This window comes from Rathayibacter sp. PhB186 (assembly GCF_003751825.1).
In the GTDB taxonomy this organism is placed as follows: Bacteria; Actinomycetota; Actinomycetes; order Actinomycetales; family Microbacteriaceae; genus Rathayibacter; species Rathayibacter festucae.
In genome coordinates, this window is the sequence record NZ_RJKO01000003.1 from 166580 (window position 1) to 223504 (window position 56925).

Here is a 56925-nt window from a genome sequence, read left to right on the forward strand (position 1 = left end):
CGTCCTCGCCGATCTCGGCCTCGCGCTGGACGCCACCGGCCGCACCAGTGGCGTGGCCGCCGACTCCCTGATGACCTCGCTCTCCGGTGGCCAGGCGGCCCGCGTCGGCCTCGCCGCTCTCCTGCTCTCCCGCTTCGACGTCGTGCTTCTCGACGAGCCCACCAACGACCTCGACCTCGACGGCCTCGAGCGGCTCGAGGCCTTCGTCCGCGGCCTGCGCGGCGGAGTGGTGCTCGTCAGCCACGACCGGGAGTTCCTCGCCCGCAGCGTCACCCGCGTGCTCGAGCTCGACCTCGCGCAGAGCACCACCACCGTCTACGGCGGCGGCTACGACGCGTACCTCGAGGAGCGCGAGACCGCCCGCCGCCAGCGCCGCGAGAAGTACGAGGACTTCGCGGAGAAGAAGGAGGACCTCGTGTCGCGCGCCCGCACCCAGCGCGAGTGGTCGAGCCAGGGCGTCCGCAACGCCATGAAGAAGGCGCCCGACAACGACAAGATCCGCCGCAAGGCCTCGGCCGAGTCGAGCGAGAAGCAGGCCCAGAAGGTCCGCCAGATGGAGAGCCGCATCGCCCGGCTCGAGGAGGTGGAGGAGCCGCGCAAGGAGTGGCAGCTCGCCTTCACGATCGGCAGCGCCCCGCGCTCGAGCTCGGTCGTCTCGACGCTGAACGCAGCGGTGGCCCGCCGCGGCACCTTCACCCTCGGCCCGGTCTCGCTGCAGGTCGACGCGGGCGACCGGATCGGCATCACCGGGCCCAACGGCGCCGGGAAGTCGACGCTCCTGTCACTGCTGCTGGGCCGCTCCGCTCCGGAGGAGGGCGGCGCCTCGCTGGGCGCGAGCGTCGCCATCGGCGAGATCGACCAGGCGCGTGCGATGCTCGCCTCCGACGTCCCGCTCGCCGACGCCTTCGAGGCGCTGGTGCCGGAGTGGCCGACCGCCGAGGTGCGCACCCTGCTGGCCAAGTTCGGCCTCAAGGCCGACCACGTCTCGCGCCCCGTCGGCGAGCTCTCGCCCGGCGAGCGCACCCGCGCCGCCCTGGCGCTGCTGCAGGCGCGCGGCACGAACCTCCTCGTGCTGGACGAGCCGACCAACCACCTCGACCTCGCCGCGATCGAGCAGCTGGAGCAGGCGCTCGAGGCCTACGAGGGCACGCTGCTGCTGGTCACCCACGACCGCCGCATGCTCGAGACCGTGCAGCTGACCCGCCACTGGCACGTCGAGGCGGGCGTCGTCACCGAGCGCTGACCCGCGCGCCGCGGGACGCCCCCCGCTCCCTCACTCCCTGCACTCTCCAAAAGTTGTCGTACTCGACCACCCACTACGACAACTTCTGGACCGCGGGTGCACCTCTCACTCCCGGCACTGCTTCCGCTCTCCAGAAGTCGTCGTACTCGACCCTCCGCTACGACAACTCTTGAGGAGTCGGGGCGCCGGAGTCAGAGCGACGCGGCGCGCGCCAGCAGCAGGGCGCGGGTGCGCTCGTTGCCGGCCAGCGCGGCGGCGGTCGCGAGCTCGGCGCGCGCCTCCTCCCGCCGGCCGAGGCGCGCGAGCAGCTCGCCCCGCACGCTCGGCAGCAGGTGCGAGCCGCGGAGGACCCCGTCGGACGCCAGCCGGTCGACGATCAGCAGCGCGGAGGCCGGACCGGTCGCCATCGACACCGCGACGGCGCGGTTCAGCTCGACGACCGGGCTCGGCGACACCCGCCCGAGGATCTCGTACAGCAGCACGATGCGCTCCCAGTCGGTCGAGGCGACGCTCGGCGCGATCGCGTGGCACTCGGCGATCGCCGCCTGCAGCCCGTAGGACCCGCGGCCCTTGCCCACGCGGTCGGCGCGGCGCAGCGCCTCCCGGCCGCGCTCGATCTGCCCGCGGTCCCAGCGGGTGCGGTCCTGGTCCTCGAGCAGCACCGGCGAGCCGTCGGGCGCCGTCCGCGCCGCGAACCGCGAGGCCTGCAGCTCCATCAGGGCGAGCAGCCCCTGCACCTCGGGCTCGCGCGGGAGCAGCGCGGCGAGCACCCGCCCGAGCCGCAGCGCCTCCCCCGCCACCTCCGTGCGCAGCCAGCGATCGCCCGAGGTCGCGGCGTAGCCCTCCGTGAAGATCAGGTAGACGACCCCGAGCACCGCGTCGAGCCGTGCCCGCCACTCCGCCGGGTCCGGCACCTCGAACGGCACGCCCGACGCCGCGAGCGACTTCTTCGCCCGCACGATGCGCTGCTGGACGGTCGCGACCGGCACCAGGAACAGCCGCGCGATCGCCTCCGTGCCGAGCCCGCCGACGAGCCGCAGCGTGAGCGCGATGCTCGCCTCCCGCGAGAGGACGGGGTGGCAGGCGGTGAAGACCAGCCGGAGCACGTCGTCCTCGATCGGCCGCCACTCGTCGTCGACGCTCTCCTCGAGGGTGCGGGCGAGGAGGCGGTAGCGGTCATCGAGCGCCGTCCGCCGCCTCCAGCCGTCGATCGCCCGCCGCTTCGCCACGGCCGTCAGCCAGGCCCCGGCGTTGCGCGGGGCGCCGGTCGTGGGCCACTGCTCGAGCGCCTCGACCAGGGCCTCCTGCGCCAGATGCTCGGCCAGGCCGACGTCGCCCGTCACCCGCGCGAGCGTCCCGACGATGCGCGCGCTCTCGATGCGCCAGACGGCGTCCACCCGCGCCCGGATCTCCTCCCCGGGAGGTGCCGGCGTCATGTCAGCCGTTCTCGGCGCGGGCCTTCTCGTCCTCGCGCCAGCCGGCCTCCTTCTGGAGGTACTCGTTGTCGGCGAAGTCCGCGAAGTCGCTCTCGTCGGTGACGCGGCGAACCTCCAGCTTGTTGCCGGGGACGAGCGGGCAGCGCAGCGCCCACTCCTTCGCCTCCTCCTTCGAGGAGACCTGGATGATCCAGAAGCCGTTGAACAGCTCGTGCGTCTCGCCGTAGGGGCCGTCGGTGATCGCGGCGGGCTCGGAGGCGAAGTCGACGACGAATCCCGAGGTCGCGACGTCGTCGGCGAGCCCCTCGCCCGCGAGCAGGACGCCGGCGGTGATCATCGCCTCGTTGTACTGCCCCATCCGGGTGATGATCTCGTCGAACGGGATCGCCTCGTAGGCGGCCTTGGCGGCATCGGTCGCGCGCATGATCAGCATGTACTTCACGGTGGTCTCCTCGGGATTCGCGGGCGCCCTCTGCGCCCTCCTACTATCCCGTCGAACGGCGCCCGCCGATATCGACACCTCCACCGAAAAGAATCGGAATCCTGCCGGTCGGCGTCTCGGTGGTGAGGGAAAGGACGCGCAGCGTCCTGTTCATGCTGGTCGAGTAGCCCCGGAGGGGCGTATCGAGACCCGCCGTCACCAGCGGGGCGGGCCTGCAGACCCGCCTTCTGACGCAGGTGGATCTCGATACGCCCGTTACGCGGGCTACTCGATCAGCATGAACCGCCGGCGACCACGCCGGTCGAGCAGCCCGACGGACCGGAATCATGCCGGTCGAGCAGTCCAACGGATCGAAGACATGCTGGTCGAGTAGCCCCGAAGGGGCGTATCGAGACCCACCACCCTCGGCACCCGGCTCCGCAGACCACCCCGCGCCACGGATCACCCCACCGTGTCCAGCAGCGCCCGCACCACGGCCGCCGAGCGGTCCGCCGCGTCGTCCACGTGCGCCTCGAACGATCCGGGCTCGCAGAGGTCCGAGATGCCGCGCACCGACACGAACGGCAGCCCGTGCACGTACGCGGTCTGCGCGAGCGAGACCGACTCCATGTCCGTCGCCAGCGCCCCGTCGTACAGTCCGCGCACCCGCGCGACGTGATCGCCCGAGACGAAGACGTCGCCCGAGACGATCAGCCCGCGCCGCACCGTGATCGCTGCACCGTCCGGCATCGCCGCGTCGAGGTCCGCGGCGAGCGCCGCCGCGTGCCCGGAGTAGCGCGCCGGCATCCCCGGCACCTGCCCCATCGCGTAGCCGAACGCCTGCGCGTCCGCATCGGTCTGCACGTACTCGTCGCCGACGACCACGTCGCCGACGCGCACCTCGGCACCGAGCCCGCCCGCCGATCCGGCGCTGATCACCAGCGGCGTGCCCCCCACCCGGAGGACCGCAGCCGTCAGCCCGCCGGCCGCGTTCACGAGCCCCACGCCGGTGCGCACGAGCAGCACCGGGTGGCCGCCGACCTCGAGCGACCACTGCAGCGCGTTGCCCACCGCGACCGGCTCCGGGGCGCCGCCCGCCGCCGCTAGGAACGGCTCGGCCTCCTCGTCCATCGCGACGAGGACGATCGCCTCGACCGCGCTCACGCGGTGACCTGCTCCCACTGGTCGCGCTCCGCGAGGAACGTGCGCGCCGCGTCCTGGGCGCCCTCGAGCGAGTGGTTCGCGCCCCAGCCGCACTGCGTCTCGTTGGCGGCGGGGACCTCGGTGGCCTCGGTGATGTCGCGGAGGGTCGACTCGACCAGGTCCAGCACCTCGGCGAGCTCGGGCTCGCCCTGCAGGATCAGGTAGAAGCCGGTCTGGCAGCCCATCGGCGAGAAGTCGACGACGCGGTCGGAGTGGTTGCGCGACTTCTCCGCGAACAGGTGCTCGAGCGAGTGCACGGTCGGCATCTCGAGGTGGCCGTGGTTGGGCTGGGTGAAGCGCACGTCGTACTTGACGAGGTGGTCCCCGGCCGGAAGCGTCTTCGCGTCGGCCAGGCGCACGTAGGGCGCGGCGACGGTGCGGTGATCGAGGTTGAACGACTCGACGTTCATGCGCGGCTGATCCACGGTGGTCTCCTTCTCCTGGGGTCCCTCCATTGTCCCCCGCGCCTCCGACAGCGGCCCGAGCGCCCTGCACGCTGATCGAGCAGCCCGCCCAGCGGGCGTCCCGTGATCCACCGTCACGCCTACCGACGGTGGACGGGTCTCGATGCGCCCCCGCGATCCATGCTGATCGAGTAGCCCGCGCAGCGGGCGTATCGAGATCCGCCGTCACCGAGAGCTCGTTCCGCAGCCCCGGCCGGGCCGACGGCGCCGGGCTGTGCATCGCTGCCGACCGGTGTCCGTCTGCGCGCCTACCGCGCCGCCGCGTCCTCGCCCGGCACGAAGCGGTAGCCCATCCCCGCCTCCGTCAGCAGGAACCGCGGGTGCGCGGGATCGGGCTCGAGCTTCTTGCGGAGCTGCGCGAGGTAGAGCCGGAGGTAGCCGGTGTCGGTCACGTGGGTCGGCCCCCAGATCTCGTCGAGCAGTGAGCGCCGGGTGACCAGCTTGCCCGCGTTCCGCACGAGGATCTCCAGCACCTGCCACTCCGTCGGCGTGAGCCGCACCGCGGCGCCGCCGCACATCGCGCTCTTCGCCGCGAGGTCGACGGTCACGTCGCCGATCCTGACCGTCGGCTCGCCCTCGGCCGGCTGCACGCGCCGCGACAGGGCCCGGATGCGCGCGAGCACCTCGTCCATCGAGAACGGCTTGGTCACGTAGTCGTCGGCTCCCGCGTCGAGGGCACCGACCTTGTCGGCCGACCCGGTGCGCCCCGAGACGACCAGCACCGGCGCGCTCGTCCAGCCGCGCAGCGCCTGGATCACCTCGACCCCGTCGAGCCGCGGCATGCCGAGGTCGATCATGTAGAGGTCCGGCCGCTCGTCGATGGCGCGGTTGATCGCCTCGGTCCCGTCGCCCGCGGTGACCACGTCGTAGCCGCGGGCGGTCAGGGTGATCCGCAGCGCGCGCAGGATCTGCGGGTCGTCGTCGGCGATCAGGATCTTCATGCGGCTCCTCCCGAAGCATCGGTGCCCGGGGCCCGCAGCTCGGCGGCATCGGTTTCGGCGACATCGGTCTGGGCGGCATCGGTCCGGGCGGCCGCGTCGTCCGCCACCACCGGCAGCGTCACCACCATCGTCAGCCCGCCGCCCGGGGTGTCCTCGGCCTCGAGCGTCCCGCCCATCCCCTCGGTGAACCCCTTCGACAGCGCGAGCCCCAGCCCCAGCCCGGTCGTGTTGTCGTCGTCACCCAGGCGCTGGAACGGCACGAAGACCTCCTCCCGGCGCTCGGGCGCGATCCCGGGGCCGTGGTCGACGATCCGGAGCTGCGCCGTGCCGCCGAAGACGCTGGTCGACACCCGCACCCGGGTCCCCTCCGGCGCGTAGCGCACCGCGTTCGCCAGGAGGTTCACCACCACCCGCTGCAGCAGCACGCCGTCGGCGAGCAGCTCCGGCCCGTCCGGATCCAGGTCGAGGTCGACCTCCCCCGGACCGAGCCCCAGCTCGTCGAGCGCGGGCAGCACGACATCGGCCGCGTCCAGAGGCGCGAGCGACACGGCGAGCACTCCCGCCTCGAGCCGGGTCACGTCGAGCAGGTCGGTGACCAGCGCGCCCAGGGTGGTGAGGCTCTCGTCCGCGGTCGCGAGCAGCTCCGCCCGGTCGCCCTCGCTCCACTCCACGTCGCGCGAGCGCAGCCCCGAGACGGCGGCGGTGGCGGCCGCCAGCGGCCGGCGCAGGTCGTGGCTGACCGCCGAGAGCAGGGCGCTGCGCATCCGATCGGTCTCGGCCAGCGGAGCCAGCGAGCTCGCCGTCGCGCTCAGCGCCTCCCGCTCGAGCGCGGAGTCGAGCTGCGCGGCGACCACCTGCAGCAGCCGCCGCTCGCTGCCCTCCAGCTCGCGGCCGTGCAGCTCGAGCTCCGCCTGCGCGCCCACCGGGATCCGCACGGGCTCACTCGCGGCCGTCGGCTCGCCGTCCGCGGCGACCACCGTGCCGTCCCGCACCAGCCGGACGCCGGTGAGGCCGAACGCCTCGCGCGCGCGCTCGAGGATCGCCTGCAGCGCACCCTGGCCGCGGATCACCCCGCCCGCGATCGTCGCGAGCAGCTCCGCCTCGGCTCCGGACCGCTTCGCCGCGCGGGAGCGCCGGGCCGCCCGGTCCACCACGGCGCTGACCAGCACCGCGTTCAGGACGTAGAGCGCGAGCGCGAGCTCGTGCAGCGGCTCGTCGACGGAGACCGTGTAGAGCGGATCGACGAAGAAGTAGTCGAGGGTCAGCCCCGAGAGGACGGCCGCGAACAGCGCGGGCCAGAGCCCGCCGACCAGCGCGACGAGCACGACGAGCAGCTGGTACGAGAGCACGTCGCTGGTGATCGACTCGTCGCTCCGCAGGCTCGCCATTAGCCAGGTGACCAGCGGCCCGCCGACCAGCGCGAGGGCCGTGCCGAAGAGCCGGCGCCGCAGCGTCAGCGCTCCGCCGAGGCGCGGCAGCACCGCCGCGCGACCGGCGGCCGAATGGCTGACGATGTGGACGTCGATGTCGCCCGACTCGCGGATCACGGTCGCGCCGATCCCCGGAGTGAGCGCCGCGGCGAGGCGGCTGCGCCGGCTCACGCCGAGCACCAGCTGCGTGGCGTCCACCGAGCGGGCGAACGCGACGAGGGTGCGCGGCACGTCCTCGCCGACCACCTGGTGGTAGCTGCCGCCGAGCGACTCGACGAGCGCGCGCTGCGTCGCGAGCACCTCGGGGCGCGGCGTCCGCAGTCCGTCCGGCGTCAGCACGTGCACGGCGAGAAGGTCGCCGCCGGAGGCCCGCGCGGCGATCCGCGCACCGCGGCGCAGCAGAGTCTCGCCCTCCGAGCCGCCGGTCAGCGTCACGACCACGCGCTCGCGGGCGGCCCAGGTGCTGTCGATGCCGTGCTCGCCGCGGTAGTCGCGGAGCGCACTGTCGACCTCGTCCGCGAGCCAGAGCAGTGCCAGCTCGCGCAGCGCGGTAAGCGTGCCGAGGCGGAAGCGGTGCGAGAGCTCGGCGTCGATCCGCTCGGGCGGGAAGACGCGGCCCGCGGCGAGCCGGTCGCGCAGCGCCTGCGGAGCGAGGTCGACGAGCTCGATCCGGTCGGCGGCGCGGAGCACGGCGTCGGGGATCGTCTCGTGCGGCCGCGCCCCGGTGATCGCCTCGACGACGTCGTTCAGCGAGGCGATGTGCTGGATGTCGACGGTCGTGAGCACGGTGATGCCGGCGTCGAGGAGCTCCGCCACGTCCTCCCAGCGCTTCCGGTGCGACGAGCCGGAAGCGTTGGTGTGCGCGAGCTCGTCGACCAGCGCGATGTCCGGTCGGCGGGCGAGCACCGCCACCGGGTCCATCTCCTCGAGTCGCGCACCGCGGTGCAGGACCGCGCGCCGCGGGACGACCTCGAGGCCCGCGATCCTCGCGGCGGTCTCGGCGCGGCCGTGCGTCTCGACGACCGCGATCACGACGTCGCGGCCCTCGGCGGCGAGCCGGCCGCCCTCCTCGAGCATCGTGGACGTCGTGCCGACGCCGGGCGCCGCTCCCAGCAGCACGCGCAGGCGGCCCTTCGTCATGCTCCGGCCCCCACCCTCGGCTCGCGAGATCGGCTCCGGCACGCACGATCGCGGCGTTCCGGCGAGCCGAAGGTGATTCTACGAGCCCGAGGTGCGCCGCGAGCCTCAGCGCAGGCGGTACGCCTTCCAGAACTGGCGCATGGTCAGGCCGTACTCCTTGCGGAACAGCCGGGCGGCGGTCACGTACTCGTGCAGTCCGCACCGGGCGGCGAGCACCTCGAAGCCGTCCGGGTTGTCGGCCGCGCTGATCTCCGCGGCGAGCGCCGTCAGGCGACTGGTCCGGATGTACTCGGAGAGGGTCGGTCCGTCGCTCGCGAAGAGCCGGTGGATCGTGCGGGGACTGGTGTGGAAGACCTCGGCCAGGGTGCCGACGGTGAGATCGCGCTGGGCGAGGTGATCGCGCACGTAGCCCTCGACGTGCTCCCGGGAGAGCTTGATCCGATCGAGGTCGCCGACGGCGAGGTGCGACCGGTTCGCGAGCGATGCCTCGATCAACCCGGTCAGCTGCGCGAGCTGCGCGCGGAACGCGTCCGGCGAGATCGAGTCCTGCGAGGCGAGCTCGTGCGAGAGGGTCTGGAACAGGCGCATCAGTCGCGGCGGCGAGATCACCTCCACTCCGTAGAGCGGGACCGAGGCCCGGAAGCGCTCGCTCAGCTGATCGACCGGAATGCTGATGAAGACGCACTCGGTCACGTCGTAGGTCTCCGAGGACACCGGCTCGCCGCCGCCCGCGATGGCGATGGAGCCCCGCGTGAGGCGATAGCGCTGAGTGCCGACGGAGATGAAGCACTCACCCTCGATCAGCGCCACGATCTCGATGCGATTGCTTCTCGGGAATCCGAGGGAACTCGAATCCGGAGAGGTGAAGTAATTGGCGCGGGCAGTCAGCCGCTGAGCACTCACCTGATCGATGACTACCCGCTCCGACTCCGCCTCGAACGCCTCTCGACTCCGCGGATGGAATTCACCGACTCCCATCCACTCGCTGATCGCCTTCTCAGCGCCCGGGCCGCTGAAGCGCTGCCGATCGATGCGGCAGGGCGAGCTCGGCCTGAGGGGGGAGTCCGTGGACGGGTGGGTCTCTTTCATCACTGCAGTTCCATCTCGAGGATCGGCTACGAGCGCCCGGAACGGGATCCACTCGCCACACGTCCGCGACGGCAGGACATGTGAATTCTCAAAGCCACCACCTGCTCATCCGCACGCTGAACGGGGACTGCTGCGGGGTGACCGAGCGGTGAGTGTAACAGGAGAGAGGGCGCCGAATTCAAGTCCGGCGCCAATTGAGTGATTCCCCGCCGAATCAGCTGATCTCCGCCATCTTCGATTCCCCGTCTTTCCGCGGATGGATGTCTTTCTATACGCAAGCATCGACCTTTATATACGTCCTCATGAACGAAGAGCACTTTCAGGTTCCGGACATGGATCACCGAGCCTCATCAGCCGTTCCCGCCATCTCCGATGATCCGTGCCAGAGATTTCGGGACGCCGCGCGGTCGGCTCACCATCGATGTCGACCCCGCGAAAACCGCTCTGCCGCCCACGAGGCCGGTTCAGATCGTCGTCCGCCGCGACCGTCACTCGCCCTCCCCACCCACGAAAGGGACACCCGAGAATGAGACCACGACTCCGCCGCCGCCTCCTGGCCGCCGCCGCCCTCGCCGCCGCTGTCGCCGTTCCGAGCGCCGTCGCCGTGGGCGGTGCCGCACCGGCCGCCGTCGCCGACACCGCGACCGCCGTCCCTGACCTCCGCGTCTCCTACCTCCAGCTCGGAGCCACCGGCTCGCTGGCGCAGATCGATCCGGCCGGCATCGCCGCCTCGAACGTGATCGTGTTCGCCTTCGCCGACCCGGCGAGCAGCACGGCCGATCCCGCGACCCTCGCGGCGATGCAGAAGGTCATCGACCAGGAGGCGAGGGGCACGGTGAACCTGCTCAGCCTCGGCGGGCAGACCGTCACCCGGGACACCGTGAACGCCGGCACGGCGAGCGCCGTCGGCTCCCGGCTGCTCGCGCAGATCGAGGACTACAACGCGAAGCTCAGCGGCGGGAGCATCACGGGCGTCGACCTCGACCTCGAGAACGGCATCGACGCCCCGACGATCAGCGCCCTCTGCGCGACCGTGAAGGGCGCGGGCCTCTCCCTCGCCGTCGCGCCGCAGGTCTACCTGAGCAGCGGGACCGAGGTGGACCCGGCCGCGCCGACGAACCTGACCCTCACCTCCGGTGTCCACGACGGCGCGAACGACCAGTTCGGTCCGCTCCTGAAGAGCGGCACGGTCGACTACCTGCTCGCCCAGACCTACAACACCGGCGGCTGGACGGTCGGCGGCGCCGCCGAGAAGGACCCCGGCTTCTTCAGCACGATCGCCCATGCGCTGAACAGCGCGGTGCGGTCCGACTGCTCCGCCGCCACCTCGCTGTGCATCGGCGAGGGCACGAGGATCGTGATCGGCCAGGTCAGCAACGCCGGCGCCAGCGGCACCGCGAACAACGTCTTCGGCGGCTCCGGCGCCGCCGCCTACGACCAGGCCGCGGTGCTCGCCGACCTCGCTGGGCAGTGGAAGGCGATGAAGGCGAAGCCCGAGCTCTACGGTCACGTGACCGGCGTCATGCAGTGGTCGCTCAACAACGACTACGCGCCCGCGGCCTGGGGAGACGCCTCGGCCGTTCCCGGCGCCTTCAGCGTCGCGCTCTTCGGGGCGGCCGCGCCGGCACCGGCCCCGTACTTCCTCCTCCAGGTGAGCAACACCGGCCCGGACAGCCCCGACTCGGGCGCCTACGCCTCGGCCACGCTCGTGGTCGACGGTCAGTACTGGATCTTCGGCAACAAGTGGGGCTCGGCACTGAGCCCGGGCGCCAACGAGTCGTTCGGCACCTCGGCGTCCGCCAAGAACCCCGCGACCCCGTACGTGATCAACAGCAGCAGCCTCGACTCGATCTTCAGCGGCGGGAAGAAGTCCTTCACCACCTCGCAGGTGCTGATCAACGGCTACTCCGCGCAGAGCGACGTCGCCTCACCGGGTGAGCAGTACGCCTGCCCGGTCGGATCGGGCTACACGTTCGAGGCCGGGCACTCCTACAACGTGCAGGTCAACGCGAACTCGGGCTTCAAGTCCTGCGCCATCTCGAAGGTCAACTGACCCTTCCCGCACTCCTCGGGCGGGCCGCGCCGTTCCCACACTCCGCTACGGCCCGCCCGAGGTCGCGACCGGCTCCCCTCCGGTCGCCCTTCCGCTCTCCCGGTCACCCCGACCCGGAGAGCCAGAACGAGAGGAACACCCCATGTCCCGTCACCTGCTCCCCAAGGCGATCGCCGGAGTCGTCCTCGTGGCCGGCGTCCTGACCGGCTGCGCGCCGGCCACCGGAACCGCCTCGCAGTCGTCCACGAGCTCCAGCTCCGCCGCCGCGAAGACCACGGCGCCGTCGACGGTCGCGCCGGCCGGCGAGAGCCGCGAAGGCGCGTTCGAGGGCCTCAACGGCAAGAAGGTCACCGGCACCGCGACCGTGTCGGGAAAGACGGTCGACCTCAGCGGCTTCTCCTCCGACGAGGGCCCGGACCTGCACCTCTACCTGACGAACGGGACCGACGAGAAGGCCGTGAGCGCCGGAGTCGAGCTGGGCCCGGTCTCCTACGACACGAAGACCCAGTCCTTCGACGTGGGCGACGCCGCCGACTACACCTACGTCGTCGTGCACTGCGACAAGGCGAAGGCCGTCTTCGGCGCGGCGAAGCTCTCGTGACGCGGCCCGGGTGGCGCTGGGCGGCCGCGGCCCTGGGCACCGCCGTCCGCGTCGCCCTGGGCCTGCTCTGTATCAACGAGGGTGCGATCAAGCTGCGATCCGGATTCGGAGCCTCCGACATCCTCCTCGTCGCCGACGGCGCCGCGGAGAACGGGCGGGTGCCCGACTACTTCCAGCTCTTCGCGTCGACGATCCTGCACGATCAGGCCGGTCTCTTCGGCTTCGTCACGCCGCTCGTCGAGATCGGGCTGGGCGTCGCGCTGATCGCGGGGATCCTCACCGCGCCGGCCGCGCTCGCCTCGCTCGCGACGCTGCTGATGTACTGGTCGGCCGATCAGCTCATCGACGAGTACCCGGTGATGGCGCTGCTCTCGGGCCTCGTCCTCGCCTTCGCGGCGACCTGCTCGCGGATCTCCGCGGCCGGTCTCCTCGTCCGCATGCTGCGGACCCGGAACCGCACCCTGGCCGGCGTCCTGGAGCGGCCGGGCCTGCGCCGCTGGCTCTGACAACGGCGCTGCAGAACACGGGGACCCCGGAACGAGCTCGGCTCGTGCCCGGGGTCCCCTCTTTCGTGCCTCCTCCTGAGAGCGGTCTCACCCAGCGCTGGCGCGGAGACACCGGCGGAAGGTCACGGTTCGGCAACGCCGCGGATCGATCTCCCGCCGCGCTTTACAGACCGGTGCACGCGCAATATGTTGTCTCCGTGGACAAAGCCCCTCGGGGCTCCCCGCCCCTCCCGGGCGACGACACGACGACGTGCTCCCACCTGCACGCTCTCGCGCCGTCCTCATCCTCGGACACTGCTTTCAGAGAGGAATGCACTCCATGAAGTTCTCCCGCAGCATCACCACGCTGGCCGCCGCCGGCATCATCTCCCTCGGCCTCGCGGCCTGTTCCGCCAGCCCCGCCAACTCGGGCGGCGCCGCTGCCGGCGCGGGCGCCGAAGGCGACTGCACCGTCGGCATCTCGATGCCCACCCGCAGCCTCGAGCGCTGGATCAACGACGGCGAGGGCCTCCAGTCCCAGCTCGAGGGCGACGGCTGCACCGTCGACCTGCAGTACGCCGACAACAAGACCGACCAGCAGATCTCGCAGATCCAGAACCAGATCGCCGGCGGCTCGAAGATCCTGGTCGTCGCGGCCATCGACGGCGAGGCGCTCGCCCCCGTCCTCGCCGAGGCGAAGAAGCAGAACGCGACCGTCATCGCCTACGACCGACTGATCAACGGCACCGCCGACGTCGACTACTACGCGACGTTCGACAACTACAAGGTCGGCCAGCTCCAGGGCCAGTACATCGAGTCGACCCTCGACCTCGCCAACGCCGCGGGTCCCTTCACCCTCGAGCCCTTCGCCGGCAGCCCCGACGACAACAACGCCAAGTTCTTCTTCTCCGGCGCGTGGGACGTCCTGCAGCCCTACATCGAGAGCGGCAAGCTCGTCGTGCCGTCCGGCAAGTCGCCCGCCTCGGACGACGACTGGGCCTCCATCGGCATCCAGGGCTGGGCCTCGGACAAGGCGCAGTCCGAGATGGACAACCGCCTCTCCTCCTTCTACACCGGTGACCAGAAGGTCGACGTGGTGCTCTCCCCCAACGACAGCCTGGCGATCGGCATCGAGGCCTCGCTGAAGTCCGCCGGCTACGCGCCCGGCGCCGACTACCCGATCATCACCGGGCAGGACGCCGACAAGGCCAACGTCAAGGCGATCCTCGCCGACGAGCAGTCGATGACGGTCTGGAAGGACACCCGCACCCTCGGCGACCGCGTCTTCCAGATGGTGCAGTCGATCGTCGCGGGCGACGAGCCCGAGGTGAACGACACGAAGACCTACGACAACGGCGAGAAGGTCGTCCCGTCCTTCCTCCTCGAGCCCGAGGTCGTCACGAAGGACGACGTGCAGTCGGTCCTCGTCGACTCCGGCTTCCTCAAGGCCGGCGACGTCGGACTCTGATCGGTCGGGCGGGGCAGGGGAGGAGTGATCCTCCCCCACCCCGCCCTTCTCCCCCTTCTTCTCCGCGTCCCACCCATCCTCTGCACAACGAAGTGAGGCCCTGTTGGCCAGTCCCATCCTCATCATGCGCGACATCGTCAAGGAGTTCGGCGGCGGCGTCCGCGCCCTCGACGGCGTCTCGCTCTCGGTCCAGCCGGGCGAGGTCCACGCCATCTGCGGCGAGAACGGCGCCGGCAAGTCGACGCTCATGAAGGTCCTCTCGGGCGTCTACCCCGTCGGCAGCTTCGAGGGCTCGATCGAGTTCGAGGGCCGCCAGGCGCAGTACCGCTCGATCAACGACAGCGAGGCCGACGGCGTCGTCATCATCCACCAGGAGCTCGCTCTGAGCCCCTACCTCTCGATCGCCGAGAACATCTTCCTCGGCAACGAGAAGTCCACCCGCGGCGTCATCAACTGGAACGCCACCAACGCGGAGGCGGCCAAGCTGCTCGCCCGCGTGGGCCTCGCCGAGAGCCCGGCGACGAAGATCCTCGAGCTGGGCGTCGGCAAGCAGCAGCTCGTCGAGATCGCCAAGGCGCTCGCGAAGGAGGTGAAGCTCCTCATCCTCGACGAGCCCACCGCCGCGCTCAACGACGAGGACAGCGACCACCTGCTCGGCCTGATCGACCAGCTGCGCCGCCAGGGCATCACCTGCATCATCATCAGCCACAAGCTGAAGGAGATCCGCGCCATCGCGGACACGGTGACGATCATCCGCGACGGCCGCACCATCGAGAGCTTCGCGATGGCCGGCGAGGACGCCTCCGAGAGCCGGATCATCCGCGCGATGGTCGGCCGCGACCTCAACAGCATGTTCCCGCCGCGCGATCCGCAGATCGGCGAGGAGAAGCTCCGCGTCGAGAACTGGACGGTCCACCACCCGGTCGACATCAACCGGGTCGTCGTCGAGGACGCCTCCTTCACCGTTCGCGCCGGCGAGATCGTCGGCTTCGCGGGGCTGATGGGCGCCGGGCGCACCGAGCTCGCGATGAGCATCTTCGGTCGCAGCTACGGCACCGGCATCTCGGGCCGCGTCTTCAAGGACGGCAAGGAGATCCAGACGCGCACCGTCGAGGAGGCGATCCGCAACGGCCTCGCCTACGCGACCGAGGACCGCAAGCGCTACGGCCTCAACCTCATCGGCGACATCACCGTCAACGTGTCGGCCGCGGCGCTCTCGCGGCTCGCCCGCCTCGGCGTGATCGACAAGCACCGCGAGTACAAGGTCGCCGACTCGTACCGCTCGAAGATGAACATCAAGGCCCCGAGCGTCTCCGCCGTCACCGGCAAGCTCTCGGGCGGCAACCAGCAGAAGGTCGTCCTCTCGAAGTGGATCTTCTCGGGCCCGGACGTGCTGATCCTCGACGAGCCCACCCGCGGCATCGACGTGGGAGCCAAGTACGAGATCTACGGCATCATCAACGAGCTCGCGGCCCAGGGCAAGGCGGTCGTCGTCATCTCGTCCGAGCTGCCCGAGCTGATCGGGCTGGCCGACCGGATCTACACCATCTCCGAGGGGCGCATCACGGGCGAGATCGACCGTGCCGACGCCACCCAGGAGCACCTCATGCACTACATGACCGCCGGAAAGGAACAGGCCCGATGAGCGCCACGACCACGACAGCCCCGAGCGGAACGCCGGCGAGCACGCCGTCGACGCCGCCCAAGCGGGCACGCCGACTGAACATCAACCTCCGCCAGTACGGCATCCTCGCCGCGCTCGCGATCATCATCCTGCTCTTCCAGGTCCTGACGAACGGCCGGCTGCTGCTGCCGGGCAACGTCAACAACCTGATCCAGCAGAACGCCTACGTGCTGATCCTCGCGATCGGCATGGTGATGGTGATCATCGCCGGCCACATCGACCTCTCGGTCGGCTCGGTCGTCGCGATGGTCGGCGCCATCTCCGCGATCGCGATGAACAACTGGGGCCTGCCCTGGTGGGCCGCCGTGATCGTCGCCCTGGTCACCGGCGCCGCCGTCGGCGCCTGGCAGGGCTTCTGGGTCGCCTTCGTCGGGATACCGGCGTTCATCGTGACCCTCGCGGGCATGCTGATCTTCCGCGGCTTCACCCTGGTCCTGCTCACCGGCGGCACGATCAACGGCCTGCCGACCGAGTTCACCGCGATCGGCGCGGGCTGGCTGCCGGGCGTGCTCGGCGGCATCGCCGGCCGGGATGCGCTCACCCTGCTGCTCGGGCTCCTCGTCTGCGTCGCCCTCGTCGTGCAGCAGGTGCGCACCCGCGCCACGCTGCGCCGTCTCGAGCTCCCGCGCGAGCCGATCGCCTCCTTCTACGTGAAGGCCGTCGTCGCGGTCGTCGCGATCATGGCCCTCGCCTGGCTGCTCGCGGGCTACAGCGGCACGCCGATCATCCTGATCGTGCTCGCCGTGCTGATCCTCGCCTACAGCTTCGTGCTCGGGCGGACGGTCTTCGGCCGCCACATCTACGCGATGGGCGGCAACCTGTTCGCCGCGATGATGTCGGGCGTGAAGACGAAGTGGGTCAACTTCTTCATCTTCGTCAACATGGGAGCGCTGGCCGGCGTCGCGGGCATCGTGAGCACGGCCCGCGCGGGCGGCGCCGTCGCCTCCGCCGGTCAGAACTACGAGCTCGACGCGATCGCCGCGGTCTTCATCGGCGGCGCGGCCGTCCAGGGCGGCGTCGGCACGGTGGTCGGCGCGGTCATCGGCGGTCTCGTGATGGGCGTGCTCAACATGGGCCTGTCGATCCTCTCCGTCGACGCCGCGTGGCAGATGGCGATCAAGGGCTTCGTGCTCCTGCTGGCCGTCGCGTTCGACATCTTCAACAAGAGGAGGGCGGGCGGGCGCTAGCCTTCTCTCCTCCCTGCACCGTGCTCGGGCGCGTGCTCTCTCCACGGAGGGCCCGCGCCCGAGCGCATCCCCGGACCGGTGCCCCATCGCGCCGACGAGAGGCTGAGCAGCATGGCAGGAGCAGTCGGAGCATCGAGCAACGCTCTGCTCCGTCGGCACAACCTCGCCGCCATCGCGACCCTGGTGCACCGCTCCGGACCGATCAGCCGCGCCGAGCTGGGCCGCCTGACCGGCCTGAACCGCTCGGCGGTCGCCAACCTCGTCGGCGAGCTGAGCGAGCTCGGCTGGGTGGAGGAGGAGACCACCGCCTCCGACGGCCGCATCGGCCGCCCGAGCGCGACGGTCGTCCCCGGCCGCACCTTCGCGATGGTCGGCGTCCACCTCGACACCGACGCGATCATCGTCGGCCTGGTCGGCCTGCACGGCGACCTCCTCCGCCGCGTCCGCTTCGACACCCCGAAGCCGGCGAGCCCGGCGACCGTCGTCCGCGTGGTCAGCGGCATCGTGGCCGGCTTCCGCGCCGAGCGGGAGACCCATCGCGTCCTCCTCGGCGCCGGCGTCGCCGTGCCGGGCCTCGTGCAGGCCGACTCGGGCTTCGTGCACCGCGCGCCGCACCTCGGCTGGCGCGACGTCGACCTCGCGTCGCAGCTCAGCCGCGCGCTCGACCTCCCCGTCTCGGTCGGCAACGACGCCACGCTCGGCGCGATCGGCGAGTCGCTGTTCGGAGCCGCACGGGGCGTCGCCGACGTCGTCTACGTGACCGGCGGCGCCAGCGGCATCGGCGGCGGCGTGATCATCGGCGGCGTTCCCCTGCAGGGCTCCTCCGGGTTCGCGGCGGAGCTCGGCCACACCCTCGTCGCCGTGAACGGCCGCCTCTGCGGCTGCGGGCGGCACGGCTGCCTCGAGGCGGAGGTCCGGATGCGCTCCCTCCTCGACGTGCTCGGCGCCCGCGTCCTCGATCAGGACGAGCTCGACATCGCGCTCGGCACCTCCCGCGACCCCGCCGTCCTCGGGGAGGTGGCCCGCCAGGTCGACCTGCTCGCCGAGGGCCTCTCGACCTACATCAACCTCTTCAACCCGACCGCTGTCGTCCTCGGCGGCTTCCTCGGCTCGCTGCTCACCGTCGACCGCGAGCGCCTCGCCGCCCGCGTCTCGGCGCGCGCCCTCAGCGACCTCGCCCGCGGTGTCCGGATCGAGCGCGCGGCGCTGCGATCGAGGCTGGAGCTGGTGGGGGCCGCGGAGCTACCCTGGCGTCGCGCGCTCGCGGATCCCGCGGCGGCGGTCGGCGGCTCGGAGCCGCCTCCCGCGTCCGGCCCCGGCTCGCGGACGGACGCCCTCGGCGCCCGCGCCTGACACCGACGTCGAGGAGCACGAGCATGGCCGACTTCAACGAGCAGATCATCGCGGAGTTCCGCGCGAACGGCGGCACGGTGACGACCGCGGGCTTCGGCCGCAGCCTCGTCCTCGTGCACCACACCGGCGCGCGATCCGGCGAGGAGCGCATCGCCCCGCTGATGGGCCTGCACCCCTCCGACGACGTCTGGCTGATCGCCGCCTCCGCCGCCGGCGCCCCGAAGCACCCCGCCTGGTTCCACAACCTCGAGGCGAACCCCGACACCGTGATCGAGACCCCCGACGACGGCACCGTCCCCGTCCGCGCCCGTGTCCTCGAGGGCGCCGAGCGCGACGCCGGCTGGAAGCGCTTCACCGACGCCTCCGACGGCTTCAAGGGCTACGAGGCCAAGACCACCCGCACCATCCCGGTCGTGGAACTCACCCGCCGCTGACCCCCGCCCCCCTCTCCCCCTCCGCGAGATGCCACTTGTGCACGCGACACGCCGTGAAAGGCGTGCACAAGTGGCATCTCGCGGGGGGCGCCGGGCGTCAGCGGAAGGGGACGGGGACCGCGTCGGGGGTCGACCAGCGGAGGGCGAGCCGCTCGCGGAAGCCGTCGCGCCGCAGCTCCGCCTCGAGGGCGTCGATGACGATCGGCAGCAGCGCGCGCCGCTCCACCAGCACGTCGAGCACGAGCTCGGCGCCGTCCGTGAGGAGCACCGAGCCGACCTCGGGCAGCACCGCGATCCACTGACGCCCGCCCACCTGCACGTGCCGGTGCCGGCGGAGTCGGCGGAGCAGCTCGGGCAGCGCCCGCGAGTCGAGGCCGCCGACGTCGGCGCGGAGAGCGATCATGTCGCCGACAGTGCCCACCCGCGGCATCCGCCCGGTGAACACGAGCCCCACCCCCGGTGTCCACTCTGCCCGTCATGACGAGGGCGTTGCGTGCATCCGGGTCGCTCCGACTCCGATCGAGTGCCCTCTCCGGGGTGTCACTCGGACCCTGCTCGCCACCGCGATCACGGCTCTCGCGCCCACAGCTCGTCTCGACCGGCTTTCGCAGTAGTTTTATCAAGCCCTACACAGTCAGGATCGGTGAAAACTTGCGAGAAACTTCGATCGTGGTCTTCGAGGAGGCGATGCGGCGACTGAACGCGGGGTCGACCGCGCACTCACTCGAGAACCAGAACCTCGATTTCAAGGCCGACGGCCGATCCGCCGACGACGACGTCCTCAACATCGCTGAGGCAGCGGCGTGTTTCGCGAACGCGTCGGGGGGCCTGGTCATCGTCGGCGTGCAGGACCGCGTCGCAGGACCGGACGCCGTCGTGGGGTCTCGCCTCGATCCCGAGCGGACTCGATCCCGCATCTTCGAACTGACGGAGCCGAGCCTGCTCGTCGACGTGTCGACTCGGATGTTCGACGGTGCTCCGGTCGTCGTGGTCGACGTGCCGGCGAGCGTCACAGTGCACAGCGTGAAGAGCCGCATCCCCACCGAGCGCATCGGAGATGCGTGCACTCCGATGTCCACGGATCGCATCGCTTCCGTCATCGCCGAGCGACGCGGTCAGGACTGGTCGGCGGACGCGTCCGGAACGATGGCGTCCGCCTCTGATCCGCTCGCAATGGCGGCTGTGCGACGGCTGCTGGAGCGGGCGGCGTCACCGACGAGCCGGAGGCTGGCACAGCAGGCGCACGAGATCGACGTCCTCCGCGGCCTCGGCGTGGTGACCGATGACGGTCGGCTCACCAACGCCGGCGCGCTGCTCGTCACGGACGAGTACGCCCTGGCGGCGACCTTCTCCTATGTCCACCGAAGGACTCCCGCCGGAACCCTGACGGCTAACGAGCAGCTCTCCGGCCCTCTCGTGCTCCTGCTCGAGCAGCTCTTCCAGCTGATCAGTGCACGGATCGACACGACGCCTCTCTCGATCGGGAAGGGCCAGCAGCTTCACATCGCCGACCTGCCCGAAGCCGCCATTCGTGAAGTGGTGGTCAACGCCGCGATGCACCGGGACTACCGAGGTCGTGGCCGGGTCACCATCGAGCACACGCAGACCCAGCTCGTCGTCACCTCTCCAGGCGGCTTCGTCAGCGGAGTACGTGCGGACAACGTCCTGACGACGTCATCGCGTCCGAGGAACGGCCAGCTCGCCGGCGCGCTCCGGACACTCGGCTACGCCGAGACGGCTGGATCGGGTGTCGACAAGATGTACGCCGAGATGGCACGACTAGGGCACCAGCCGCCGTCGTTCCTCTCCGAAGGCGATCACGTGCGCGTGACTCTGATCGGAGGTGCCCCGAACTCCGCTCTCACTCGTTTCGTGGCGACACTTCCGCCGGAGGAGACCGAGGACGCTGACACCATGACGATCCTGCTCACGCTCCTCACTCAGCGCACGGTCACCGCTGAGCAGCTCGTGCCCGTACTGCAGAAGTCAGGGGTCTCGGAAGCGCAGTCGGTCCTGGAGCGACTGGACTCGGAGCGCGTGCCGCTGCTCGAACCGACCCGGGAGACCTCGAGGAGGACTCTGCCGCGGTATCGCCTTCGGGAGGGCCCCCTCGCGGCCCTGGGAGCCGCCGTCACCTACCGTCGGCGAACGACCGATCAGCTGGACCGCAAGATCATCGATCTGCTCCGAGAGACCGGGGTCGTCAACGCACGGATGGTGCGCGTTCTCCTCGACCTCGACTCCCAGTCGACATCGCGCCTCATCGCAGACCTCATCAAGCGCGATCTGCTCGCGAAATCTCCAGGACCCGAACGCGGACCGGCGGTGTCCTACGGGCCGGGACCGGCATTCCCTGCCAAGACACGCCACCACCGAGCGCCGCAGGATCCGGGCCCCGGCGAACAGCTGCAGTTCCCGATCGAGTGAGCTTCAGGAGGCCTGAGTGAACCGTGCTTCGGAGCGACACAGCCCGCGGGAACGACGCAGCCCACGGAAACAGCACAGCCCACGGAAACAGCACAGCCCACGGAAACAGCACAGCCCCCGGAAACAGCACAGCCCCCGACCGGATTCCGATCGGGGGCTGTGTCTCTGGTGCGCGAGGGGGGAGTTGAACCCCCACGCCCTTTCGGGCACACGGACCTGAACCGTGCGCGTCTGCCTATTCCGCCACTCGCGCTCACCAACGGCACCGAAGCACCGACGAGAAAGACTAGCACTCCCGCGGCCGAGAGCGGAAACCGGGCCCCGCGACCACGGGATTCGCGTGCCACCTCGGGCTCGCAGAACGGTCCTCGGCTCGCGAGATCGGCGCATTCGAGCGTGCCGGACGACGTTCCGCGAGCCGGAGCCCACCCGTCCGGACGGGCGCGGTCCGCAGCCCGAATCCCGCTCGGGGAGGCCGTATCCAGAGCATCCCAGTAACATGCCCGTAGCCGTGCGCGGCGCAGACACGAGATCGGAAGCGGACCGGGCGCGCAGACACCTCGATCCCAACGCGACCGCCGAGAGGCGAAGAAACGGAAGATCGGAAGACTGTGGGCATTCTGGACAACTTCGAGAAGGGACTCGAGCGCGTCGTCAACGGCGCTTTCGCTCGGACCTTCAAGTCGGGTCTGCAGCCGGTCGAGCTCGCCTCCGCTCTCCGCCGCGAGCTCGACACCACGGCGGCCGTGGTCACCCGCGACCGCATCCTCGTGCCCAACCAGCTGACCCTGCGCATGTCCGCCGCCGACCTCGACCGGATGGAGCGGATGGGCCCGACGCTCATCGACGAGCTCACCACGGTCGCCACCGAGCACGCCAAGAAGCAGGGCTTCCGCTTCTCCGGCCCGATCGACATCTCGCTCGCCGCCGACGAGTCGCTCAGCGCCGGGATGGTCGAGGTCGACTCCCGCAGCGTCAAGGGCGTCGTCGCCTCCACGCCCGCGCTCGAGATCGACGGCAAGCGCTACCCGATCACGAAGTCCAGGACGGTCATCGGCCGCGGCAGCGACGCCGACATCACGGTCGACGACTCCGGCACCTCCCGCAAGCACGTCGAGATCCTCTGGGACGGCGTCCGCGCCCAGGTCCACGACCTCGGCTCCACCAACGGATCCAAGCTCGACGGCAAGCCCGTCACCCAGGCGCCGCTCTCGCCCGGGCAGACCATCTCGATCGGACGCACGCGGATCGTCTTCCGCGTCGTCCAGGGCGCCGCACCCGCGCGCGCCGACCGCTCGCCGTCCGGTCCGTCCGGGCGCTCCTCCGAGGGATTCTGGGACGACCGGCTATGAGCGAGCTCACTCTCTTCCTCCTGCGCATCGCGTTCCTCGCGCTGCTGTGGTTCTTCGTGTTCGGCATCGTCTACGCGCTGCGCTCCGACCTGTTCGGCCAGCGGGTGCGCAAGCTGCCCGCCGGCCAGCAGCCGGCCGCCGGCCAGGACGCCGCTCCGTTCGTCACGGCCGCGCAGCCCGTCGTGGCCGCTGCGGCCGCCGCCCCCGCACCCCAGCCGTCGGCCCCCTCCGCGCGGCGCCCCCGCGAGGAGCGCACCGACTCCGGCGGCGTCGCCACCGTGCACACCGCGCAGCGCCTCGTCATCACCTCGGGCCCCAAGCGCGGCACCGAGCTCGAGCTCAACGGCGAGCCGCTCACGATCGGCCGCTCCTCGGAGTCGGCGCTGGTGATCCGCGACGACTACACCTCGACGCACCACGCTCGCCTGCTGATCTGGAACGACGAGTGGATGATCCAGGACCTCGATTCCACCAACGGCACGTTCCTCGACGGCCGTCGCGTCGGCGCCCCCACCAAGGTGCCGCTGAACACCCCGGTCAAGGTCGGCACGACGACCTTCGAGCTGCGGCGGTCGTAGCACGTGGCAGCCACACCCGACAGCGCCGCGGAGACGGGCGTCACGCGCGAGAGCGCCGCCGTCTCGCACGTCGGCCGCATCCGCTCCAACAACCAGGACTCCGGCTACGCGGGCCGGCAGCTCTTCGTCGTCGCCGACGGGATGGGCGGGCACGCGGGCGGCGACGTCGCCTCCTCCATCGCTATCAAGCGCATCGCCCAGGCCGACCGCACCTACGCCTCCACCTACGAGGCGGAGGACGAGCTGAAGCGCACCCTCCTCGCCGCGAACACGATGCTGGCCGACGCCGTCGTCGACCACCCCGAGCTCACCGGCATGGGCACCACCGTCAGCGCGATCGTCCGCGTGGGCGAGTCGGTCGCCATCGCGCACATCGGCGACTCCCGGATCTACGTGCTGCGCGACGGCAAGCTCGAGCAGGTCACCACCGACCACACCTTCGTCCAGCGACTCGTCGACTCCGGCCGCATCACCGAGGAGGAGGCGATGACGCACCCGCGCCGCTCCGTCCTCATGCGGGTCCTCGGCGACGTGCACACGAATCCCGAGATCGACACCCTCACCCTCGAGACCGAGCCGAACGACCGCTGGCTGATCTGCTCCGACGGCCTCTCCGGCGTCGTCCCGCACGACGAGATCCAGAAGGAGCTCTCGCGCGACGAGACGGCGCAGCAGGTCGCCGACCGCCTGATCCGCGACAGCCTCTCGCACGGCGCACCGGACAACGTGACCGTCGTCATCCTCGACGTCCCGGGCGCCGGCGACACCGCGCAGATCCTCGCGCCGACGGCCGAGCCCGTGATCGTCGGCTCCGCCGCAGCGCCCACGCCGCTCAGCACCGACGACTCGCAGAACCGGATCCGCATCCCCGGCCTCCGCCTGCACACCCGCGCCCCGGCCGCCCAGGGCCCGACCCACTTCGAGCCCGCGTCCGAGGACTACCTCGACGAGCTGATCGAGGAGGACCGCCGCCGGCACCTGCGCCGCCGGATCACCTGGCTCGTCGGCCTCTCGCTCGTGCTGATCGCCGGTTTCCTCGGCGTCCTGCTCGCCTACGACTGGACGCAGTCGCGCTTCTACGTCGGCACCGACGGCCAGAACGTGATCATCTACCAGGGCATCCAGCAGTCGGTCGGCCCGCTCTCGCTCTCCGGAGTGAAGGAGGACACGGGGATCCCCCTCGACTCCCTCCGCGACTACGACGTCGAGCAGCTCGAGCAGACGATCAGCGCCGACTCCTACGCCGGCGCGGTCGACATCGTCGAGCGCCTGACGGACGCGAACGGAGCACCGTGACCGCCACCGCCACTCCCCCCGTGACCCGCGAGCGCCCGCGCTTCCTCCGCCAGCGCCTGCGCAACCTCGAGCTCCTGCTGCTGATAGGCGCCTGCCTGATCGACGCCTCGGCGATCGTCCTGGTCCAGCTCGGCGCCCTCGGCGCGGTCGACACCACCCTCGTCTCGCTCGGCGCCGGCCTCTCCGGCCTCGTGCTGGTCGTCCACGTCGTGCTGCGCTTCGCGGCGCCCGAGGCCGATCCCTTCCTCCTGCCGATCGCCACCGTCCTCAACGGGCTCGGCGTCGCCGAGATCTACCGGATCGACATCGCCGACGGCGCGACCGGCTGGGAGTCGGTCGCCGTCCGGCAGATCATCTGGAGCGGCCTCGCGATCGTCGCCGCGATCGTCGTCCTGCTGGTGATCCGCAACCACCGCGTCCTCTTCCGTTACACCTACGTGGCCGGATTCGCGGCGATCGTGCTGCTCCTGCTCCCCCTGCTGCCTTTCATCGGCAAGGAGGTCAGCGGCGCGCGCGTCTGGATCGGCATCGGCGACTTCTTCAGCTTCCAGCCCGGCGAGATCGCCAAGATCGCGCTCGCGGTCTTCTTCGCCGGCTACCTCGTCCGCAACCGCGACTCGCTCTCGATGGTCGGCAAGACCTTCCTGAAGATGCGCTTCCCGCGGCTGCGCGACCTCGGTCCGATCCTCGTGGTCTGGGCGGTGACGATGGGCGTCATCGTCTTCCAGCGCGACCTCGGCACCGCGCTGCTCTACTTCGGCCTGTTCCTTGTGATGCTCTACGTGGCGACCGGCCGCACCAGCTGGGTGCTCATCGGCGTCGGGCTCTTCCTCGGCGGCGCGATCCTCGCCAGCCAGACCCTCGGCTACGTCGGCAACCGCTTCGCGAACTGGCTCGACGCCTTCAGCTCCGAGCGCTACGGCGCCGACCCCGGCGGCAGCTACCAGCTCGTGCAGGGCCTGTTCGGCCTCGCGCACGGCGGCCTGCTCGGCACCGGCCTCGGCCAGGGCATGCCCGACATCACCCCGGTCCCGCAGTCGGACTACATCATCGCGAGCCTGGGCGAGGAGCTCGGCCTCGCCGGCCTCTTCGCGATCTTCGGCCTCTACCTCCTGCTGGTCTCGCGCGGCTTCCGGATCGGCTTCGCCGGCCAGGACGACTTCGGCCGGCTCCTCGGCGTCGGGCTCTCGTTCGTGATCGCCCTGCAGTGCTTCATCGTCATCGGCGGCGTCACCCGCGTCATCCCGCTCACCGGCCTCACGACGCCGTTCCTCGCGGCCGGCGGCTCGTCGCTGGTCGCGAACTGGATGATCGTCGCCGTCCTGCTCCGCCTGTCCGACACAGTGCGCAATCAGCCGCGTCTGGTGGTGTGACTCCCCGATGAACCGAGAACTCAAGCGCGTGAGCTTCGTCGTCCTGGCGATGTTCGTGGCCCTCTTCGTGTCCACCTCCACCATCCAGGTCCTCCAGGCCGACACCCTCTCCGAGGACTCCCGGAACACCCGGACGCTGTACGAGAGCTTCTCGACGGAGCGCGGCGTCATCCTCGCCGGCGGGGAGCCCATCGCCTCCTCGACGCCGTCCGACGACATCTACAAGTTCCAGCGCCAGTACGCGAACGGACCGCTCTACTCGGCGGTGACCGGCTACTTCACCCTGAACCAGGGCACGACGGGCATCGAGCGCTCGCTGAACGACTACCTCTCCGGCACCTCGAACTCGCAGTTCTTCGACGAGATCAACAACCTCGTCACCGGCCAGGACCCCAAGGGCGCCTCGGTCGAGCTCTCGATCGACCCGGTCGCGCAGCAGGCGGCGTTCGACGCCCTCGGCGACTACACCGGAGCGGTCGTCGTCACCGAGCCGGCCACCGGCCGCATCCTCGCGATGGTCTCCAAGCCGACCTTCGATCCGACCGCCCTGGCGTCGCACGACACCGACGACGTCCTCGCGGCGTACCGCGCACTGAACGACGACCCGACCGATCCGCTCATCAACCGCGCCATCGGCGGCTCGCTCAACCCGCCCGGCTCGGTCTTCAAGCTCGTCGTCGCCTCGGCCGCCCTCGAGTCCGGCCGCTTCACGCCGGATTCCAGCTTCCCGAACGTCCAGGCGTACACACTGCCGGGCTCGAGCTCGCAGGTGACCAACTCCGGCGGCGGCCTCTGCGGCTCCGGAGACACGGTGACCCTCGCCACGGCGGTCTCGCTCTCCTGCAACGTGCCGATGGCCGAGATGGGCGTGCAGCTCGGCGCCGCCGCGATCCGCGCCCAGGCGGAGAAGTTCGGCTTCGACACCGAGCTCGAGATCCCGATGTCGGTCGAGGCGAGCACCTACCCGCAGACCACGGACGACGCGCAGACGGCGCTGACCGCCTTCGGCCAGTACGAGGTGCGAGCGACCCCGCTGCAGATCGCGATGGTCTCCGCGGCGATCGCGAACGGCGGCGAGGTGATGCAGCCGAACCTCGTCGACGTCATCCGCTCGCAGGACCTCAGCGTGCTGCAGCGCTTCGAGGAGAAGTCGCTCGGGCGGGCCGTGAGCACCGAGACGGCGGACGCCGTGAAGGCCATGATGGTCGCCAGCGTCCAGGGCGGCGCGGCGACGAATGCAACAATAGGTGGCGTCACGGTGGCCGGTAAGACCGGCACCGCTGAGAACGGCGGGGACGACCCGTACACCCTCTGGTTCACCGGATTCGCTCCTGCGGACGATCCGCAGTACGCCATCACCGTCCTCGTGGAGGACGGCGGGGGGCTCGGCCAGACCGGGTACGGCAACCTGATCGCCGCACCCATCGCACAACAGGTACTAGAGGCGGTGCTGAACAAATGAGACCCACATCAGGCCTCACCTTCGGGGGACGCTACGAACTGCAGTCCCGGATCGCCATCGGCGGCATGGGAGAGGTGTGGCAGGCGACGGATCTCGTCATCGGCCGCACGATCGCGATCAAGATCCTCAAGGACGAGTACCTCGGCGACCCCGGGTTCCTCGAGCGCTTCCGCGCCGAGGCCCGGCACGCCGCGCTCGTCAACCACGAGGGCATCGCCAACGTCTACGACTACGGCGAGGAGGACGGCTCGGCCTACCTCGTGATGGAGCTGGTGCCCGGCGAGGCGCTCTCCACGGTCCTCGAGCGCGAGCGTGTGCTGTCGACCGACAAGGTCCTCGACATCGTGGCGCAGACCGCGCTGGCCCTGCACGCAGCGCACGCCGCGGGACTGGTGCACCGCGACGTGAAGCCCGGCAATCTCCTGATCACGCCCGATGGCCGCGTGAAGATCACCGACTTCGGCATCGCCCGCATCGCCGACCAGGTCCCGCTCACCGCGACCGGCCAGGTCATGGGCACCGTTCAGTACCTCTCCCCCGAGCAGGCGAGCGGCCAGCCCGCCTCCCCCGCGACGGACATCTACTCGCTGGGCATCGTCGCGTACGAGTGCCTCGCGGGCCGCCGGCCGTTCACCGGGGAGTCGCAGGTCGCCATCGCGATGGCCCAGATCAACGACACCCCGCCGGAGCTGCCGGTCACGGTCGCCGAGCCCGTGCGCAACCTGGTCTACTCCTGCATCGCGAAGAAGCCGGTCGACCGGCCGGCGACCGCCGCGCACCTCGCCCGCGCCGCGCAGGCCCTGCGCTCGGGCGACGTCCGCGGTGCCGCCCTCGCGGTGCCGGCCGTCGCCGCCGACCTGCCCAACACGCAGGCCACGACCGTCCTGCCCTCCGCGGCGGGCAACGCGACCCAGGCGACGACGATTCTCGGCGCCGGAGCGACGACCGCCTTCGCGGCGAACCCGCCGACGGGCGCCCTGGACGAGCCGATCGAGGCCGAGGAGCCGCGCAAGCGCAGCCCCTGGACCTGGCCGCTCGTCGCCCTGATCGTGATCCTCGCCGTCGTGATCGGCGGCACGATCTTCGCGCTGACCAGCAACGGCAGCACTGAGGCCGAGCCGACGCCGAGCCAGACGGTCAGCCAGACCCCGTCGCAGGCGCCGTCCCCCTCGCAGACCCCGTCGGCGACGCCGAGCTCGAACATCGTGGTCATCAACTCCTCCGACTACGTCGGCCGTCCCTTCGACGAGGTCGAGGCCGAGCTCACCGAGCTCGGGATGGGCGTCCAGCGCGAGGAGGGCTCCAGCGCCCCCAGCTCGGACCAGGTCGGCGCGGTCGAGGAGGTCAACCCGACCGCGAACGTGATCAAGGGCACCACGATCGTCGTCACGACCTACACCGAGGTCGCCGTCCCCGGTGCCCCGACCGCCGTCCCGACCGTCACCCCCGCCGCGTCGAGCGTCGAGCCCGGCGACACGTTCAACGTCACCTGGAGCAACTACAACCAGTGCCCGAGCGGAACCTCCGTGACCGGTTACCGCGTGACCGTGGCCGGCGAAGGCGCGACCGTGACGAGCACCAACCCGTCGACGTCGACCACCGCGACGATCCAGGCCGGCGAGTCCGCGGGCACGATCGACATCACCTACACGGTGCTCTGCGGCGAGCCCGAGTCCCCCGCCTCGCCGACCCTCTCGGTCCCCGTCGTGGCCCCGACCCCGACGCAGACCCCGACGTCGACGGCCACCCCGACCTCGTCGGCGCCGGCCTCGAACGCCCCCGACGAGCGCTGACCCTCCCCGCTCGAACGAGCCCGCCCTCCGACCGCGACCGCGGAACCGGAGGGCGGGCTCCTCGCTTTCAGCGGCCGCGACTGTCCTGACGGCGAACCAGGGCACGTGTGACCACGGCAGCGACCACCCCCGAGACGGCAGCGATGCTGATCCGCGCCGGAGCGGGCAGCTCCGTTCCTACGGCGAGCACCACTGCGATGGTGAGGACCACGAGCAGTAGCGCGACGACCGCGAGGCGATCCGCGGAGAAACGAGAGGACGAGGACATGGGACTCCTTCGATCGATGTCGGTCTGACGAACGACGAGCCGCACGATGAGCCCGTCGCATAATGAGGCGATCTCACCATCTGATATCCGAGGCTCCTCGTCAATGGAATAGCGAATGTGGCGCGAGGCGCTGTCGCACGACGTCGGTCTCGGAAGGGTCCGCGCGGGCCTCACACGGCGGCGCGATGAGTGCCCGGCGTCGCGCGCCGGGCTGCCAGGAGGCGCCCGGGTACACTTGCCGTGGCTCCCCGGGGGCCGTGCCACACGGAAGTACAGGGCGGGAGCGTGCGCGTGACGGATGAGGGACGCCTGATCGCAGGACGGTACCAGGTCGGGCCCCGGCTCGGTCGCGGTGGGATGTCCGAGGTCTACCTCGGCACCGACACCCGCCTGGGGCGCACGGTCGCGATCAAGGAGCTCAAGCTCTCGCTGTCCTCCGACTCCGCCTTCCGCCTGCGCTTCCGGCAGGAGGCGCAGTCCGCGTCCCGCATGTCGCACCCGACCATCGTCCGCGTGTTCGACGCCGGCGAGGAGGTCTCGCTCGACGACACCGGTGCGGAGTCGCGCCGTCCGTTCATCGTGATGGAGCACATCGAGGGGCGCCTGCTGAAGGACGTCATCGCGGAGGGACCGGTCGAGGTCGACGAGGCCGTCCGCATCACCGAGGGCATCCTCACCGCGCTCGAGTACTCGCACCGCGCGGGGGTCGTCCACCGCGACATCAAGCCCGGCAACATCATGCTGACCCCCTCGGGCCAGGTGAAGGTGATGGACTTCGGGATCGCCCGCGCCGTCTCCGACTCCGCCGCGACCGTGGCGCAGACCACCGCCATCCTCGGCACCGCCGCCTACTTCTCGCCGGAGCAGGCGAAGGGCGAGCAGGTCGATGCACGCAGCGACCTCTACTCCGCCGGCATCGTCCTCTTCGAGCTGCTCACCGGCCGCGCTCCCTTCCGCGGGGACACCCCGGTGGCCGTCGCGTACCAGCACGTCAGCGAGACGCCCCCCGCGCCCAGCTCGATCAACCCCGCCGTCTCGCCCGCCCTCGACGGCGTCGTCGCCCGAGCGCTGTCGAAGGACCGCTACGAGCGCTTCCAGGGAGCCGCCGAGTTCCGCGACGACCTGCGCGACGCCGCGGCCGGCCGCCTCCCCGACCACCGCCCGATCGACGAGCTGACCACGTCTCTCTTCGCCGCGCGCAGCGGCGGCGGCATGAACGACTCCGAGCTCGCACTGCGCCAGCTCGCGGAGGACAACTCGATCGTCCGCACCCAGCGCCGCCCGCCGGTGCTCTGGATCTGGTCGTCGATCGTCGTGCTGGCTGTCATCGTGGCGGCGCTGGTGATCTGGGTGCTCACGCTCCAGCCGACGACCACGCTGCCCTCGCAGTCGCGCGAGGTCCCCGTGCTGACGGGCACCAGCTACGACAGCGCGCAGTCGACCCTCACCGAACTCGACCTGGTGGCGAGTCAGCTCGCCGAGTTCAGCGACACGGTCCCGGCCGGCGAGGTGATCCGCACCGATCCCGGCTCCGGCACCATCGTCGCGCCCGAGACGGTCATCCGTGTCTACGTCTCTCAGGGCGCCCAGCCGGTGGCCGTTCCCGAGACGGCGGGGTCGACCCTCGAGGAGGCGATCGCCGCCCTCACCGGGGCCGGCTTCTCGGAGGGATCGCAGACCCGCCAGAACTCGCCCACCGTGCCGGGCGACGTGGTGCTCTCCAGCACTCCTGCCGGCGGCCAGCAGCTCGCCCCGGGAACGCCGGTCGACCTCGTCGTCTCCTCGGGCCAGGTGACCCTGCCCGACCTCGTCGGCCAGACGCTGAGCACCGCCCTCGCCACCCTGGCGTCCGAGCAGCTCCAGCTGATCGGCGAGGAGGCTCCCGACGAGACCTGCGACTCCGTCCGGGCCAACCCCCCGATCACCACCCAGTCGATCGCCCCGGGCGACGTCCCCCAGGGCTCGACCGTCGAGCTCGGCTTCTGCGCCGGTTGACCCTCGCGCCCTGAGGGGCGTATCGAGACCCACCGTCGCCAGCAGAAATGGTCTGCCGACTCGTCCTCCCGGCGCTGGTGGATCTCGAGACGCCCGCGGCGCGGGCTCCTCGATCAGCATGAGGATCCCCACGCCGACAAGGTGATCTCTCGCGGGAGACCCGCCGTGGAAGAGACGCCTGCAGAACATGCTGGTCGAGTAGTCCCGGAGGGGCGTATCGAGACCCGCCCACCCCGAGGACGTCGGTCTCCTCCCCGCCCTGCGCTGGCGCCGAAGGCGCCCTCTCCGCTCGATACGCCCGCTGCGCGGGCTACTCGATCAGCATGGACGACACCCGCTGCTCTACGCGCGCCGGGCAGCGTCCGCGAGCGGCGGCGCGAGCCGCAGCACCCCGTCGTCCGGCGAGCCGGCCTCCATCGACGTCCCCACCCTTCCGCGGATGTCGCTCGGAGTGAGACCCTCGCGGCGCTTCAACGCCCGGCGGAGGTGATCGGCGGACGAGAAGCCCGACGCCGCAGCGATGGCCTCGAGCGGCACCTCGCGCGGTCGGCGCCGGAGCAGCTCGACGGCGCTGGCGACCCGCGCGCGCTCGATCTCGCTCGCCACCGTCGTCCCCGCGTCCTCGAAGAGCCGCTGCAGCGACCGCGTGGACACGTTGACCGCGTCCGCGACCGCCTCCGGGGTGCACCGCGGGGTCCGGTGAGTCCGGTCGATCACGGTCCGCGCTCGGCCGAGGGTCGCCGCGCGCACGCTCGTCGTCCCGGGCTGAGAGCCGGCCGAGGCGAGGAAGGCGCTCACGAGCAGCTGCTTGACCACGTGCCCGAAGCCGTCGACCTCGTGGTCGGACGGGAGTCCCGTGCCCGACTCCGCCGCGAGCGCGAACGCCGTCGTGAAGGCGAAAGCCGCACGGGTGGACCGGGCGTCCGGATCGAGCGCGTACACGTTCGAGCCGAGATCGAAGCCGTAGCGGCGCATCTCGTCCGCGCGGATCGTGATCTGGAGGGAGGTGACGGGCATCGTCGACTCTGTGGTGAAGGTGGTGGTCCCCGGCTGGTAGGCGATCGAGCCCGGCCGCAGGAGCACCGTCCGATCCGGCCCGACGAGCCGGACTGCGCCCTCGATCAGGAAGCTGAAGCTCAGCATCGACGTGTCGTCGGCGCCCCAGGTCCCCCGGAGGACCCGCAGCGGCGAGGTCGTCAGGAGGACGACGCTGATGCCGGCCGCGGTGAAACCGGAGCCCGCCATGCGCGGAACAGTGCCCGGCTTGACGACGATGCGCGGGCCCAGTGTCTCGAGCTCGCGAATTCCGGAATAAGCCCAAGAAATCGATTCCACCATGTGATGCCTCGGAATTCTCTTCTCGACGGCACCGGTCCCCTAACCGGCGCCCTCCGATTATGCCCGTCGAGCCCCCCGCATCATCCGCCAGGGCTCCGTCAAATCACGCCACCCGCTCGGGGGGATCGCGGAAGCACGCGAGTGGGACTTCCCCGTCGTGGCGCGGATCCCGGAACGAGTGCGCGCTCTCATAGCGCGTCGGTGGCGCGGATCGCACCCCTTCTGACGCTCATGTGGGACCCCCATCAGGGGGACACAAGTACGGGTGATTTCTCGGACCGCAAGCTGCGAATGGTGCGTCGATAAGCGGTGAATGAGCCTGCTCGGCCGGTTCGATAAGCGGTGCCCGAGCGTTCGCAACGATTGGGCTCCGCATTCCGCTCCGCGCCTATCGGGTCGGACGGGGCAGCTCCGTCTCGACGAGCCAGTTCGAGATCAGCCGACGACCGCCCTCGGTGAGAACGGATTCGGGGTGGAACTGGACGCCGACCGCGGGCGCGGACCGATGGCGCAGCGCCATCACGACCCCCTCGGCGGTCCCCGCGATGACGGCGAGCTCCGCAGGCAGTGTCGAGCGCTGGACGGCGAGCGAGTGGTAGCGCATCGCCGTGAACCCTGACGGGATCCCGGAGAACAGCGGATCGCCGTCGTGCACGACCGCCGAGGTCCGGCCGTGCATCAGCTCCGGAGCCTCGCGGACGCGGGCACCGACGGCGTGAGCGAGAACCTGGTGCCCGAGGCAGACCCCGAGGAGCGGCTGCGCCTCGGCCAGGGCGTGCCGGGCGAGCGCCACCGACGTGGGGACGTCCTCCGGTCGGCCCGGCCCGGGCGACAGCACGATCCCGTCGCTCCCCGCTGCGCGCTCGATCGCGTCGCGCGGAGCCAGCTCCGCTCCCTCGACGACGTCGACCTCCGCCCCCGCCTCGCGCAGGTAGGCGACGAGCGTGAAGACGAAGCTGTCGTAGTTGTCGACGACCAGGATCCGCGTCATCGCGGCGACCGCCTCGGGGGCCGGCTCACGTCCCGACGGTGACGTTCTGATCGAGCACGAGCGACTGCACCCAGGGGAAGACCCACTCGGCGAGCGCGGCGAGCACCGCCACCACCAGGACGATCACGAGGAGCAGCCGGAGCCACCAGGGTCCGGGCAGGACCCGCCAGAGTGCCGCGTACACGGTCAGCCCTCCTGCGCGAGAGACGCGGCGATCTCGGCCGGCGCACCCGCGGAGCGCGGCTGCCAGGACTCGAAGACGCCGTAGGCGATGATCCGCTCGGCGGTGGAGTAGAGCGGATTGCAACTCGTGAGGGTGATCAGCCGGTCGGTCGGCGTCACTCCCGTCGTCCAAGGGACGGGATCGATGACCTGGATCTCCGAGGGCTGCACGTACTCGAGGTTCCGGAACCGGTAGGTGTACCAGCCGTCCGCCGTCTCGATGTAGATCGCGTCGCCGAGCTGGAGCTCGTCGATCAGGTGCATGCCGCCGCCGTAGGCGCTGCGGTGCGCCGCGAGAGCGAAGTTCCCCGCCTCGCCCGGCATCTGCGTGCCCGGGTAGTGGCCGATGCTGCCCTCGTCGAGGACGTTCTCGGCGTCCACGCCCTCCGCGATGGTGCGGACCCAGCCCTCGCCGTAGCGCGGGATGTAGAGGTTGCCGAAGGAGGTGTCGAGTGCCGCCACCGGAGCGATCACCGGATCACCGAAGCCGGCGGGGGTCTCGCTCGGCACCGTCGAGGGCTCCGGTGCGGGAGCGGCATCACCCCAGCTCTGCCGGAGCTCCGCGGCGTCGGAGGTCTGCTGGCCGGCGATCACCGCGTCGTTCCACCAGAGCTGCCAGCCCAGATAGAGCAGGACGAGCGCTCCGGCCGTCATGAGCAGCTCGCCGAGGACGCCGAAGAACGTCAGGCGGCGGCGCGGTCGCCCTGTGCGCTCTCGTCGGTCGCGCGGTCGCAGCGGTGCGGCGGCGGGCGACGGGGCGGTCATGCGACGAGTCTAGGCGCGGGGCGCGCGCGTCCGACGGGCTCCGCGGCCCCTGGCGCGTTCCGCACAGCCGCTCCTGCGCGCCTGCACGGCATCCCCCCGGCCTCGCGCTCCCGGTCGACGGCCGTCGCCCGGTACAGTGGAAGGCATGGCACGAGCGACGAAGAGCCCGAAGCCCGAGCGCGACGAGGCCCGGACCGGTGAGGACGCACCCAATCCGGTGTGGTTCAAGCCCGTCATGTTCGGGTTCATGCTGCTGGGTCTCGCGTGGATCATCGTCTTCTACGTGAGCCAGGGCACGCTCCCCGTGCCGGATCTCGGCAACGCCAACATCCTCATCGGCTTCGGGATCGCCTTCATCGGCTTCCTCATGACGACCCGCTGGCGCTGATCACGCCCGCATGAACGACGCCCCGTCCGGTTCGCCGACGGGGCGTTCGTCGTCCCCGGGGGCGGGTCTCCCGCCGGCCCTCGCATCGTCCGTCGCGCGCCTGCGTGCGGCGGGGTGCGTCTTCGCGGAGGAGGAGGCGGAGCTCCTGCACGAGGCGGCGGCCGGCTCCGACGGCCTCGACGCGCTCCTGCGGCGCCGTGAGGCCGGGGAGCCGCTCGAGCAGATCCTCGGCTGGGTCGCCTTCCGCGGGCTGCGCGTCCCGGTCTCCCCCGGCGTCTTCGTGCCCCGACGGCGCACCGAGGCCGTCGTCGACGCGGCGCTCGAACTGCTGGACGGGAGAGGGCCCGCGACCGTCCTCGACCTCTGCTGCGGTGTCGGAGCGATCGGGCGGGCCCTTCTCGAGGAGCGCGACGGCCTCACCGTCCACGCGGCCGACCTCTCCCCCGCCGCGGTCGCCTGCGCCCGGCGGACCCTGGCGGGACTCGCCTCCGTCCACCGGGGCGACCTGTTCGCTGCCCTCCCCGAGGATCTCCGAGGCCGGATCGACCTCGTCGTGGTCAATGCGCCCTACGTGCCGACCGCGGCGATCGCCCTGATGCCGCCGGAGGCCCGCCTGCACGAGCCGGCGTCGACCCTCGACGGCGGAGGTGACGGCCTCGCGCTGCACCGCCGGATCGCGGCGGAGGTCCTGCCCTGGCTGAGCGACGACGGCGCGGTCGTCATCGAGACGAGCAGAGAGCAGGCGGAGCGGACGGCGGCACTCTTCGCGGACGTGGGATTCGACCCGTCGATCCTCCTCGACGAGGACCTCGACGCCACGGTCGTCTCCGCCCCGCGACGGCGAACTACACGCGTGTAATTATCCCCAGGTGTTGAAACTCCTGTGGACAACTCCGGACCTCGCGCCAGTCCGCGGATGCGGAGCCTGATCGGGCACGCATCGGCGGCGTGACAGGGCAGGATCGCCGATCAGGAGGCCGTCCCACCGGCTGCTCCGAATGACAGCGGCGTAGTTCTCCCCAGTGTTAACAACTCTGTGGATAACTTCGTCCCCAGCTGTGGACGGATGCTGTGGACAGTCTTGGACGCCCTGTGGACGAGCTCGTGGGGCGGCGCCGAGGCGGCTCAGGCCAGGACGTACGCCCCGACGGTGATCGCCACGAGGCCGACGCCGATCAGCCCGACGAGAAGGTTCTGAGTGCGCCGCTGCGAGCGCTGCCGCGTCCGCGTGAAGACCAGCCCGATGAGAGCACCGGCCACCAGGCCACCGACGTGCGCCTGCCAGGCGACGTTCATCCCGGGCAGGAAGCCGATCACGAGGTTGAGCCCGACCAGCACCAACAGCTGCGAGGCCTGCCCGCCGAGGTGGCGGAGGATCACGAGGTATGCGCCCATCAGCCCGAAGATGGCGCCCGAGGCGCCGATCACCGGCGTCAGCGGGCTGGAGAGGAGCAGGACGCCGACCGAGCCGGCGAAGCCGCTGAGGAGGAACAGCGTCAGGTAGCGCCCGCGACCGAGCATCCGCTCGAGCGCCATGCCGAAGACCCACAGCGTGTACATGTTCAGCAGGAGGTGGAAGGGCACCACGAAGAAGAGGGATGTGCTGTGCGCGAAGATCGACGTGATCATCCGCCACGGCTCGAAGCCCGCGCCGAAGCCGGGCAGCGTGTACGCCGGGAAGTAGGCGATCGCGTTGAGCACGGTGTTCCCGATGAAGGGGAGCACCTCGAGGATCCAGACCAGGACGCAGAGCGCGATGATCGCGTAGGTGACGGTCGGCTGGTCGGCCCGAGTCATCGCCCGGACCCGCGACACGAGCGGTCCGCGGACGCGCGGGGCCTCGCTGCGCTGCTGCGCCATGTCGTCCGGGCAGATGACGCCGACCGGGGCGGGGGTCTGGCACTCGCCGCAGATCGTGCGACCGCACCGCTGGCAGCGCACGAAGCTCTGGCGATCGGGGTGGCGGTAGCAGGTGTAGGTGCTGCTGCTCGGCGGGACCTGGGTCACGGACGTTCCTCCGGGAGAGAGAGAACGAGGGCCGGGCCCAGACGGACCCGACCCTCGATGAGTGGTGGAGAGGCGCTCAGACCTCGGTGATCTCGACGCTCTCGATGACGACGTCCTCGAGGGGCTTGTCGCGACCGTCGGTCGCCACGGCCGACAGCGCGTCGACGACCTTCTTGGACTCGTCGTCGGCGACGGCGCCGAAGATGGTGTGCTTGCCCTGGAGCCAGGTGGTCGGCGCGACGGTGATGAAGAACTGCGAGCCGTTGGTGCCGCGCCCCGCCTGCTTGCCGGCGTTCGCCATCGCGAGGATGTAGGGCTGGGTGAAGTCGAGCTCCGAGTTGATCTCGTCGTCGAACTGGTAGCCCGGGCCGCCGATGCCCTGGCCGAGCGGGTCGCCGCCCTGGAGCATGAAGTCGGGGATGATGCGGTGGAAGACGGTGCCGTTGTAGAGCGGCTCCTTCGTCTTCGCGCCCGTCGCCGGGTGGGTCCATTCGATGTCGCCGGTCGCGAGACCGACGAAGTTGCGGACCGTCTTCGGCGCGTGGTTGCCGTAGAGGTTGACGACGATGTCGCCCTTGGTCGTGTGGAACGTCGCGACTGCGGTGTGCAAAGGCATGGGTGGATTCTCGCACAGCGGCTCTGTAGGGCTCCGCAACGCCGGGTGTCAATGCGCTGGGTGCGCGATGCGCGGGTCGCGGGATGAGTGGCAGTATTGAGCCGTTGTTCGCCGCTCGTAGCCGATGGAGGACCAAGTGGGTCTGTCACGTAAGCACAAGAAGGATCTCAAGCGCCTCCGCAAGAACGCCGAGGCGGTCTGGAGTGAGCAGCAGGAGGTGCTGGCGCACGCCGCCTCCGTTCTCGAGAAGAGCCGCCGCCACGCGACCAAGTACGCGAAGAAGGAGGTCGTGCCGGCCGTCAAGGACGCCTACTCGAGCCGGGTGAAGCCCGTCTACGACAACGGGGTCTCCGCCGTCGAGGGCACGTACTCCTCCGCGCGCGACGCCTACAAGCACAAGGTCCTCCCGACCTTCGCCGCTGTCGGCGGCACCGCCGCGGCCGCGTTCGAGGCCGCCAAGGACTCGAAGAACCGCGCGAAGCTCGCCGAGATCTCGAAGGCGCGCTGGGAGGAGCTCACCACTCCCCCGAAGAAGAAGAACAAGGTCGGCACGGTCTTCGCGATCGGCGCCGCCCTCGTCGCCGTCGGAGGCATCGGCTACGCCGTCTGGCAGACGTTCCGCGCCGACGACGAGCTGTGGGTCGCCGAGGACGAGCCGGCCAGCGCCGCGCAGTCGCCGGCGTCGACCGCTTCCTGAGTCGCCGCGTGAGGCCCGGACACCGCACTGCGGGTCCGGGCCTCACGCGTGTCCGGTGGTGCGCGGTACGCGGTTAGGCTGCTGAGGTGGACATCCGGGTCGCCGCGTACGGCGTGATCATCGACGGCGAGCGCATGCTCCTCGCGCACTGGAGTCAGGGGCCCTGGGAGGCGTGGACGCTTCCCGGTGGCGGGATCGACGAGGGCGAGTCGCCCGCGGACGCTGCCGTCAGGGAGATCTTCGAGGAGACCGGCTACCACGCCGAGCTCGAGGGGCTGATCGGCGTCGACTCGCACGTGATCCCCGCGCATCGCCGCAGCGACCCCGACGCCGGCCCGCTGCACGCGATCCGCGTCGTCTACCGCGCTCGCGTGACCGGCGGCGAGCTGACCCACGAGGTCGACGGGTCGACCGACGCCGCCGCGTGGTTCCCCCTGGCCGAGGTCGAGGGCCTCGAGCGGGTCGAGCTGATCGACGTCGCCCTGACGATGAACGAGGCCTGGTCGCTGCGCTGACGACGGGTCTCGATACGCCCCTGCGGGGCTACTCGACCAGCATGCAGCGCCGGCCGGCCGTGCTGCATCGCCGACGGACTGCGATGCTCCTCCGCGTCAGCCTCGGTCCGCCGCGGTCCGGCCGCTCCATGCTGATCGAGCAGCCCGCGCAGCGGGCGTATCGAGATCCGCCTCCCGAGGAATCGTCTGATGCCCGCCGGCGTTGTCTCCCCTGTGATCGTCGAGCTCTACACGTCCGCGTTCTGCGGCGCCTGCACCGCGGCCCGCAGCGTGCTCGAGCGCGCGGCGGAGCTCGTCCCCGCGGCGGAGATCCGCGAGTTCGACGTCGCCTTCGCGCCCGAGGCAGCGGAAGCCGCGGACATCCGCTCCACCCCGACGGTCGTGGTCCGCGACGCCGACGGCCGCGCGGTGTTCCGTGCGGAGGGAGCGCCATCGCTCCCCCAGGCGCTCTCCGCGCTCGCCCTCGCCGTAGGGTGACCTCGTGCCGCATCGTCGTCGAGTCGCCAGCGTCGCGGTCGTGCTGGCGGCCACGGCCTCGCTGACGCTGTCCGGCTGCGCCACGGAGCCCGTCTCGGAGGCGACCGTCGGCATCGGCCGCGGCGGGCAGCGCGCCGAGGTGCTCGGCGTCGTCGTCGTCTGCTCGGGAGCCGTCGACGGCCTCGACCTCGCCGTCGAGGACACCGCTCCCCTGCTGATCGGTGATCGCTCGCGGCGGATCACCCGCTGGGTCGCCCCGGAGCCCGTCGACGACATCGGCGCGACCGACCTCGCCGGCCGCACCGTCTGGCCCGCCGACCGGGAGATCGAGCGCTTCCCCCTGGGCGTCGACCTCACTCTCGGCGCCTACGCCGTCGGCGGATCGGTCATCGGCCGCCCCGTGGTCTTCACCGCCGAGCAGTTCGACACCCTGTCCGTCGGCGAGATCATCGTCGGCGACATCCGCGACGGCACCTCCGAGACCCTCTCCGTCGAGAACTTCCTCGGCCTGGCCTGTCAGCCCCGCTGACCCCGCCGCCGCCCGCCAGAGGACGAGTTGCTCGCAGTCCGGAGAGCCCTTATTAAGGTTTATCCATTTTTCCTTGAGTACACTCCGAGGATGACCGAGGATGAGAGCCCTCAGAGCCACGGATCCTGGCCTGCGGTCGGCTTCGAGCAACGACCGTGGCGGCGGAGCGGGGACGAGGTGGCGTCGCGCCGACTCCTCCGCGCCGCGCCCGGCCCGTATCGAGCAGCGGTCCCGCCCTTCGTCGCGGACCTCGACGTCTCGCTGCCCTCCGATCTGCTCGCCGTCAGCGAGGATGCGAGCCGGGAGCTGACGCGGTTCGATGCTCAGGTCGGCACCCTCACCGCGCCCTTCGCCTCCATCCTGCTGCGGACCGAGAGCGCATCGAGCTCCGAGGTCGAGCAGCTCACCGCGAGTGCCAAGCAGGTCGCGCTCGCCGAGCTCGGCGATTCCTCGTCGACGAACGCTCAGCTGGTCGTCCGCAACGTCGCCGCGATGGAAGCGGCGATCGCGCTGTCCGACGAGCTGGACACCGATGCCGTGCTCACCATGCATCGCGTCCTGCTGGAGAGCACGGCCCCCGACATCGCCGGGCACTGGCGCGACCAGCAGGTGTGGATCGGCGGAGGCGGGGTGTCTCCGCACGGAGCCGTCTTCGTTCCTCCGCATCACGAGCGCGTCCCGGCGCTGATGCTCGATGTCATGGAGTTCGCGCGCCGGGTCGACGTCCCCGTCCTCGCGCAGGTGGCGATCGCGCATGCGCAGTTCGAGACCGTCCATCCCTTCCCGGACGGCAACGGCAGGACAGGTCGCGCGCTCGTCCAGGGCATGCTCCGCGCTGCCGGCGTCACGGAGAACGTCACCGTCCCCGTCTCAGCCGGGCTGCTCGGCGACATGAAGCGCTACTTCGACGCGCTGACCGCCTACCGCTCCGGGCATGTCCGCCCGATCATCGAGACACTCGCCGACGCCGCCTTCGCCGCCGTGCAGAACGGACGGCGACTCGCCGCGGACATCGCGGCGATCGGAGCGCGGTGGGACGCCGGCATCCGCGCGCGGAGCGACTCCTCGGTGCATGCACTGCGGCAGCTGCTGCTCCGTCAGCCCGTGGTCACGATCGCGCTCGTCACCGCCGAGCTCGGGGTGAGCTTCCCGACAGCGGAGGCCTCCGTGCAGAAGCTCGTCGAGGCCGGAGTCCTCATCCAGTCGCGAGCGGGACGCAGGAACCGATCGTTCGAGGCCCTGGAGGTCCTGGCGGCCCTCGACGACTTCGCCGCCAGAGCGCGCCGACCGCGGCACGGCACGCACAGCGGGTGAGGAGGACCCGCGGACGGGTTCGAGTGTGGAGCCTAGGAGATTCGAACTCCTGACATCCTGCTTGCAAAGCAGGCGCTCTACCAACTGAGCTAAGGCCCCGGACCGGCGGCGGAACGCCGGCGAGAGTGGAACGGCCCGACACCTCGCGATGTCGGGCCGTTCGGCACGTGGGGGTACCAGGACTTGAACCTGGGACCTCTTCATTATCAGTGAAGCGCTCTAACCGCCTGAGCTATACCCCCGAAATGGCCAGATGTGACTCTACCCGACACCGGGTCAGAATCCCAATCGGCCGCTCCGCCCTACTGGTTGGTGAAGCCGACCAGCAGGCCGCCGGTGATCTTGACGCTGAGGTTGTACAGCAGCGCCACGATCGCCCCGAGGGCGGTGGTGACGATGGTGTTCAGCACCGCGACGACGACCGCGAAGCCCATGATCTGGGGCAGCGAGATGATCGTGTTGAGGTCGAACGCCTCCGCGCCGGCGATGTCCTGGACGAGGCCGTTGACCTCGTCGAAGACGCCGGTCTGCGCGAGCACCGTGTAGACGAGGTAGACGACGACGATCGTGATGATCGCCAGCGTCAGACCGAGCAGGAACGACAGCTTGACGGCCGACCAGAAGTCGACGTACACCAGCTTGAGTCTGACCTGCTTCGCCGCCGGGCTCTTCGCGGACTTCTTGGCGAGCTTCTCGGCGACCGTGCTACTCATCGACGGACTCATCCTCCTCCGACACCGCTTCGGACTCGGCCGACGCCGCGGCGTCGGGATCCTCGTCCTGGGCGTCGAGATTGCGTTCGGTGTTCTTGGCGAGTGCGATGATGCGGTCGTCGTCTGCGAATCGTGCGAAGACGACTCCCATGGTGTCGCGACCCTTGGCCGGTACCTCGGCCACGGCAGAGCGTACCACCTTGCCACTGGCGAGGACGACGAGCACCTCGTCGTCCTCCCCCGTGATGATGGCGCCCACCAGGTCGCCGCGCTTCTCCTCGAGCTTGGCCACCTTGATGCCCAGACCGCCGCGGCCCTGGAGCCGGTACTGGTCGACCGCGGTGCGCTTCGCGTAGCCGCCCTCGGTCACGACGAAGACGTAGCCCTCGTCGCTGACGACGTTGGCGTCCAGCAGTCGGTCGTCGCCGCGGAACGACATGCCCATCACTCCGGAGGTGGAGCGGCCCATGGGGCGGAGGGCCTGGTCGGACGCGGTGAAGCGGATCGACATGCCCTTGCGGGAGACGAGCAGCACGTCGCTGTCCTCATCGACCAGGAGCGCGGAGACGAGCTCGTCGCCCTCGCGGAGCTTGATCGCGATGATGCCGCCGGAGCGGTTGGTGTCGTACTCCATCAGCGCCGTCTTCTTGACGAGGCCGTCGCGGGTCGCGAGGACGAGGTAGCGGGCCACCTCGTAGTCGCGGATGTCGAGGATCTGCGCGATCTGCTCGCCGGGCTCCAGCGCGAGGAGGTTCGCGATGTGCTGGCCCTTCGCGTCGCGGCTGACCTCCTGCAGCTCGTAGGTCTTGGCGCGGTACACGCGGCCGGTGTTCGTGAAGAACAGCAGCCAGTGGTGCGTCGTGGTGACGAAGAAGTGCTCGACGATGTCGTCGGCCTTGAGCTGAGCGCCGCGCACGCCGCGGCCGCCGCGGTGCTGGGCGCGATACGAGTCGCTGCGGGTGCGCTTGAGGTAGCCGCCGCGGGTGACGGTGACGACCATCTCCTCCTCGGGGATCAGGTCCTCGACGCTCATGTCGCCGTCGAAGCCGAAGAGGATCTCGGTGCGGCGGTCGTCGCCGAAGCGGTCGACGATCTCGTCGAGCTCGTCCGAGATGATCGTCCGCTGGCGCTCCGGGCTCGCGAGGATCGACTTGTAGTCCTCGATCTCGGCCTGGATCCTGTCGTGCTCGTCGATGATCTTCTGGCGCTCGAGGGCGGCGAGCCGGCGCAGCTGCATGTCGAGGATGGCGCGCGACTGCACCTCATCGATGTCGAGGAGCTCCATCAGGCCGTCGCGGGCCTCCTCCACCGTGGGGGAGCGGCGGATGAGGGCGATGACCTCGTCCAGCGCGTCGAGCGCCTTGAGGTAGCCGCGCAGGATGTGGATCCGCGCCTCGGCCTCGTCGAGGAGGTACTGGGTGCGGCGGACGACGACCTCGACCTGGTGGTCGACCCACGCGCGGATGAAGCCGTCGAGCGAGAGCGTGCGCGGGATGCCGTCGACGATCGCGAGCATGTTCGCGCCGAAGTTCTCCTGCAGCGGGGTGTGCTTGTAGAGGTTGTTCAGCACGACCTTCGCGACCGCGTCGCGCTTGAGCACGACGACGAGGCGCTGGCCGGTGCGGCCCGAGGTCTCGTCGCGGATGTCGGCGATGCCGGAGACGCGGCCGTCCTTGACCAGCTCGGCGATCTTGATCGCGAGGTTGTCCGGGTTCACCTGGTACGGCAGCTCGGTGACGACGAGGCAGGTGCGGCCCTGGATCTCCTCGATCGAGACGACGGCGCGCATCGTGATCGAGCCGCGGCCCGTGCGGTACGCGTCCTGGATGCCGCGGACGCCGAGGATCTGCGCCCCGGTGGGGAAGTCGGGGCCCTTGATGCGCTGCAGCAGCGCCTCGAGCAGCTCCTCGCGCGACGCCTCCGGGTTCTCCAGCGCCCACTTCGCGCCGGCGGCGACCTCGCGGAGGTTGTGCGGCGGAATGTTGGTGGCCATGCCCACCGCGATGCCGACCGAGCCGTTGACCAGCAGGTTGGGGAAGCGCGCGGGGAGGATCGCCGGCTCGCGGGTGCGGCCGTCGTAGTTGTCCTGGAAGTCGACGGTGTTCTTGTCGATGTCGCGGACCATCTCGAGGGCCAGCGGCGCCATCTTGGTCTCGGTGTAGCGGGGGGCCGCGGCGCCGTCGTTGCCGGGGGAGCCGAAGTTGCCCTGGCCGAGCGCCAGCGGGTAGCGGAGGCTCCACGGCTGGACGAGCCGGACGAGGGCGTCGTAGATCGCCGAGTCGCCGTGCGGGTGGAACTGGCCCATCACGTCGCCGACGACGCGAGAGCACTTGGAGAACGCCTTGTCGGGGCGGTAGCCGCCGTCGTACATCGCGTAGATCACGCGGCGGTGCACGGGCTTCAGGCCGTCGCGCACCTCGGGCAGCGCACGGCCGACGATGACGCTCATCGCGTAGTCGAGGTAGGAGCGCTGCATCTCGAGCTGGAGGTCGACCGGCTCGATCTTGTCGTGCCCGTGGATCACGACACCGGTCTCGGTGACGATGTCCTCGCCGTCGTCCGGTCCGGTGGGGGTGTCTGATTCGTCTGCCATGATCTCTGTCTTCTCAGGTGGGTCCGGGCCCCGGGTCGTGACGGGGGCGGGTCGCGCTGGGTGTCAGTTCAGTTCTTGTGAAGCGGTGGTACGAGGTGGCGCTTGGTGGCGCGGGGGTCTCGATATGGCCTGCGGCCTACTCGACCTCGACATCTGTCGGTTATCGCGGTGCGATAACCGATCAGATGTCGAGGAACCGGACGTCCTTCGCGTTTTTTTGAATGAAGGAGCGGCGGGACTCGACGTCCTCGCCCATCAGGGTCGAGAAGATCTCGTCGGCGGCGGCCGCGTCGTCGAGGGTGACCTGGAGGAGGGTCCGCGTGGCGGGGTCCATCGTGGTCTCCCACAGCTCCTTGTAGTCCATCTCGCCGAGACCCTTGTAGCGCTGGATCCCGTTCTCCTTGGGCATGCGCTTGTTCGACGCGGCGCCGTGCGCGAGCAGCGCGTCGCGCTCGCGGTCGCTGTAGACGTACTCGTGCGGCGAGTTCGACCACTTGAGGCGGTAGAGCGGCGGCTGCGCGAGGTAGACGTAGCCGAGGTCGATCAGCGGGCGCATGTAGCGGAACAGCAGCGTCAGCAGCAGCGTCGTGATGTGCTGGCCGTCGACGTCGGCGTCGGCCATCAGGATGATCTTGTGGTACCGCGCCTTGTCGGGGTTGAAGTCCTCGCCGATGCCGGCTCCGAAGGCCGTGATCATCGCCTGGACCTCGTTGTTGCCGAGGGCGCGGTCGAGGCGGGCCTTCTCGACGTTGAGGATCTTGCCGCGGAGGGGGAGGATCGCCTGGGTCTCGGGGTTCCGGCCCTGGACGGCGGAGCCGCCGGCCGAGTCGCCCTCGACGATGAAGATCTCGGAGATCGACGGGTCCTTCGACTGGCAGTCCTTGAGCTTGCCCGGCATGCCGCCGCCCTCGAGCAGGCCCTTGCGACGCGCGGTCTCCCGCGCCTTGCGGGCGGCCATCCGCGCGGAGGCCGCCTGGATCGCCTTCCGGATGATGTCCTTGGCCTGGTTGGGGTTGCGGTCGAACCAGTCCGCGAGCTGCTCGCCGGCGACCCGCTGCACGAACGCCTTGGCCTCGGTGTTGCCGAGCTTGGTCTTGGTCTGGCCCTCGAACTGAGGCTCGCCGAGCTTGATCGACACGACGGCGGTGAGGCCCTCGCGGATGTCGTCGCCCGAGAGGTTCTCGTCCTTGTCCTTGAGCAGGTTGTTCGCGCGCGCGTACTTGTTGACGAGCGTCGTCAGCGCCGCCCGGAACCCCTCCTCGTGCGTGCCGCCCTCGTGGGTGTTGATCGTGTTCGCGTAGGTGTGCACGCTCTCGGTGTACGCCGTCGTCCACTGCATCGCGACCTCGAGCGAGATGCGGCGCTCGGTGTCCTCGGACTCGAAGTCGATGATCTCGGAGTGCACGAGATCGGACTTCTTCAGCGAGTTGATGTACTCGACGTAGTCGACGAGGCCCTTCTCGTAGAGGAAGACGTCGCTGCGCGGGCCGGAGGTCTCGTTCTCCCCCTCGCCGTCGAACTCGATCTCCTTCTCGTCGGTCAGCGCGATGCGGAGACCCTTGTTGAGGAACGCCATCTGCTGGAACCGGGCGCGGAGGGTCTCGTAGTCGAACTCGACGGTCTCGAAGATCTCGGCGTTCGGCCAGAAGGTGATGGTGGTGCCGGTCTCGTCGCTCGGCCCGCCCTTCGCGAGCGGCGCCTCCGGGACTCCATCGGCGAAGGTCATGCTGTAGGAGGCGCCCTGGCGCTTCACCTCGACCTCGAGTCGGGTGGAGAGCGCGTTGACGACGGACGAGCCGACGCCGTGCAGACCACCGGAGACGGCGTAGCCGCCGCCGCCGAACTTGCCGCCGGCGTGCAGGACGGTCAGCACGAGCTCCACGGTCGAGATGCCCTCGGTGGGGTGCATATCGACCGGGATGCCGCGGCCGTTGTCGACGACGGTCAGGCCGCCGTCGGCGCGCATGACGACCTCGATGTTGTCGCAGTAGCCCGCGAGCGCCTCGTCGACGGCGTTGTCGACGATCTCGTAGACCAGGTGGTGCAGACCGCGCGGGCCCGTCGAGCCGATGTACATGCCGGGGCGCTTGCGGACCGCCTCGAGGCCCTCGAGGACCTGGATCTGGTTCGCGCCGTAGTCGCCGGAGGACTTCGTCGACATCCCCTCGCCCCGTGCCGCCTCGGCGGGAGCGGCCGCGGCCGGAGCGGAGGGGCCGGTGGAGCCGTTCGCGTCCAGGTCGTTCGCTGCGGGGGCTGACGTGGAGTCGGTCGGCTCGGGTGTCATAGCTGTGGAGTTCTCCTCTGACGGTCCGTCGCGGCGCGCAGGCGGATCTGGAGATCTCGCGCACGGGGTCGACGCTGCGGTTCGGCGGCCCTCCATTCTATCGCGCGGCGGCCGGTCGCGCGGCGCTCAGTGGCGATCTGACGAACGATTTCTCCGGGGTCGACCGAAAATGCGTCCTCAGCCGTAGGTATCGCGCGGACCACGCCCTGGAATCGACCTGGGGCCCTTTTTCCAGTTCGGGACGTCGGGCCCTTGGAAACGGATCGCGGTGATCCCCGCGTCCGGGTGGTTCACCGCGATGTGGTTCATGATCTCGATCCGCATCAGACGCAGCTGCGTCGACCAGGCCGTCGACTCGCACGCCACCGTGAGCACGCCGTCCACCACGCCGACCGGAGTGGAGTGCTTGGCCGTCTCCTCGCCGGCGATCGCCGTCCAGGACGACATCAGGTCGCCCTGGGCGAGGGGAGCGGTCCAGCCGAGCTTCACCGTGAGAGAGGAGAGCACGTCGCCGAGGTCGTGCGGATCGCGGCCCCCGCCGAACGGGGCGGCGTCGCCCTTGGGCTCGGCCCGGTCGACGGTCTTGCGCACCCGGCGGGGGGCGTCGCCGCCGAAGACCTCCTTGAGGTGCTGGTAGACGCGGGCGGCCTCGGAGTCGGGCGCGGGGGAGGGCGCGCCGCGGCGGGGGGAGTCAGCCACGGTCGGGCTCCGGGGCGGGCTCGGAGAAGGGCGCCGGCTCGGGCGCGGGCTCCGAATCGGGCTCGGGCTCCGAATCCTGCTCCTGCGTCGGCGCGGGCTCGGGGTCCGGCTCGGCCGCGGACTCGGCGGCGGCCGACTCGAGCGCGGCCGTCTCGGGCGCGGTCAGAGGCGTCTCCGGGACCACGACCGCGTCGGACTCGACGATGCGGCCCGCCTCGATCCGGACCGTGTGCGCCGCCAGCGCCGCGGGCACGTCGTCGAAGACCGCGGCCGTGATCAGCACCTGCTCGTAGTCGGCGACCACGGCGGCGAGCCGCTCGCGGCGGCGGGCGTCGAGCTCGGCGAAGACGTCGTCGAGCATCAGCACGGGGTCGCCCATGGGGGAGTCGCGCCGGAGCAGCTCGGCCGCGCCGAGCTTGAGCGCCAGAGCGAACGACCAGCTCTCGCCGTGGCTGGCGTAGCCCTTCGCCGGGAGGTCGTTGAGCTCGAACTGGACGTCGTCGCGGTGCGGCCCGACCAGCGAGATCCCGCGGTCGAGCTCTCGTCGGCGCACGGAGAGCAGGGCCGCGGAGAAGGCCGCGGCCAGCTCCGCCGGCGCCGCGGAGGCCTCGGCCGTCGCGACGGGCTCCTCGTCGTCGTCGACCGCTCCCTCGATGCTCAGGCGCGAGCGCAGGACCGGGCGCTGGTCCGCTCCGGCGACCGCCTCGTAGGCGGCGCGCACCGGGCCGCTCAGCTCGTCGACCAGGGTCAGCCGCGACTGGATGATCTCGGTGCCGAGGGCGACGAGGCGCTCGTCCCAGATGTCGAGCGTCCCGAGCTTCGCGGGATCGCGGACGCCGCTCGCCCGCGCGGACTTGAGGAGCGAGTTGCGCTGGCGGAGCACCCGCTCGTAGTCCGCCTGCACGGCGCTCATCCGCGGGGAGCGGAGGACGATCAGCTGATCGAGGAAGCGGCGGCGCGCGGACGGGTCGCCGCGGATGAGGAGGAGGTCCTCCGGCGCGAAGAGGACGCTCGAGAAGAAGCGGGGCAGCTCGCGCGGCTTGATGCCGCCGCGGTTGATCTGCGCGCGGTTGGCGGAGGAGCGGTTGATCTGCACCTCGGCGAGCAGGTCGCGGTCGCCGTTGCGCAGCCGTGCGCGGATCACCGCACTGTCCCGACCCGCGCGGATCAGCGCCTGATCGGTGGACACCCGGTGCGAGCCGAGCGTGGAGAGGTAGCCGAGCGACTCGACCAGGTTCGTCTTGCCCTGGCCGTTGCGCCCGACGAAGAGGTTCGGGCCCGGCGCGAGCGCGACGTCCACGGAGGCGTAGTTGCGGAAGTCGCTCAACGCCAGCTGCGTCACCTGCACGCGCTCACCTCCTCCGTGTCCACTCTGCCCGATGCTCCTGCGCCGGTCGCGGGGTCTCGATACGCCGCTCCGCGGCTACTCGACCAGCATGCGGGGCGACGATGGCCGCGGCCCCGAGAACGGCGACTCGGGCGGCCGCCGTCCCTGCGACGGTGGGTCTCGATACGCCGCTCCGCGGCTACTCGACCAGCATGGAACTCCGCCGTCCGCAGGATGCAGCCAACATGGAATCCCGCCGTCCGCAGGACGCAAGCCAGCATGCAGGAGGAGTGCACGGTGGCGGAGCCTTGCTGATCGAGTGGTCCGCGCAGCGGACGTCTCGAGATCGCACCCTCCGGCAACCGCGGGCCACCGGTCGACGTCCCTGCGACAGAGGGTCTCGATACGCCGCTCAGCGGCTACTCGACCAGCATGGAGCGCTCCCCGCGCAGGGTGCAGGCGGCCGGAGGCCCGCCGCCGCCGTGAGAGCATCCCTGCCTCACGGTGGCGGCGGGCCGCAGGTCGCCGTCCGCGACCGGCTCTGCGAAACGCGACGGCTTCGAAAAGCCGACCGCCGTGAGGCCGGGCAGGGACCGGCCTCACCGGTCGACTGAGCTGCGCTCAGTCGACCGCCTTGACACTGTGCCCGCCGAACTGGTTGCGGAGCGCCGCGACGGCCTTCATCGCGGGGGAGTCCTCCTGGCGGGAGACGAAGCGGGCGAAGATCGACGCGCTGATCGTGGGGACGGGGACGGCGTTGTTGATGGCCTCCTCGATCGTCCAGCGGCCCTCACCGGAGTCCTGGACGTAGCCCTCGATGTGCTCGAACTCCGGGTCCTGCTCGAGCGCGCGGACGAGCAGCTCGAGGAGCCAGGAGCGGACGACCGTGCCGCGCTGCCACGCCTTGAAGGTGCCGGTGACGTCCTTGATGATGTCCTTGCGGGTGTCGAGGAGCTCGTAGCCCTCGGCGAACGCCTGCATCAGCGCGTACTCGATGCCGTTGTGCACCATCTTCGCGTAGTGGCCCGCGCCGACCTCGCCGACGTGGACGAAGCCCTCCTCGCGGGGGCCCTCGGGGCGCAGCGCGTCGAAGACGGGCATCGCGTACTCCACGAGCTCCTTGGGGCCGCCGACCATCAGGCCGTAGCCGTTCTCGAGGCCCCAGACGCCGCCGGAGACGCCGGCGTCGATGTAGTGGACGCCCTTGGGCTTGAGCAGCGCGTCGTGCTTGAAGTCCTCGGTGAAGCGGGAGTTGCCGCCGTCGATGACCAGGTCGCCCTCGCTGAGCTTCTCGGACAGGTCGGTGACGACGGCGTCCGTGATGGCGCCGGCCGGGACCATGACCCAGACGATGCGCGGCGCGGGGAGGGCGGCGATCATCTCGTCGAGCGAGGCGGCGTCCGAGACGTCCGGGTTGCGGTCGTAGCCGGTGACCTCGACGCCCTTCTCCCGCAGGCGGGAGCGCATGTTGTCGCCCATCTTGCCGAGTCCGACGAGTCCGATGTGCATGGTGAACCTTCCTGGGATTCGATGTCCGGCGGGCGGGTGCTCGCCGGGAGCAGGGCGGTCGCGGCGCTGCGATCGGGGAGGAGCGGTCAGCGCAGGAGCAGGTTCGGCTGGAGCAGGTAGCGGTAGCTGTCGCTCCCGGGCTGCTCGCGCGAGGTCTGCGCCGTGATCAGGACCGGTCCGGGCTTGTTGGGGTTCTCGGTCTTCGTGAACGCGATGCGCACGAACTCCGAGTGCACGGCCGCGAGGCCGTCGAGCAGGAACTGCGGCTTCAGCGACACGACGACGTCGACGCCGGTCACGATGGCGTCGATGCTCTCGGACGCCTGAGCCTGCTCGGAGCCGATGGCCTCGAGGGTGAGCCCGTCGCTGCTGAAGCTGAAGCGCAGGGCGGCCTCGCGCTCGAGGACGAGCGAGACGCGGCGGGTGGCCTCGATGAGGTCGCTCGTCGCCATCACCGCGTAGTTCTCGACGGAGGCGGGGAAGAGGCGCTTCACGGGCGGGAAGTTGCCCTTGATCAGGAGCGACGTGACCGTCTTGCGGTCGGCGGTGAAGGCGATCAGCTCGCGCTCGTCGCGCTGGGTGATCGCGACCGAGACGGTGCCGGAGTGGCTGAAGGTCTTGCCGACCTCCTGCAGGGTCCGCGCGGGGACCAGCGCGGTCAGCGGCTGGCTGGGAGCGGCGTTGTCGCCGTTGTCCCAGTCGATCTCGCGGACGGCGACGCGGTAGCGGTCGGTGGCGACGAGGCCGATGGTGTTCTCGGTGATCTCGAGCTGCACGCCGGTGATCACGGGAGTGACGTCGTCGCGGGAGGCGGCGACGGCGACCTGCGAGATCGCGGCGGAGAACGCGTCCGCGGGGACGAGGCCGGTGGAGGCGTCGATCTCGGGGATGCTCGGGTACTCCTCCACGGGCATCTGCAGCAGCGTGAAGTGCGCGGAGCCGGCCGAGACCGAGACGCGCGACTCCTCCGTCGCGACGCGCACCGGGGCGTTGGGGAGGCGGTTCGCGATGTCGGCGAGCAGCCGGCCGGAGACGAGGACCGTGCCGGTCTCCTCGACGTCGGCCGCGATCTGCGTCTGCGCGGAGACCTCGTAGTCGAACGAGGAGAGCGTGAGGCCCTCGGCGGTCGCCTCGATGAGGATGCCCGAGAGGATCGGCAGAGTCGTGCGCTGCGGCAGCAGCTTGACCGCGAACGACACCGCCTCGCTGAAGACATCGCGGTTGGCTTGGAACCTCACGAGAACACCCCTGACGAGTCGTGGACGAAGACCGACGCCCATCGTACTCGTCAGCTTCGACGTGCCCGGAAGCACGGCGCCCTCCCGGCGCAGCCGAGCCCTGTGGAGAGGTTGCCGGTCCGCCCCTGATTAAAGAGAGAACTGCGTTAACAGTGTTAACACGTGTGGAAACTGTGGAAAACGTCCGGGACCCCTACTCACGACTGCGATGCGGAGGGGGTCGAGCTGTGGACGGAGTGTGAGCGCGGTCGTGGACGGCCTGTGGAGGGATCCGACCGGGTCGTCCGGAGTGCACAGGCTGGTGCTCGGAGCGCACAGATCGAGGGCGGTTGTCCACAGTTATCCACAGGTTGCTCACACGTGTGGAAATCGACCGGAATCGTTCGATGTGGCGAACGACGGCGGGCGTGGCGGGGTGGCGAGGGTGGCGCAGCGGGAGACGGCGTCACCGGGAGGGTGGGTCTCGATACGCCGCTGCGCGGCTACTCGACCAGCATGCAGGGGCCGCTGCGCGGCTGCTCGACCAGAGGGAGAGGGAGCAGCCGGCGGCCGGCGGTCAGCGGTTGGTCTTGATGCGGGTGGTCAGCTCGGTGACCTGGTTGTAGATGCTGCGGCGCTCCTTCATGAGCTCCGAGATCTTCTTGTTGGCGTACATGACCGTGGTGTGGTCGCGGTTGCCGAACAGCTGGCCGATCTTGGGCAGCGAGAGGTTGGTCAGCTCGCGGCAGAGGTACATCGCGATCTGACGGGCGGTGGCCACGGCCTGCGAGCGCGACGAGCCGTAGAGGTCGTCGACCGTGAGCTTGAAGTAGTCCGCGGTGTGATTGATGATGTCGACCGGCGAGATGACGTTGTCCTCGTCGAGCGTGATCAGGTCCTTCAGGACCGTCTGCACCAGCGCCATGTCCACTGGGGTGCGGTTGAGGCTCGCGAACGCGGTGACGCGGATCAGCGTCCCCTCCAGCTCGCGGATGTTGCTGGACACCTTCGACGCCATGAACTCGAGGATGTCGTCCGGGACGAGCAGCTTCTCGCTGACGGCCTTCTTGCGGAGGATCGCGATGCGGGTCTCGAGGTCGGGCGCCTGCACGTCGGTGATCAGGCCCCACTCGAACCGCGAGCGCATGCGGTCCTCGAAGCCGGTCAGCGCCTTCGGCGGCAGGTCCGAGGTGATCACGACCTGCTTGTTGTGGTCGTGCAGCTGGTTGAAGGTGTGGAAGAACGCCTCCTGCGTCTCCGCCTTCCCCTGCAGGAACTGGATGTCGTCGATGAGGAGGATGTCGACGTTGCGGTACCGGCCGTGGAACGCGTTGCCGCGGTTGTTCGCGATCGAGTTGATGAAGTCGTTGGTGAACTCCTCGCTCGACACGTACCGCACGCGGATGCCCGGGTAGAGGCTCATCGCGTAGTGGCCGATGGCGTGCAGGAGGTGGGTCTTGCCCAGTCCCGAGTCGCCGTAGACGAAGAGCGGGTTGTACGCCTTCGCCGGCGCCTCGGCCACGGCGACCGCGGCGGCGTGCGCGAAGCGGTTGGAGCCGCCGATGACGAAGTTGTCGAAGCTGTACTTCGGGTTCAGCCGGGTGTCGGTCGCCGGCACGGTGCGCAGCTCCTCGACGACGCGGACCGGCGGGGCGACCGTGGCGGAGGAGCCGGTGACCGGCTCGAACGGGTTCAGCGACTCCGACGACGGGGAGTTCATCGGCTCGTGCTCGATGTCGGGGTTCACCACGAAGGCGAAGGTCGAGACGCCGAAGGAGTCGTCGAGGGCGCCGATCGCGCTCAGCAGCGGCACGCGGACGCGGTGCTCGAGCATCCCGCGGGTGAACTCGTTCGGGACCTCGAGATAGAAGGTGCCCGCCATGATGCCCTTGGGCTCCACCAGCGAGACGAAGCCGTACATCGGCGCGGTGATGCGCTCGTCCCGCGACAGCTCGCCGCGGATCACGTTCCACGCGTCGATCATCGACGTGTCGTCAGGCATCTGTCTCCGGTCCTCGGTCGCTCTCGAAATCCTGGCCGCCGCCTCGGGCTGTCGTCCGTCACGGCGGGCCCTCGGTTCCAGCGGAGATCCGGGGCCCGATCCCTGCACAGGCGCTTCCACAGGCCTCGCCGGATCCCCGCGATCACGCGGGAGGGGGCGGTTCGCGCCTGTGGATAACTGCGGCTCAACACCGTAGCCAACGGAGCCGACGGGAGACAAATCCACCACAGCGACACCCGCGTGTCAATGCGCGGAACACGCGGTCCCGTGTGCAGAATCGAGGTTTCGCCCGGCGCACATTTGACCGGTGGCGGCGGAGGACGTAGTTTAAGTCAGTTGACGCCTGCCCGGCGTCGTGAGCACGGTCCTCGCGGATCGCGCCGATCGACACCCGGGCACCCCCTCTTCCCGGACGAACCGGAGCCCCCGCCACCGGCGTGGAGCCCCGCTCGCACCGCGGAACCCGTACGTGGAGATCTGACTATGAGCAAGCGAACCTTCCAGCCGAACAACCGTCGTCGCGCCAAGGTGCACGGCTTCCGTCTGCGCATGCGCACGCGTGCCGGTCGCGGCATCCTGAGCGCTCGCCGCGCCAAGGGCCGCACCGAGCTCTCGGCGTAGCGCCTAGCGATTCCGTCCAGCGGTGCTGGCCAGAGCCCATCGCATCGTCCTCGGTGGCGAGTACCGGGCAGTCGTCCGTCGCGGTGTGCGGTCCACGGGACCGCACACCGTCACGTATGTCCGGAGGTCCTCCGGCGACGCACCGGTGCGGTTCGGCTTCATCGTGGCCAAGACGGTCGGGACGGCCGTGAAGCGGAACACCGTGCGGCGCCGGCTCAAGGCCGTCGCCTTCGAGCTCGTGCCGCAGCTGGAGTCCGGGACCGACGTGGTCGTGCGGGCGCTGCCCGGCAGCGCCGACGCTCCGTGGTCCGCACTGCGGCAGGACGTGGTCGCCGCCGTCACCCGTGCGCGCGCCGTCCGCACGGGCGAGGCGCTCCGGTGACGGCCGCTCCGTCGACGACCGCGCCGGTCGCCACCGCTCCCCGATCGTCGCGCGCCTCCTGGGCCGCCCGCCTGGGCTGGTTCCTCCTCCTGCTGCCGCGCAACATCGGCATCCTGCTGCTCGTCGTGTACCGGGCGGTGATCTCGCCGCTGTACGGCGACGTCTGCCGCTACTACCCGTCGTGCTCCTCCTACGCACTCCAGGCGGTCCAGCTCCACGGGCTCGTCCTCGGGTCCGTCCTCGGCGCCCGCCGACTCCTCCGCTGCCACCCGTGGGCGGCCGGCGGTGTCGACGACGTGCCGACCTCGATCCCCCTGCACCGACCGGCTCCCGGCCGGACCCGCTTCGCCGTGACGCGTTTCGGGTTCGTCGCGGGCCCTCGAAAGGACTGACCCCCTCCCATGGACCTCCTCGGCACGATTCTCTGGCCCCTCAAGTGGGTGGTCGAGCTGCTCCTCGTCGCCTTCCACCAGCTGCTGACCTTCACCGGCCTCGATGCGGCGGCCGGCATCACCTGGGTGCTGTCGATCGTGGGGCTGGTCCTCGTCATCCGCGCCGCGCTCATCCCGATCTTCGTCAAGCAGATCAAGAGCCAGCGCCGCATGATGGAGGTGGCGCCGCAGCTCAAGAAGATCCAGGACAAGTACAAGGGCAAGCGCGACCAGCTGTCCCGCGAGGCGATGTCCCGCGAGACGATGGAGCTCTACAAGAAGACGGGCACCAACCCGCTCGCCTCGTGCCTCCCGCTGCTGATCCAGATGCCGATCTTCTTCAGCCTGTTCTCGGTGCTGAACGCGGCCCAGCACAGCCAGCAGGGTGTCGGCCCGCTCGACGAGACGCTCGCGAAGCAGTTCGGTGAGGCCAACCTCTTCGGCATCGCCCCGCTGCACCAGTCGATCCAGGGTGCGCTCGCGGAGGGCGGCCAGGAGCTCGTCGTCGTCATCGCCGTCGTCATGGTGGTCCTGATGACCGCCTCGCAGTTCATCACCCAGCTGCAGATCGTCTCGAAGAACATGTCGCCCGAGGCCAAGGCCTCGCCGACGTTCAAGCAGCAGCGGATCCTGCTCTACATCCTCCCGCTCGTCTTCGCCTTCTCGGGCTTCGCCTTCCCCCTCGGCGTCATGTTCTACTGGCTGACCTCGAACATCTGGACGATGGTCCAGCAGTTCATCGTCATCCGGAACATGCCGACCCCCGGCAGCGAGGCCGCGAAGGCCCGCGAGGAGCGCCTGCGCCGCAAGGGCAAGCTCGTCGAGGAGACGACCGACGCCGGCACCGTCACGCTCGTCGAGAAGAAGGTCGTGCAGCGCGCGCAGCCCGTCAGCAAGAACCGCTCCAAGAAGCAAGCCGGAAAGAAGTAGGCCCCCAGAATGACCGATTCGACGCAGATGTTCACCGGTGCTCCGGCGGCCCCGGACGCGCAGGCTCCGGCCGACGAGGAGCTCGCTCCGCGGGCGTCCTCCACCGACGGCGGTGCCGCGCCGACGCTGTCGCAGCTCGAGGAGGAGGGCGACGTCGCCGCGGACTACATCGAGGAGTTCCTCGACATCTGCGACCTCGACGGCGACATCGACATCGAGGTCCGCAACGGCCGCGCCTACCTGTCGGTCACGGCCTCCGGCGACACCAACCTGCGCGTGCTCTCCCGCCCGGACGCGGTCCAGGCGCTGCAGGAGCTCACGCGCCTCGCGGTGCAGACGAGGACGGGCGGCTTCTCGCGGCTCATCCTCGACATCGGCGGTTCCCGGGACGCCCGCGAGGCCGAGCTGGCCCAGCTGGTCGATCGGGCGATCGAGCGCATCGAGGAAGGCGCGACGTCGGCGTCGCTGCCCCCGATGTCGTCCTACGAGCGCAAGCTCGTCCACGACATGGTCGGCGAGCGCGGTTTCGTGTCGGAGTCGCGCGGCGAGGCCCGCGAGCGCCACACCGTCATCACCCGCGGCTGAGCGCCGTGGAGCCGACCCTCGAGCCGGAGCCCGCTGCCGCCGCCGCGATCGCCGGTGAGCGACTGCCCGTCCTGCGGCGCTTCACGGAGGCGCTCGCCCGCGAGGGGGAGGAGCGGGGCCTCATCGGTCCGCTGGAGCTCCCGCGCCTGTGGACGCGGCACGTGCTCAACAGCGCCCTGGTGGCCCCTCTCCTGCGTCCGGGGCTCGTGGGTGATGTCGGCAGTGGTGCCGGCCTCCCGGGCGTCGTGCTGGGCATCGTACGGCCGGACGTCCGGTTCGTGCTGATCGAGCCGATGGAGCGCCGGGTGCTGTGGCTGCAGGAGCAGGTCGACGCGCTCGAACTCGAGAATGTCTCGGTTCTGCGGGCCCGCGCCGAGGAGGTCCGGCTGGCGGAGCCGCTGGATCAGGTCACGGCGCGCGCGGTCAGTGCTCTCTCGAAGCTGATTCCGCTGACGGCACCGCTGCTGCGACCGGGCGGCGAACTCGTCCTGCTGAAGGGCATCAACGCCGAGAAGGAGATCGAGGCCGCGGCCAAGCAAATCCGTCGCTTCAAGCTCTCCCCGCCCGAGGTCGTCGTGCTCGGCGGCGGCGTGCTCT

General features: G+C 70.4%; 52 protein-coding genes and 3 tRNA genes (2 of these 55 only partly in view). 30 read left to right on the forward strand and 25 right to left on the reverse strand.

All coding sequences use genetic code 11. The features are described from left to right. Positions 1 to 1243, forward strand: partial view of an ABC-F family ATP-binding cassette domain-containing protein gene (locus EDF45_RS10810; RefSeq protein WP_123736179.1) — the 3' portion only. Its footprint begins 428 nt before the window's first position; only the last 1243 of its 1671 coding nucleotides appear in the window; the start codon falls outside the window, past its left edge; its stop codon occupies positions 1241 to 1243. 191 nt (positions 1244 to 1434) lie between these two features. Here EDF45_RS10810 and EDF45_RS10815 read toward each other — a convergent pair whose 3' ends face one another. From EDF45_RS10815 to EDF45_RS10845, 7 genes are all read right to left on the reverse strand, one after another. After that, positions 1435 to 2679: an RNA polymerase sigma factor gene (locus EDF45_RS10815; protein WP_123736178.1), complete on the reverse strand. Its 1245-nt coding sequence runs from the start codon at positions 2677 to 2679 to the stop codon at positions 1435 to 1437. A gap of 1 nt (position 2680) precedes the next feature. Then, a complete protein-coding gene (locus tag EDF45_RS10820; RefSeq protein ID WP_123706090.1) occupies positions 2681 to 3121 on the reverse strand; it encodes a YciI family protein in 441 nt (146 codons plus the stop codon). 441 nt (positions 3122 to 3562) lie between these two features. After that, positions 3563 to 4264: a 5'-methylthioadenosine/S-adenosylhomocysteine nucleosidase gene (mtnN, locus tag EDF45_RS10825; protein WP_123736177.1), complete on the reverse strand. Its 702-nt coding sequence runs from the start codon at positions 4262 to 4264 to the stop codon at positions 3563 to 3565. Further along, the gene (locus EDF45_RS10830) at positions 4261 to 4713 is read right to left on the reverse strand and encodes an S-ribosylhomocysteine lyase (RefSeq protein WP_123736308.1); all 453 of its coding nucleotides are present in this window, start codon (positions 4711 to 4713) and stop codon (positions 4261 to 4263) included. The genes mtnN and EDF45_RS10830 overlap by 4 nt, the downstream gene beginning before the upstream one ends. Positions 4714 to 5015: 302 nt before the next feature. Next, entirely contained in the window at positions 5016 to 5708 is a 693-nt protein-coding gene (locus EDF45_RS10835) for a response regulator (protein WP_123736176.1), read from the reverse strand. Continuing rightward, on the reverse strand, positions 5705 to 8278 hold the full coding sequence (locus tag EDF45_RS10840) for an ATP-binding protein (RefSeq protein WP_123736175.1): 2574 nt from the start codon (positions 8276 to 8278) through the stop codon (positions 5705 to 5707). The genes EDF45_RS10835 and EDF45_RS10840 overlap by 4 nt, the downstream gene beginning before the upstream one ends. Positions 8279 to 8383: 105 nt before the next feature. Then, positions 8384 to 9367: a helix-turn-helix domain-containing protein gene (locus EDF45_RS10845; RefSeq protein WP_123736174.1), complete on the reverse strand. Its 984-nt coding sequence runs from the start codon at positions 9365 to 9367 to the stop codon at positions 8384 to 8386. Positions 9368 to 9893: 526 nt separating this feature from the next. Between EDF45_RS10845 and EDF45_RS10850 the strand changes: the two genes are divergently transcribed. The 8 genes from EDF45_RS10850 (at position 9894) to EDF45_RS10885 (ending at position 18632) form a co-directional block, all read left to right on the forward strand. After that, positions 9894 to 11420: a hypothetical protein gene (locus EDF45_RS10850; RefSeq protein ID WP_123736173.1), complete on the forward strand. Its 1527-nt coding sequence runs from the start codon at positions 9894 to 9896 to the stop codon at positions 11418 to 11420. Positions 11421 to 11562: 142 nt separating this feature from the next. Beyond that, positions 11563 to 12021, forward strand: coding sequence for a DM13 domain-containing protein (locus tag EDF45_RS10855; protein ID WP_123736172.1), 459 nt, complete (start codon positions 11563 to 11565; stop codon positions 12019 to 12021). Then, entirely contained in the window at positions 12018 to 12527 is a 510-nt protein-coding gene (locus EDF45_RS10860; protein WP_185020149.1) for a DoxX family membrane protein, read from the forward strand. The genes EDF45_RS10855 and EDF45_RS10860 overlap by 4 nt, the downstream gene beginning before the upstream one ends. A gap of 319 nt (positions 12528 to 12846) precedes the next feature. Continuing rightward, on the forward strand, positions 12847 to 13974 hold the full coding sequence (chvE, locus tag EDF45_RS10865; RefSeq protein WP_374204751.1) for a multiple monosaccharide ABC transporter substrate-binding protein: 1128 nt from the start codon (positions 12847 to 12849) through the stop codon (positions 13972 to 13974). Between the two features lie 124 nt (positions 13975 to 14098). Continuing rightward, positions 14099 to 15619 (forward strand): multiple monosaccharide ABC transporter ATP-binding protein, encoded by a 1521-nt coding sequence (gene mmsA / locus EDF45_RS10870; RefSeq protein WP_123447230.1) that lies wholly within the window; start codon positions 14099 to 14101, stop codon positions 15617 to 15619. Further along, positions 15616 to 16845: a multiple monosaccharide ABC transporter permease gene (mmsB, locus tag EDF45_RS10875; RefSeq protein ID WP_123736170.1), complete on the forward strand. Its 1230-nt coding sequence runs from the start codon at positions 15616 to 15618 to the stop codon at positions 16843 to 16845. Before mmsA ends, mmsB begins: the two co-directional genes overlap by 4 nt. 111 nt (positions 16846 to 16956) lie before the next feature. Then, positions 16957 to 18198: an ROK family transcriptional regulator gene (locus tag EDF45_RS10880; RefSeq protein ID WP_123736169.1), complete on the forward strand. Its 1242-nt coding sequence runs from the start codon at positions 16957 to 16959 to the stop codon at positions 18196 to 18198. 23 nt (positions 18199 to 18221) lie between these two features. Further along, positions 18222 to 18632 (forward strand): nitroreductase/quinone reductase family protein, encoded by a 411-nt coding sequence (locus EDF45_RS10885; protein WP_123736168.1) that lies wholly within the window; start codon positions 18222 to 18224, stop codon positions 18630 to 18632. 97 nt (positions 18633 to 18729) lie between these two features. On the opposite strand, the gene EDF45_RS10890 is transcribed toward EDF45_RS10885, so the two are convergent. Further along, positions 18730 to 19053, reverse strand: a complete 324-nt coding sequence (locus EDF45_RS10890; RefSeq protein WP_148070828.1) for a hypothetical protein — start codon at positions 19051 to 19053, stop codon at positions 18730 to 18732. A gap of 248 nt (positions 19054 to 19301) precedes the next feature. Here EDF45_RS10890 and EDF45_RS10895 point away from each other — a divergent pair, with 248 nt between their 5' ends. After that, on the forward strand, positions 19302 to 21059 hold the full coding sequence (locus EDF45_RS10895; protein ID WP_185020150.1) for an ATP-binding protein: 1758 nt from the start codon (positions 19302 to 19304) through the stop codon (positions 21057 to 21059). A gap of 166 nt (positions 21060 to 21225) precedes the next feature. On the opposite strand, the gene EDF45_RS10900 is transcribed toward EDF45_RS10895, so the two are convergent. Then, positions 21226 to 21312 (reverse strand) — tRNA-Leu (locus EDF45_RS10900). 358 nt (positions 21313 to 21670) lie between these two features. Between EDF45_RS10900 and EDF45_RS10905 the strand changes: the two genes are divergently transcribed. From EDF45_RS10905 to pknB, 7 genes are all read left to right on the forward strand, one after another. Beyond that, positions 21671 to 22411, forward strand: coding sequence for a DUF3662 and FHA domain-containing protein (locus EDF45_RS10905; RefSeq protein WP_123447236.1), 741 nt, complete (start codon positions 21671 to 21673; stop codon positions 22409 to 22411). Next, complete coding sequence (locus tag EDF45_RS10910) at positions 22408 to 22989, forward strand: FHA domain-containing protein (RefSeq protein WP_123736165.1); 582 nt, start codon at positions 22408 to 22410, stop codon at positions 22987 to 22989. Before EDF45_RS10905 ends, EDF45_RS10910 begins: the two co-directional genes overlap by 4 nt. 3 nt (positions 22990 to 22992) lie before the next feature. Then, positions 22993 to 24285 carry a Stp1/IreP family PP2C-type Ser/Thr phosphatase gene (locus EDF45_RS10915; RefSeq protein WP_123447238.1) on the forward strand — a complete coding sequence of 431 codons (1293 nt, stop codon included), beginning with the start codon at positions 22993 to 22995 and terminating at the stop codon, positions 24283 to 24285. Further along, a complete protein-coding gene (locus tag EDF45_RS10920) occupies positions 24282 to 25658 on the forward strand; it encodes an FtsW/RodA/SpoVE family cell cycle protein (RefSeq protein ID WP_123736164.1) in 1377 nt (458 codons plus the stop codon). Before EDF45_RS10915 ends, EDF45_RS10920 begins: the two co-directional genes overlap by 4 nt. Before the next feature lie 7 nt (positions 25659 to 25665). After that, positions 25666 to 27120 carry a penicillin-binding protein 2 gene (locus EDF45_RS10925; protein ID WP_123736163.1) on the forward strand — a complete coding sequence of 485 codons (1455 nt, stop codon included), beginning with the start codon at positions 25666 to 25668 and terminating at the stop codon, positions 27118 to 27120. Further along, the gene (locus tag EDF45_RS10930) at positions 27117 to 28913 is read left to right on the forward strand and encodes a protein kinase domain-containing protein (protein ID WP_123736162.1); all 1797 of its coding nucleotides are present in this window, start codon (positions 27117 to 27119) and stop codon (positions 28911 to 28913) included. Before EDF45_RS10925 ends, EDF45_RS10930 begins: the two co-directional genes overlap by 4 nt. A gap of 559 nt (positions 28914 to 29472) precedes the next feature. After that, positions 29473 to 31176: a Stk1 family PASTA domain-containing Ser/Thr kinase gene (pknB, locus tag EDF45_RS10940; protein WP_123736306.1), complete on the forward strand. Its 1704-nt coding sequence runs from the start codon at positions 29473 to 29475 to the stop codon at positions 31174 to 31176. 342 nt (positions 31177 to 31518) lie between these two features. Here the strand turns inward: pknB and EDF45_RS10945 are convergent, their stop codons facing one another. The 4 genes from EDF45_RS10945 to EDF45_RS10955 all read right to left on the reverse strand — a co-directional run bounded on the left by EDF45_RS10945 (position 31519) and on the right by EDF45_RS10955 (position 34492). Then, entirely contained in the window at positions 31519 to 32514 is a 996-nt protein-coding gene (locus EDF45_RS10945) for a helix-turn-helix domain-containing protein (RefSeq protein WP_123736160.1), read from the reverse strand. Positions 32515 to 32902: 388 nt separating this feature from the next. Beyond that, a complete protein-coding gene (locus EDF45_RS10950; protein WP_123736159.1) occupies positions 32903 to 33505 on the reverse strand; it encodes an aminodeoxychorismate/anthranilate synthase component II in 603 nt (200 codons plus the stop codon). Positions 33506 to 33530: 25 nt separating this feature from the next. Then, complete coding sequence (locus EDF45_RS21235) at positions 33531 to 33689, reverse strand: hypothetical protein (RefSeq protein WP_164874570.1); 159 nt, start codon at positions 33687 to 33689, stop codon at positions 33531 to 33533. 2 nt (positions 33690 to 33691) lie between these two features. Continuing rightward, positions 33692 to 34492 carry a class E sortase gene (locus tag EDF45_RS10955; RefSeq protein WP_123736158.1) on the reverse strand — a complete coding sequence of 267 codons (801 nt, stop codon included), beginning with the start codon at positions 34490 to 34492 and terminating at the stop codon, positions 33692 to 33694. A 145-nt stretch (positions 34493 to 34637) separates the two neighbouring features. Here EDF45_RS10955 and EDF45_RS10960 point away from each other — a divergent pair, with 145 nt between their 5' ends. Together EDF45_RS10960 and EDF45_RS10965 are read left to right on the forward strand one after the other, a co-directional pair. Next, entirely contained in the window at positions 34638 to 34880 is a 243-nt protein-coding gene (locus EDF45_RS10960; protein WP_123447247.1) for a cell division protein CrgA, read from the forward strand. A gap of 10 nt (positions 34881 to 34890) precedes the next feature. Continuing rightward, the gene (locus tag EDF45_RS10965) at positions 34891 to 35739 is read left to right on the forward strand and encodes a putative protein N(5)-glutamine methyltransferase (protein WP_123736157.1); all 849 of its coding nucleotides are present in this window, start codon (positions 34891 to 34893) and stop codon (positions 35737 to 35739) included. 266 nt (positions 35740 to 36005) lie between these two features. On the opposite strand, the gene EDF45_RS10970 is transcribed toward EDF45_RS10965, so the two are convergent. Continuing rightward, complete coding sequence (locus tag EDF45_RS10970) at positions 36006 to 36887, reverse strand: rhomboid family intramembrane serine protease (protein ID WP_123447249.1); 882 nt, start codon at positions 36885 to 36887, stop codon at positions 36006 to 36008. A gap of 76 nt (positions 36888 to 36963) precedes the next feature. Next, positions 36964 to 37503: a peptidylprolyl isomerase gene (locus EDF45_RS10975; protein WP_123447250.1), complete on the reverse strand. Its 540-nt coding sequence runs from the start codon at positions 37501 to 37503 to the stop codon at positions 36964 to 36966. Positions 37504 to 37639: 136 nt separating this feature from the next. Here EDF45_RS10975 and EDF45_RS10980 point away from each other — a divergent pair, with 136 nt between their 5' ends. The 5 genes from EDF45_RS10980 (at position 37640) to EDF45_RS11000 (ending at position 41035) form a co-directional block, all read left to right on the forward strand. Further along, complete coding sequence (locus tag EDF45_RS10980) at positions 37640 to 38200, forward strand: hypothetical protein (RefSeq protein WP_123706109.1); 561 nt, start codon at positions 37640 to 37642, stop codon at positions 38198 to 38200. A gap of 86 nt (positions 38201 to 38286) precedes the next feature. Next, positions 38287 to 38715 carry an NUDIX hydrolase gene (locus EDF45_RS10985; protein ID WP_123736156.1) on the forward strand — a complete coding sequence of 143 codons (429 nt, stop codon included), beginning with the start codon at positions 38287 to 38289 and terminating at the stop codon, positions 38713 to 38715. Between the two features lie 189 nt (positions 38716 to 38904). Further along, the gene (locus EDF45_RS10990) at positions 38905 to 39192 is read left to right on the forward strand and encodes a thioredoxin domain-containing protein (protein WP_123736155.1); all 288 of its coding nucleotides are present in this window, start codon (positions 38905 to 38907) and stop codon (positions 39190 to 39192) included. Between the two features lie 4 nt (positions 39193 to 39196). After that, positions 39197 to 39721, forward strand: coding sequence for a hypothetical protein (locus tag EDF45_RS10995; RefSeq protein ID WP_132437318.1), 525 nt, complete (start codon positions 39197 to 39199; stop codon positions 39719 to 39721). Positions 39722 to 39898: 177 nt separating this feature from the next. Beyond that, positions 39899 to 41035, forward strand: coding sequence for a Fic family protein (locus EDF45_RS11000; protein WP_260312366.1), 1137 nt, complete (start codon positions 39899 to 39901; stop codon positions 41033 to 41035). A gap of 26 nt (positions 41036 to 41061) precedes the next feature. Here the strand turns inward: EDF45_RS11000 and EDF45_RS11005 are convergent. From EDF45_RS11005 to dnaA, 10 genes are all read right to left on the reverse strand, one after another. Beyond that, positions 41062 to 41134, reverse strand: a tRNA-Ala gene (locus tag EDF45_RS11005). A gap of 69 nt (positions 41135 to 41203) precedes the next feature. Further along, positions 41204 to 41277, reverse strand: a tRNA-Ile gene (locus EDF45_RS11010). A 60-nt stretch (positions 41278 to 41337) separates the two neighbouring features. Then, positions 41338 to 41748, reverse strand: coding sequence for a DUF3566 domain-containing protein (locus tag EDF45_RS11015; protein ID WP_123447255.1), 411 nt, complete (start codon positions 41746 to 41748; stop codon positions 41338 to 41340). Further along, positions 41741 to 44341 (reverse strand): DNA gyrase subunit A, encoded by a 2601-nt coding sequence (gene gyrA / locus EDF45_RS11020; RefSeq protein ID WP_123736152.1) that lies wholly within the window; start codon positions 44339 to 44341, stop codon positions 41741 to 41743. Before gyrA ends, EDF45_RS11015 begins: the two co-directional genes overlap by 8 nt. A 181-nt stretch (positions 44342 to 44522) precedes the next feature. Beyond that, positions 44523 to 46502 carry a DNA topoisomerase (ATP-hydrolyzing) subunit B gene (gene gyrB, locus EDF45_RS11025; protein ID WP_123706249.1) on the reverse strand — a complete coding sequence of 660 codons (1980 nt, stop codon included), beginning with the start codon at positions 46500 to 46502 and terminating at the stop codon, positions 44523 to 44525. A gap of 300 nt (positions 46503 to 46802) precedes the next feature. Next, positions 46803 to 47324 (reverse strand): DUF721 domain-containing protein, encoded by a 522-nt coding sequence (locus EDF45_RS11030; RefSeq protein WP_123447257.1) that lies wholly within the window; start codon positions 47322 to 47324, stop codon positions 46803 to 46805. Further along, entirely contained in the window at positions 47317 to 48672 is a 1356-nt protein-coding gene (recF, locus tag EDF45_RS11035) for a DNA replication/repair protein RecF (protein WP_123736151.1), read from the reverse strand. The genes EDF45_RS11030 and recF overlap by 8 nt, the downstream gene beginning before the upstream one ends. Positions 48673 to 49272: 600 nt before the next feature. Continuing rightward, positions 49273 to 50160: a phosphogluconate dehydrogenase (NAD(+)-dependent, decarboxylating) gene (gene gnd / locus EDF45_RS11040; protein WP_123736150.1), complete on the reverse strand. Its 888-nt coding sequence runs from the start codon at positions 50158 to 50160 to the stop codon at positions 49273 to 49275. A gap of 86 nt (positions 50161 to 50246) precedes the next feature. After that, complete coding sequence (gene dnaN / locus EDF45_RS11045) at positions 50247 to 51398, reverse strand: DNA polymerase III subunit beta (RefSeq protein ID WP_123447260.1); 1152 nt, start codon at positions 51396 to 51398, stop codon at positions 50247 to 50249. 556 nt (positions 51399 to 51954) lie between these two features. Further along, positions 51955 to 53379, reverse strand: a complete 1425-nt coding sequence (dnaA, locus tag EDF45_RS11050) for a chromosomal replication initiator protein DnaA (protein WP_123706115.1) — start codon at positions 53377 to 53379, stop codon at positions 51955 to 51957. A gap of 483 nt (positions 53380 to 53862) precedes the next feature. Here dnaA and rpmH point away from each other — a divergent pair, with 483 nt between their 5' ends. The 6 genes from rpmH to rsmG all read left to right on the forward strand — a co-directional run. Continuing rightward, positions 53863 to 54000 (forward strand): 50S ribosomal protein L34, encoded by a 138-nt coding sequence (gene rpmH, locus EDF45_RS11055; protein WP_055784512.1) that lies wholly within the window; start codon positions 53863 to 53865, stop codon positions 53998 to 54000. 22 nt (positions 54001 to 54022) lie between these two features. Beyond that, positions 54023 to 54382: a ribonuclease P protein component gene (gene rnpA, locus EDF45_RS11060; RefSeq protein ID WP_123447262.1), complete on the forward strand. Its 360-nt coding sequence runs from the start codon at positions 54023 to 54025 to the stop codon at positions 54380 to 54382. Between the two features lie 71 nt (positions 54383 to 54453). After that, positions 54454 to 54774: a membrane protein insertion efficiency factor YidD gene (yidD, locus tag EDF45_RS11065; RefSeq protein WP_123447535.1), complete on the forward strand. Its 321-nt coding sequence runs from the start codon at positions 54454 to 54456 to the stop codon at positions 54772 to 54774. Positions 54775 to 54783: 9 nt separating this feature from the next. Further along, entirely contained in the window at positions 54784 to 55743 is a 960-nt protein-coding gene (yidC, locus tag EDF45_RS11070) for a membrane protein insertase YidC (protein WP_123736149.1), read from the forward strand. A gap of 9 nt (positions 55744 to 55752) precedes the next feature. Beyond that, the gene (locus tag EDF45_RS11075; protein ID WP_243615825.1) at positions 55753 to 56328 is read left to right on the forward strand and encodes a R3H domain-containing nucleic acid-binding protein; all 576 of its coding nucleotides are present in this window, start codon (positions 55753 to 55755) and stop codon (positions 56326 to 56328) included. Between the two features lie 5 nt (positions 56329 to 56333). Beyond that, positions 56334 to 56925, forward strand: the 5' portion of a protein-coding gene (rsmG, locus tag EDF45_RS11080; protein ID WP_123736148.1) for a 16S rRNA (guanine(527)-N(7))-methyltransferase RsmG. 38 nt of this gene lie beyond the right edge of the window; the window shows 592 of its 630 coding nt (coding positions 1-592); the start codon lies at positions 56334 to 56336; its stop codon lies off the right edge, out of view.

Bases quoted from the DNA above. Each gene is read 5' to 3' on its own strand.
- EDF45_RS10965 (WP_123736157.1), top strand. From the start codon at position 34,891: ATGAACGACGCCCCGTCCGGTTCGCCGACGGGGCGTTCGTCGTCCCCG.
- rpmH (WP_055784512.1), top strand. From the start codon at position 53,863: ATGAGCAAGCGAACCTTCCAGCCGAACAACCGTCGTCGCGCCAAGGTG.
- mmsB (WP_123736170.1), top strand. From the start codon at position 15,616: ATGAGCGCCACGACCACGACAGCCCCGAGCGGAACGCCGGCGAGCACG.
- EDF45_RS10880 (WP_123736169.1), top strand. From the start codon at position 16,957: ATGGCAGGAGCAGTCGGAGCATCGAGCAACGCTCTGCTCCGTCGGCAC.
- EDF45_RS10960 (WP_123447247.1), top strand. From the start codon at position 34,638: ATGGCACGAGCGACGAAGAGCCCGAAGCCCGAGCGCGACGAGGCCCGG.
- EDF45_RS10885 (WP_123736168.1), top strand. From the start codon at position 18,222: ATGGCCGACTTCAACGAGCAGATCATCGCGGAGTTCCGCGCGAACGGC.
- EDF45_RS10975 (WP_123447250.1), bottom strand. From the start codon at position 37,503: ATGCCTTTGCACACCGCAGTCGCGACGTTCCACACGACCAAGGGCGAC.
- EDF45_RS11075 (WP_243615825.1), top strand. From the start codon at position 55,753: ATGACCGATTCGACGCAGATGTTCACCGGTGCTCCGGCGGCCCCGGAC.
- mmsA (WP_123447230.1), top strand. From the start codon at position 14,099: ATGCGCGACATCGTCAAGGAGTTCGGCGGCGGCGTCCGCGCCCTCGAC.
- EDF45_RS10840 (WP_123736175.1), bottom strand. From the start codon at position 8,278: ATGACGAAGGGCCGCCTGCGCGTGCTGCTGGGAGCGGCGCCCGGCGTC.
- EDF45_RS10815 (WP_123736178.1), bottom strand. From the start codon at position 2,679: ATGACGCCGGCACCTCCCGGGGAGGAGATCCGGGCGCGGGTGGACGCC.
- EDF45_RS10925 (WP_123736163.1), top strand. From the start codon at position 25,666: ATGAACCGAGAACTCAAGCGCGTGAGCTTCGTCGTCCTGGCGATGTTC.
- EDF45_RS10910 (WP_123736165.1), top strand. From the start codon at position 22,408: ATGAGCGAGCTCACTCTCTTCCTCCTGCGCATCGCGTTCCTCGCGCTG.
- gyrA (WP_123736152.1), bottom strand. From the start codon at position 44,341: ATGGCAGACGAATCAGACACCCCCACCGGACCGGACGACGGCGAGGAC.
- EDF45_RS10835 (WP_123736176.1), bottom strand. From the start codon at position 5,708: ATGAAGATCCTGATCGCCGACGACGACCCGCAGATCCTGCGCGCGCTG.
- chvE (WP_374204751.1), top strand. From the start codon at position 12,847: ATGAAGTTCTCCCGCAGCATCACCACGCTGGCCGCCGCCGGCATCATC.
- EDF45_RS10990 (WP_123736155.1), top strand. From the start codon at position 38,905: ATGCCCGCCGGCGTTGTCTCCCCTGTGATCGTCGAGCTCTACACGTCC.
- EDF45_RS10830 (WP_123736308.1), bottom strand. From the start codon at position 4,713: ATGAACGTCGAGTCGTTCAACCTCGATCACCGCACCGTCGCCGCGCCC.
- EDF45_RS10845 (WP_123736174.1), bottom strand. From the start codon at position 9,367: ATGAAAGAGACCCACCCGTCCACGGACTCCCCCCTCAGGCCGAGCTCG.
- gnd (WP_123736150.1), bottom strand. From the start codon at position 50,160: ATGCACATCGGACTCGTCGGACTCGGCAAGATGGGCGACAACATGCGC.
- EDF45_RS10950 (WP_123736159.1), bottom strand. From the start codon at position 33,505: ATGACGCGGATCCTGGTCGTCGACAACTACGACAGCTTCGTCTTCACG.
- EDF45_RS10855 (WP_123736172.1), top strand. From the start codon at position 11,563: ATGTCCCGTCACCTGCTCCCCAAGGCGATCGCCGGAGTCGTCCTCGTG.
- gyrB (WP_123706249.1), bottom strand. From the start codon at position 46,502: ATGTCGACGAAGTCCTCCGGCGACTACGGCGCGAACCAGATCCAGGTC.
- yidC (WP_123736149.1), top strand. From the start codon at position 54,784: ATGGACCTCCTCGGCACGATTCTCTGGCCCCTCAAGTGGGTGGTCGAG.
- EDF45_RS10850 (WP_123736173.1), top strand. From the start codon at position 9,894: ATGAGACCACGACTCCGCCGCCGCCTCCTGGCCGCCGCCGCCCTCGCC.
- dnaA (WP_123706115.1), bottom strand. From the start codon at position 53,379: ATGCCTGACGACACGTCGATGATCGACGCGTGGAACGTGATCCGCGGC.
- EDF45_RS10955 (WP_123736158.1), bottom strand. From the start codon at position 34,492: ATGACCGCCCCGTCGCCCGCCGCCGCACCGCTGCGACCGCGCGACCGA.
- EDF45_RS11015 (WP_123447255.1), bottom strand. From the start codon at position 41,748: ATGAGTAGCACGGTCGCCGAGAAGCTCGCCAAGAAGTCCGCGAAGAGC.
- EDF45_RS10930 (WP_123736162.1), top strand. From the start codon at position 27,117: ATGAGACCCACATCAGGCCTCACCTTCGGGGGACGCTACGAACTGCAG.
- EDF45_RS10945 (WP_123736160.1), bottom strand. From the start codon at position 32,514: ATGGTGGAATCGATTTCTTGGGCTTATTCCGGAATTCGCGAGCTCGAG.